The sequence below is a fragment of the Pseudomonas sp. NPDC007930 genome (genome assembly GCF_042958985.1).
Taxonomy (GTDB): Bacteria; Pseudomonadota; Gammaproteobacteria; order Pseudomonadales; family Pseudomonadaceae; genus Aquipseudomonas.
The window spans coordinates 1-55,919 of sequence record NZ_JBIBKC010000006.1 but is presented as its reverse complement, the minus strand read 5'-3'; the positions used below and the strand labels follow the sequence as shown (position 1 = coordinate 55,919).

53 protein-coding genes (1 of these 53 running past the window's edge) are annotated in these 55,919 nt (G+C 66.1%); 26 read left to right on the top strand and 27 right to left on the bottom strand.

From position 1 onward, the window contains the following. The 14 genes from ACFZCE_RS14520 to ACFZCE_RS14455 form a co-directional block, all read right to left on the bottom strand. Positions 1-342, bottom strand: partial view of a glycine betaine ABC transporter substrate-binding protein gene (locus tag ACFZCE_RS14520; protein WP_390940088.1) — the beginning only. It extends 510 nt beyond the left edge of the window; only the first 342 of its 852 coding nucleotides appear in the window; its start codon is at positions 340-342; its stop codon lies beyond the left edge, outside the window. Between the two features lie 65 nt (positions 343-407). After that, positions 408-1,748, bottom strand: coding sequence for an FAD-dependent oxidoreductase (locus ACFZCE_RS14515; protein WP_390940086.1), 1,341 nt, complete (start codon positions 1,746-1,748; stop codon positions 408-410). After that, a complete protein-coding gene (locus tag ACFZCE_RS14510; protein ID WP_390940084.1) occupies positions 1,745-3,262 on the bottom strand; it encodes an aldehyde dehydrogenase family protein in 1,518 nt (505 codons plus the stop codon). The genes ACFZCE_RS14515 and ACFZCE_RS14510 overlap by 4 nt, the downstream gene beginning before the upstream one ends. Continuing rightward, positions 3,255-4,166 carry a dihydrodipicolinate synthase family protein gene (locus ACFZCE_RS14505; protein ID WP_390940083.1) on the bottom strand — a complete coding sequence of 304 codons (912 nt, stop codon included), beginning with the start codon at positions 4,164-4,166 and terminating at the stop codon, positions 3,255-3,257. Before ACFZCE_RS14505 ends, ACFZCE_RS14510 begins: the two co-directional genes overlap by 8 nt. Positions 4,167-4,172: 6 nt before the next feature. Further along, complete coding sequence (locus ACFZCE_RS14500; RefSeq protein ID WP_390940081.1) at positions 4,173-4,877, bottom strand: FCD domain-containing protein; 705 nt, start codon at positions 4,875-4,877, stop codon at positions 4,173-4,175. A 712-nt stretch (positions 4,878-5,589) separates the two neighbouring features. Further along, a complete protein-coding gene (locus tag ACFZCE_RS14495) occupies positions 5,590-6,663 on the bottom strand; it encodes an extracellular solute-binding protein (protein ID WP_390940079.1) in 1,074 nt (357 codons plus the stop codon). A 41-nt stretch (positions 6,664-6,704) separates the two neighbouring features. Further along, on the bottom strand, positions 6,705-7,046 hold the full coding sequence (locus ACFZCE_RS14490; RefSeq protein ID WP_390940077.1) for a cupin domain-containing protein: 342 nt from the start codon (positions 7,044-7,046) through the stop codon (positions 6,705-6,707). Beyond that, positions 7,043-8,467, bottom strand: coding sequence for an FAD-dependent oxidoreductase (locus ACFZCE_RS14485; protein WP_390940076.1), 1,425 nt, complete (start codon positions 8,465-8,467; stop codon positions 7,043-7,045). The genes ACFZCE_RS14490 and ACFZCE_RS14485 overlap by 4 nt, the downstream gene beginning before the upstream one ends. Positions 8,468-8,524: 57 nt before the next feature. Then, entirely contained in the window at positions 8,525-9,325 is an 801-nt protein-coding gene (locus ACFZCE_RS14480; protein WP_390940074.1) for a helix-turn-helix domain-containing protein, read from the bottom strand. A gap of 31 nt (positions 9,326-9,356) precedes the next feature. Continuing rightward, positions 9,357-10,490 carry a mannitol dehydrogenase family protein gene (locus ACFZCE_RS14475; protein ID WP_390940072.1) on the bottom strand — a complete coding sequence of 378 codons (1,134 nt, stop codon included), beginning with the start codon at positions 10,488-10,490 and terminating at the stop codon, positions 9,357-9,359. Next, positions 10,484-11,494, bottom strand: coding sequence for an alcohol dehydrogenase catalytic domain-containing protein (locus tag ACFZCE_RS14470; RefSeq protein WP_390940070.1), 1,011 nt, complete (start codon positions 11,492-11,494; stop codon positions 10,484-10,486). Before ACFZCE_RS14470 ends, ACFZCE_RS14475 begins: the two co-directional genes overlap by 7 nt. A gap of 674 nt (positions 11,495-12,168) precedes the next feature. Next, positions 12,169-13,497 (bottom strand): MFS transporter, encoded by a 1,329-nt coding sequence (locus ACFZCE_RS14465; RefSeq protein ID WP_390940068.1) that lies wholly within the window; start codon positions 13,495-13,497, stop codon positions 12,169-12,171. A gap of 45 nt (positions 13,498-13,542) precedes the next feature. Beyond that, entirely contained in the window at positions 13,543-14,538 is a 996-nt protein-coding gene (gene araD1 / locus ACFZCE_RS14460; RefSeq protein WP_390940066.1) for an AraD1 family protein, read from the bottom strand. A 16-nt stretch (positions 14,539-14,554) separates the two neighbouring features. Beyond that, on the bottom strand, positions 14,555-15,868 hold the full coding sequence (locus ACFZCE_RS14455) for an MFS transporter (protein WP_390940064.1): 1,314 nt from the start codon (positions 15,866-15,868) through the stop codon (positions 14,555-14,557). 174 nt (positions 15,869-16,042) lie between these two features. Here ACFZCE_RS14455 and ACFZCE_RS14450 point away from each other — a divergent pair, with 174 nt between their 5' ends. From ACFZCE_RS14450 to ACFZCE_RS14440, 3 genes are all read left to right on the top strand, one after another. Then, positions 16,043-17,782 (top strand): dihydroxy-acid dehydratase, encoded by a 1,740-nt coding sequence (locus ACFZCE_RS14450; protein ID WP_390940062.1) that lies wholly within the window; start codon positions 16,043-16,045, stop codon positions 17,780-17,782. A gap of 89 nt (positions 17,783-17,871) precedes the next feature. Then, entirely contained in the window at positions 17,872-18,594 is a 723-nt protein-coding gene (locus ACFZCE_RS14445) for an FCD domain-containing protein (RefSeq protein WP_390940060.1), read from the top strand. 112 nt (positions 18,595-18,706) lie between these two features. Further along, positions 18,707-19,279 carry a hypothetical protein gene (locus ACFZCE_RS14440; RefSeq protein WP_390940058.1) on the top strand — a complete coding sequence of 191 codons (573 nt, stop codon included), beginning with the start codon at positions 18,707-18,709 and terminating at the stop codon, positions 19,277-19,279. A gap of 10 nt (positions 19,280-19,289) precedes the next feature. Here ACFZCE_RS14440 and ACFZCE_RS14435 read toward each other — a convergent pair whose 3' ends face one another. Then, entirely contained in the window at positions 19,290-19,646 is a 357-nt protein-coding gene (locus tag ACFZCE_RS14435; RefSeq protein WP_390940056.1) for a MerR family transcriptional regulator, read from the bottom strand. A gap of 71 nt (positions 19,647-19,717) precedes the next feature. Here ACFZCE_RS14435 and ACFZCE_RS14430 point away from each other — a divergent pair, with 71 nt between their 5' ends. After that, the gene (locus ACFZCE_RS14430; RefSeq protein WP_390940054.1) at positions 19,718-20,134 is read left to right on the top strand and encodes a hypothetical protein; all 417 of its coding nucleotides are present in this window, start codon (positions 19,718-19,720) and stop codon (positions 20,132-20,134) included. On the opposite strand, the gene ACFZCE_RS14425 is transcribed toward ACFZCE_RS14430, so the two are convergent. Next, positions 20,113-20,829, bottom strand: coding sequence for a tetratricopeptide repeat protein (locus ACFZCE_RS14425; protein WP_390940052.1), 717 nt, complete (start codon positions 20,827-20,829; stop codon positions 20,113-20,115). The genes ACFZCE_RS14430 and ACFZCE_RS14425 overlap by 22 nt on opposite strands. Continuing rightward, positions 20,829-23,087, bottom strand: coding sequence for a TonB-dependent siderophore receptor (locus tag ACFZCE_RS14420; protein WP_390940049.1), 2,259 nt, complete (start codon positions 23,085-23,087; stop codon positions 20,829-20,831). The genes ACFZCE_RS14425 and ACFZCE_RS14420 overlap by 1 nt, the downstream gene beginning before the upstream one ends. 135 nt (positions 23,088-23,222) lie before the next feature. On the opposite strand from ACFZCE_RS14420, the gene ACFZCE_RS14415 reads away from it, so the two are divergent. From ACFZCE_RS14415 to ACFZCE_RS14400, 4 genes are all read left to right on the top strand, one after another. Then, positions 23,223-23,897, top strand: coding sequence for a response regulator (locus tag ACFZCE_RS14415; protein ID WP_390940047.1), 675 nt, complete (start codon positions 23,223-23,225; stop codon positions 23,895-23,897). Further along, positions 23,890-25,158, top strand: coding sequence for an ATP-binding protein (locus ACFZCE_RS14410; RefSeq protein WP_390940046.1), 1,269 nt, complete (start codon positions 23,890-23,892; stop codon positions 25,156-25,158). Before ACFZCE_RS14415 ends, ACFZCE_RS14410 begins: the two co-directional genes overlap by 8 nt. An 88-nt stretch (positions 25,159-25,246) precedes the next feature. Beyond that, the gene (locus ACFZCE_RS14405) at positions 25,247-25,531 is read left to right on the top strand and encodes a DUF6516 family protein (protein WP_390940045.1); all 285 of its coding nucleotides are present in this window, start codon (positions 25,247-25,249) and stop codon (positions 25,529-25,531) included. Next, on the top strand, positions 25,528-25,872 hold the full coding sequence (locus tag ACFZCE_RS14400) for a hypothetical protein (RefSeq protein WP_390940043.1): 345 nt from the start codon (positions 25,528-25,530) through the stop codon (positions 25,870-25,872). Before ACFZCE_RS14405 ends, ACFZCE_RS14400 begins: the two co-directional genes overlap by 4 nt. Positions 25,873-25,879: 7 nt before the next feature. Here the strand turns inward: ACFZCE_RS14400 and ACFZCE_RS14395 are convergent, their stop codons facing one another. From ACFZCE_RS14395 to ACFZCE_RS14380, 4 genes are read right to left on the bottom strand one after another with little or no spacing between them, the layout of a single operon-like run. Beyond that, a complete protein-coding gene (locus tag ACFZCE_RS14395; RefSeq protein WP_390940042.1) occupies positions 25,880-26,308 on the bottom strand; it encodes a group 1 truncated hemoglobin in 429 nt (142 codons plus the stop codon). Between the two features lie 2 nt (positions 26,309-26,310). Continuing rightward, entirely contained in the window at positions 26,311-27,153 is an 843-nt protein-coding gene (locus ACFZCE_RS14390; protein ID WP_390940626.1) for a DUF3034 family protein, read from the bottom strand. Between the two features lie 20 nt (positions 27,154-27,173). Further along, a complete protein-coding gene (locus ACFZCE_RS14385; RefSeq protein WP_390940040.1) occupies positions 27,174-29,534 on the bottom strand; it encodes an EAL domain-containing protein in 2,361 nt (786 codons plus the stop codon). Further along, positions 29,518-30,198, bottom strand: a complete 681-nt coding sequence (locus ACFZCE_RS14380; RefSeq protein WP_390940039.1) for a methylamine utilization protein — start codon at positions 30,196-30,198, stop codon at positions 29,518-29,520. The genes ACFZCE_RS14385 and ACFZCE_RS14380 overlap by 17 nt, the downstream gene beginning before the upstream one ends. A 374-nt stretch (positions 30,199-30,572) precedes the next feature. On the opposite strand from ACFZCE_RS14380, the gene lon reads away from it, so the two are divergent. Beyond that, a complete protein-coding gene (gene lon, locus ACFZCE_RS14375) occupies positions 30,573-32,912 on the top strand; it encodes an endopeptidase La (RefSeq protein ID WP_390940624.1) in 2,340 nt (779 codons plus the stop codon). 38 nt (positions 32,913-32,950) lie between these two features. Further along, positions 32,951-33,355 (top strand): protease inhibitor I42 family protein, encoded by a 405-nt coding sequence (locus ACFZCE_RS14370; RefSeq protein ID WP_390940037.1) that lies wholly within the window; start codon positions 32,951-32,953, stop codon positions 33,353-33,355. 234 nt (positions 33,356-33,589) lie between these two features. On the opposite strand, the gene ACFZCE_RS14365 is transcribed toward ACFZCE_RS14370, so the two are convergent. From ACFZCE_RS14365 to ACFZCE_RS14355, 3 genes are all read right to left on the bottom strand, one after another. Next, positions 33,590-34,819: an AGE family epimerase/isomerase gene (locus ACFZCE_RS14365; protein WP_390940035.1), complete on the bottom strand. Its 1,230-nt coding sequence runs from the start codon at positions 34,817-34,819 to the stop codon at positions 33,590-33,592. A 69-nt stretch (positions 34,820-34,888) separates the two neighbouring features. Continuing rightward, positions 34,889-35,152, bottom strand: a complete 264-nt coding sequence (locus ACFZCE_RS14360) for a DUF6021 family protein (RefSeq protein WP_390940032.1) — start codon at positions 35,150-35,152, stop codon at positions 34,889-34,891. 79 nt (positions 35,153-35,231) lie between these two features. Further along, positions 35,232-35,543, bottom strand: a complete 312-nt coding sequence (locus tag ACFZCE_RS14355; protein ID WP_390940030.1) for a hypothetical protein — start codon at positions 35,541-35,543, stop codon at positions 35,232-35,234. 127 nt (positions 35,544-35,670) lie between these two features. On the opposite strand from ACFZCE_RS14355, the gene argC reads away from it, so the two are divergent. Beyond that, positions 35,671-36,612 carry an N-acetyl-gamma-glutamyl-phosphate reductase gene (argC, locus tag ACFZCE_RS14350; protein WP_390940028.1) on the top strand — a complete coding sequence of 314 codons (942 nt, stop codon included), beginning with the start codon at positions 35,671-35,673 and terminating at the stop codon, positions 36,610-36,612. A gap of 310 nt (positions 36,613-36,922) precedes the next feature. On the opposite strand, the gene ACFZCE_RS14345 is transcribed toward argC, so the two are convergent. After that, positions 36,923-38,809, bottom strand: coding sequence for a sigma 54-interacting transcriptional regulator (locus ACFZCE_RS14345; RefSeq protein WP_390940026.1), 1,887 nt, complete (start codon positions 38,807-38,809; stop codon positions 36,923-36,925). 221 nt (positions 38,810-39,030) lie between these two features. On the opposite strand from ACFZCE_RS14345, the gene ACFZCE_RS14340 reads away from it, so the two are divergent. From ACFZCE_RS14340 to ACFZCE_RS14300, 9 genes are all read left to right on the top strand, one after another. Continuing rightward, the gene (locus tag ACFZCE_RS14340; RefSeq protein WP_390940024.1) at positions 39,031-39,513 is read left to right on the top strand and encodes an MSMEG_0572/Sll0783 family nitrogen starvation response protein; all 483 of its coding nucleotides are present in this window, start codon (positions 39,031-39,033) and stop codon (positions 39,511-39,513) included. A 51-nt stretch (positions 39,514-39,564) separates the two neighbouring features. Further along, positions 39,565-40,518, top strand: coding sequence for a Nit6803 family nitrilase (locus ACFZCE_RS14335; protein WP_390940022.1), 954 nt, complete (start codon positions 39,565-39,567; stop codon positions 40,516-40,518). Beyond that, a complete protein-coding gene (locus ACFZCE_RS14330; protein WP_390940020.1) occupies positions 40,511-41,596 on the top strand; it encodes an MSMEG_0568 family radical SAM protein in 1,086 nt (361 codons plus the stop codon). Before ACFZCE_RS14335 ends, ACFZCE_RS14330 begins: the two co-directional genes overlap by 8 nt. Before the next feature lie 11 nt (positions 41,597-41,607). Next, complete coding sequence (locus tag ACFZCE_RS14325) at positions 41,608-42,168, top strand: MSMEG_0567/Sll0786 family nitrogen starvation N-acetyltransferase (RefSeq protein WP_390940018.1); 561 nt, start codon at positions 41,608-41,610, stop codon at positions 42,166-42,168. Continuing rightward, a complete protein-coding gene (locus ACFZCE_RS14320; RefSeq protein WP_390940016.1) occupies positions 42,161-43,147 on the top strand; it encodes a sll0787 family AIR synthase-like protein in 987 nt (328 codons plus the stop codon). The genes ACFZCE_RS14325 and ACFZCE_RS14320 overlap by 8 nt, the downstream gene beginning before the upstream one ends. Position 43,148: 1 nt before the next feature. Further along, positions 43,149-43,475, top strand: a complete 327-nt coding sequence (locus tag ACFZCE_RS14315; RefSeq protein ID WP_390940014.1) for an MSMEG_0570 family nitrogen starvation response protein — start codon at positions 43,149-43,151, stop codon at positions 43,473-43,475. Positions 43,476-43,488: 13 nt separating this feature from the next. After that, entirely contained in the window at positions 43,489-44,712 is a 1,224-nt protein-coding gene (locus ACFZCE_RS14310) for an MSMEG_0569 family flavin-dependent oxidoreductase (protein ID WP_390940012.1), read from the top strand. A gap of 314 nt (positions 44,713-45,026) precedes the next feature. Further along, on the top strand, positions 45,027-46,061 hold the full coding sequence (locus tag ACFZCE_RS14305) for a substrate-binding domain-containing protein (RefSeq protein WP_390940010.1): 1,035 nt from the start codon (positions 45,027-45,029) through the stop codon (positions 46,059-46,061). Positions 46,062-46,218: 157 nt separating this feature from the next. Beyond that, on the top strand, positions 46,219-47,580 hold the full coding sequence (locus ACFZCE_RS14300) for a D-galactonate transporter (RefSeq protein ID WP_390940008.1): 1,362 nt from the start codon (positions 46,219-46,221) through the stop codon (positions 47,578-47,580). 579 nt (positions 47,581-48,159) lie between these two features. Here ACFZCE_RS14300 and ACFZCE_RS14295 read toward each other — a convergent pair. Continuing rightward, positions 48,160-48,435, bottom strand: a complete 276-nt coding sequence (locus ACFZCE_RS14295) for a hypothetical protein (RefSeq protein ID WP_390940006.1) — start codon at positions 48,433-48,435, stop codon at positions 48,160-48,162. Positions 48,436-48,504: 69 nt separating this feature from the next. After that, positions 48,505-49,440: a lipid A biosynthesis lauroyl acyltransferase gene (locus tag ACFZCE_RS14290; protein ID WP_390940004.1), complete on the bottom strand. Its 936-nt coding sequence runs from the start codon at positions 49,438-49,440 to the stop codon at positions 48,505-48,507. 120 nt (positions 49,441-49,560) lie between these two features. Here ACFZCE_RS14290 and minC point away from each other — a divergent pair, with 120 nt between their 5' ends. The 6 genes from minC to ACFZCE_RS14260 all read left to right on the top strand — a co-directional run bounded on the left by minC (position 49,561) and on the right by ACFZCE_RS14260 (position 55,691). Next, complete coding sequence (minC, locus tag ACFZCE_RS14285) at positions 49,561-50,301, top strand: septum site-determining protein MinC (RefSeq protein ID WP_390940002.1); 741 nt, start codon at positions 49,561-49,563, stop codon at positions 50,299-50,301. Between the two features lie 118 nt (positions 50,302-50,419). Then, positions 50,420-51,235, top strand: coding sequence for a septum site-determining protein MinD (minD, locus tag ACFZCE_RS14280; protein WP_390940000.1), 816 nt, complete (start codon positions 50,420-50,422; stop codon positions 51,233-51,235). After that, a complete protein-coding gene (gene minE, locus ACFZCE_RS14275; protein ID WP_390939998.1) occupies positions 51,232-51,486 on the top strand; it encodes a cell division topological specificity factor MinE in 255 nt (84 codons plus the stop codon). The genes minD and minE overlap by 4 nt, the downstream gene beginning before the upstream one ends. Before the next feature lie 60 nt (positions 51,487-51,546). Continuing rightward, complete coding sequence (locus ACFZCE_RS14270) at positions 51,547-52,182, top strand: RluA family pseudouridine synthase (RefSeq protein WP_390939996.1); 636 nt, start codon at positions 51,547-51,549, stop codon at positions 52,180-52,182. A 68-nt stretch (positions 52,183-52,250) separates the two neighbouring features. Next, a complete protein-coding gene (locus ACFZCE_RS14265; RefSeq protein ID WP_390939994.1) occupies positions 52,251-53,540 on the top strand; it encodes a M18 family aminopeptidase in 1,290 nt (429 codons plus the stop codon). Continuing rightward, entirely contained in the window at positions 53,541-55,691 is a 2,151-nt protein-coding gene (locus ACFZCE_RS14260) for a mechanosensitive ion channel domain-containing protein (protein WP_390939992.1), read from the top strand. It abuts the gene before it with no gap. Positions 55,692-55,919 lie beyond the last annotated feature (228 nt).

Genomic DNA, 55,919 nt, shown 5'->3' with positions numbered 1-55,919 from the left:
CACGGCAATACCCTGGTACAGGCCATGGGACACCGGCGAGATTTTCTCGAGGCGGTTCTTGTTCTTGTTCCAGTAGTCCTGGGCGACGTAATCGATTTGCGAGGCAAGAATCTGAATATCACCTTTGCTCAACGCGGCGTAAGCAATGCCCCATTCAGAGAATTGGGTCACTTTTACCGTGTAGCCTTGGTCTTCCAATACTTTCTTGGTAATACCGGTGATGGGCGTCAAGTCTTCCCATGAGAGTGTACCCATGGTGATGGTTTTTTCTTCCGCGTGTACAGGCAAGATCGTCGCTGCGACCATTGCCAGGGCGCAGAATGCCTTCTTCAACAGCTTCATGTTGATTCCCCGTCGTGAAGTTTAATTGAACGCCTTCAGGCGTTTTTATTGCGCGAGTTGAAGTTTCAACCCTCTTTTCCTGCACGCAATTCTTGCCAGCGGATCACCGAGTTCACGCCCAACCAAGCCAGCGGGCCGGGCGGTAAACGGTTAGGCCCTGGGGTGTTCTGGTACTGGCGCAGGTGCTCCGACGCCTGGCCGGTGGCCAACTCCGCCACCATCATCCCGGCGAGCGTGCTTTTCACCGTGCCCAGGCCGTTTTCGCAACAGGCCGAATACAGCCCGGCGTCGAGTTCACCGAACGCCGGCGTGCTGTTGCGGCTCAGGCACAAGCGCCCGGCCCAGCTGAACTCGAACGGCACTTTTTTCAGCTCCGGGAAGCGCGCGTCGAACGAATGCCGTTGTTCCTCGGCGATCGCCGCCACCCGCCGCTGGCTGACCTGCACGCTGGGGTCGTAGGTAAAGCGCGTGCGGATCACGATCCGCGACAGCCCGGCCTCGGTGTACTTGCGCACCGTGGCGCCCATCGGGTCGGCGGGCAGCAGCGCCCACATCGGCCGCCCGGTGGTGGCGCGGTCGAACTGCGAGTGGGTGTAGGCCGCGGTCATCGAGGCGTAGGTGAAGATGTGCAGCAAGCGCCCGGCGAAGTGGCCGAAGTCTTCGATGTGGCCGTTGACCGCGAGGATCACCTTGTTCGCCCGCACCGTGCCGCGGTGGCTTTTGGCGTGCCATTGGCCGCCGGCCTTGTTCAGCTCGACCACCGGGCTGTGCTCGTACAACTCCACCTGCCCGCCAAGGCCGGCGGCCAGCGAGCGGATATAGTTGGCCGGTTGGATCAGCACCGCGCCGGGGGTGTACAGCCCGCCGCTGTAGTACTGGCTGCCGGTGATGTCGCGCATGCGCGCGGCATCGTACAGCTCGAAAGGCTCGCCCGCGGCCTGCAGCGAACGGGCGAAGTCCCGGTTCAGCCGGGCGCCGCGCTCGGAGGCCGCGGCGTTGATCTTGCCGCACGGGTTGAAGGTTTCCAGCGGCATGCCGTACTGCTCGGCAATGCCCTTGGCGTAGGCGATGGCCAGGCGGTTTTGCGCCATTTCCAGCGCCGTGGCCGCCGCGTTGCCGGAGGAATACTCCCCGGCGGCGAGGTTGTGCGGCACGTCGATCATGAAGCCCGAGTTGCGCCCGGCCGGGCCCTTGGCCACTTCACGGGCTTCCATCACCACGATGCGGCTGCCGGGGCACAGTTCGGCCAGGCGGTGGGCGGCGGTCAGCCCGGCAAAGCCGGCGCCGACCACCAGCCAATCGGCGTTCACATCCCCTTCCAGCGCCCGCATCGCAGCGCTGCGGCTGGAAATGGCCTCCCAACCGGAGGTTCCGGTGTCGACCGGAAGGCGCTTGATGTGGGTCATTTCACGCTCTCTTCCACGGCGCGGTCGGAGGTGTCGATCCACAGCGTTTTGATCTCGGTGTACTGGTCGTGGGCGAACACCGATTTGTCACGCCCGCCAAAGCCGGATTGCTTGAAGCCGCCGAACGGGGTGCTGGCATCGCCTTCGCCGAAGCAGTTCACGGTGACCACGCCGGCGCGGATTTCCCGGCCGAGCTTGAGCGCGGTGCGCAGGTTGCCGGTGTACACCGAAGCGGCCAGGCCGTACACGGTGTCGTTGGCCAGGGCGATCGCCTCTTGCAGCGTGGTGAAGGTGGTCACCGTCAGCACGGGGCCGAAGATCTCTTCCTGGAACAGGCTGCTGCCCGCGCCCACGCCATCGACCACGGTCGGCTGGACGAAAATACCGGCGTCGGTGTCGCCACCGAGGATCACCTGCAGGCCTTCTTCCTGGGCCTTGGCCAGGTACGAGCTGACCTTCTCGAAGTGCGCCGTGCTGACCATCGAACCCACGCGGTTCTGCGGGTCGAGCGGGTTGCCCATCCTCCATTCGCGCAGGTAGGCGCCGATGCGTTCGAGCAGTTCGGCCTTGACGTCTTCGTGCACAATCAACCGCGAGGTGGCCGAGCAGTTCTCACCCATGTTCCAGAACGCACCGTTGACCACCTGTTCGGCGACCAGGTCGAGGCTTTCAGCGTCGTTCATCACCACGGCGGGGTTCTTGCCGCCGCACTCGAGGACGATGCGCTTGAGGTTCGAATCGGCCGCGTAGTGCAGGAAGCGCCGGCCGGTGGCGGTGGAGCCGGTGAACGACACCATGTCGACATCCGCGTGCAGGCCGATCGGCTCGCCGACGTCTTTGCCGGTGCCGGTGACCACGCTGAACACCCCTGCCGGTACGCCGGCTTCCAGGGCCAGTTCGGCCACGCGCAGGGTGGTCAGCGAGGTTTGCTCGGCGGGCTTGACGATCACCGAGCAACCCGAGGCCAGCGCCGGGCCGATTTTCCAGGCCAGCATCAGCAGCGGGAAGTTCCACGGCAGCACGCAGCCGACCACGCCGATGGGCTCGCGCACCACCATCGCCAGGGCATTGCTGCCGACCGGGGCGGTGTTGTCGTAGAGCTTGTCGATCAGCTCGGCGTGCCAGCGCAGGGTATGAATGGTGTCGGGCACGTCGACCGTTTGGCATTCGCGGATCGGCTTGCCGCTGTCGAGGCTTTCGAGCACGGCCAGTTCATGGCGGTGCTGCTCCATCAGCTTGGCCAGCTTGAGCAGCACCTGCTTGCGCTCACCCGGGTGCTGCAAGCGCCAGCGGCCATCGTCGAAGGCCTCGCGGGCTTTGCGCACGGCGTAGTCCACATCCGCCTGGGCGCAGGCGGCCAGGGTGGTGAGGGTTTCACCGGTGGCCGGGTTGACGGTTTCCAGAGTGTTGCCGCTGGCTGCGGGGCGGAACGCGCCGTCGATGAATGCGCCGCTGGGGAATTGCAGGCTGTGGGCGATCGCCGCGTATTCGGCAGTGGTGAGCAGATCAGACATTTTTCGACTCCGCGACAATGTGGGCAACGGTACGTTTGGCGGTGTTAATCACAATTTGCAGGGCGCGTTTTTCATCGTCGTTGAGTTCGCCCAGCGGTGCCCGTACCGGGCCGGCCTTGATACCCAGCAGTTCAACACCGAACTTGATCGACTGGACGAACTTGCCCTGGTCGAGGAAGTTCATCAGCGGCATCATCGCCGCCATGATCTTGCGGCCCTTGTCGAAGTTCTTTTCCAGCACGCAGGCTTCATACAGTGCGATGTGCTCGCCCGGCAGGAAGTTGGAACCGGCGCACACCCAGCTTTGCGCGCCCCAGGCGAAGAACTCCAGGGCCTGGTCATCCCAGCCACAACTCAGGGCAATGTGCGGGTAGTCACGGGCCATCCAGTGCACGCGGCTCATGTCGCCGGAGCTTTCCTTGACCGCGACCACGTTTTTCGACTTGCCGACCCGCGCCAGGTACTCCTCGCCCATGCTCACGCACATGCGCCCGGGGTAGTTGTAGAGCATGATCGGCAGGTTGGCGGCGCGGTCGATGGTCAACGCGTGGATGGCGTTTTCCTTGTCGGTGGGCAGCGCGTAGGGCGGCGTGGTCACCAGGATCGCGTCGGCTTTGATATCTTTCGCGCCCTGGGCGTACATCACCGCGTCTTCGGTGCGGATCGCGCCGGTGCCGATGATCAGCGCGGTGCGCGTGCCGATCACGCTCTTGGCGTATTCGGCCAGCATCAGGCGTTCTTCGGCGGTGTGCGCGTAATACTCACCGGTGGAGCCGCCAATGATGATGCCGTGGACTTTCGCTTCGATCAGCGACTCCAGCACCTCGGCAAACGTGCGCTTGCAAATCTGGCCGTCGGCTGTGAGCGGTGTCACCGCGGGCGTGTAGATACCTTCGAATTTCAAGAGGGTTTACTCCATCGTTTTAGTAGCCGGGCCGTCGACCAAGGCGTCCGCTTTAAGCCCTTGCGGCGCGATGAACAATTCCATGTTCGCCCTGGACAGTTCCCAATGTTCAAAAACCAAGTCCACCACTTTGCTTTCATCGTGTTGCGCAATGCCTTCGATGAACTCGTCGTGGTGGTCTACCGATAAGTCCAGGCGTTGTTGCATGCCGCTGTCACGCGGGCGGAAGAACGTATTGCCGATGCGCGCGTGGTCGATCAGCAGGCGGCTCAGGCTCGGCTCCAGGTACGGGTTGCCGGCCATCTCGCCCATGATTTCGTGAAAGCGGTTGTTCTCGATCACCATGCCCAGGGCGTCGCCACTGCTGGCGGCCTTGCGAAACTTCGCCTGGGTGTTCTTCAGGTCTACCAACTGCTGGGGTTTGAAGTTCTGTACGGCCAGGCGGCCGATGGCGGCGTACACCATCGGCGCGACCAGGAAGAAGTTGCGCAGCGTCGAGTGGTTCATCGGGATCACCCGGGCCCCGCGGTTTTCGCGGATGTCGAGGTAGCCTTCACCGGCCAGCCGGCGGAAGGTTTCCCGCACCGGGGTACGCGACAGGCCATAGCGCTCGCTGAGGGTGACTTCGTCCAGTACTTGGTCCGGGTCCAGTTCCATGGTCAGGATCTGCCGTTTCAAGTCTTCGTAAAGGCCGTTTTTTCCGCTTTTCACCAGGCACCTCCGGTGCGCGTGTTGCCGCTGGGCAACGTGGATGAGTTGAGATTTGCATGCAGGCACGGCGGCGTCAATCCGTTGTATTCACGTTGTACACAACGTAAATACAACGAAAATTCAAAATGCACGCCACTTTATCGTTTTAAAACAATGGGTTGCCAAAAGCCCATGGCAGAAGCGAGCGGGTCGCTTCTGGGCATGAGCTTGTCGCCAAATGATATGCCCCTGAGGGCGGGGTTTCGAGGGATTGAGGCGGGGGAAACGTGAGGAGGCCGGGCACAGGGCTTGGCATTCGTGCCGGGCTAACTGGCCCTTCGCCCGGCATAGCTGTAATGCTGTTCACTTAAGCAATCAGAGCGCTAATTGAGGGTCAAAAGCCCAGTTTTTTCCAAGTGATTTTACCGAGCGCATGACCTGACTGGCCCATCGCCCGGCACAGCCGGCCTCCCACGGGTTCTGTGTTGCCACGTAAATCAAGTACTTACGCAAATCTGGTGGGAGGCCGGCTGTGCCGGGCGATGGGCCCTGAAGCTCATGCACGAAATCAGCAGGGCTCACAGATCGATCCCGTCCACGAAGCCCTGAAATGGCTTAAGTGAACAGCATTACGGCACAGCCGGAGTGCCGGACCACGGCCTCCCACGGGGTCTGTGTTGCCCAGTAAATCAAGTGCTTACACAAATCTGGTGGGAGGCGCGACGGCTAGCGATTACTCGCCGTTCTTGATCCGGCTCCAGATCCGCGTGCGCAGGCGGTCGGTTTGCAGCGGCATGGCCTGCAGCACGAACAGCTTCTGCATCACGCTTTCCGGCGGGTAGACCATCGGGTCGTTGTGGATGGCTGGCTCGACCAGGCTTTCGGCCGCGGCGTTGCCGTTGGCGTAGTGCACGTGGTTGCTGATGTCGGCCATCACCTTCGGCTCGAGCAGGTAGTTCATGAAGGCATAGCCGGCGGCTTCATCCGGGGCGTCGGCGGGCATGGCGACCATGTCGAACCACATCGGCGAGCCTTCCTTGGGGATCACATAGTCGATCTGCTGGCCGTTGCCGGCCTCCTTGGCGCGCGAGGCGGCCTGCATTACGTCGCCGGAGAAGCCCACCACCAGGCACACGTCGCCGTTGGCCAGGTCGCTGGTGTACTTCGAGCTGTGGAAGTAGCGCACGTACGGGCGCACCTTCAGCAGCAGCGCCTGGGCCTTGTCGTAGTCGGCTTTGTCCTGGCTGTGGTGCGGCAAGCCGAGGTAGTTAAGGGCGATCGGGAGGATTTCCGGGCCGTTGTCGAGCATCGCCACGCCGCACTGGGCGAGTTTTTTCATGTTCTCGGGCTTGAACACGATGTCCCATGAGTCGATCGGCACATCGCCCAGCACCGCCTTGACCTTGGCCACATTGTAGCCAATGCCGGTGCTGCCCCACAGGTACGGGAAGCCATGGCGGTTGCCCGGATCGTTGGCTTCCAGGGCCTTCATCAGCGTGGGGTTGAGGTTGTTCCAGTTCGGCAGCTTGCTGCGGTCGAGGTCTTTCAGGGCGCCTGCGGTGATCTGCCGGGCCATGAAGTGGTTGGAGGGGAACACCACGTCGTAGCCGGAGTGGCCGGCCATCAGCTTGGCGTCGAGCACCTCGTTGCTGTCGTAGAGGTCGTATTGGGTGGGGTGCCCGCTACGCTCGGTGAACACTTTCAACGTATCTGGGGCGATGTAGCTGCTCCAGTTGTAAATCCGCACGGTATCCGCCGCCTGGGCGGTGGATGCCAACAACAGCAACGGGGCGATCGACTTCAACATACAGACCTCAACCTTTGTTCTAGGCGTTATGGATGGGGCAGTCAGAAAATCAGTACATAGCTTTTGCGAACGGTTTCTTGTACGTCCCAGATGCCCGTTGTGTTCGCGGGGAACATCAACGCGTCGCCGGCCTGGATCTCGATGGGCTCGCCTTCGTCGGGGGTGAAGGTGCAGCGGCCCTGAATGAAGTGGCAAAACTCTTGTTGCACGATCTGCCGGCGCCAGCGCCCGGGGCTGCACTCCCACACCCCGGCCTCGACGCCATCGGCGCGTTCAACGCCCTGGGTGGCGACCTGCGCCACCGGCTCGCCGAGCGGCACGCCGACCGGGCCGGGTTGCCCCAGCGGCAGGTGGGCGGTGTCGCGGAAAATATCGATCTTCATGCAAAGGGCTCCTTGGACTGCATCAGGCTTTCCATGCGCCCGGCCAGGGCTTCGGCCATCGCCCGCCGCCAGCGCGGCGCATGGGGGTTGGCCAGCACCCGGTCCTCGAAAACGAAGCTCTGGATGATGGCGTTGTAACCCAGCCAGCGCAGCGGCTCGGGCTCCCAGCGCGGCAGCGAAGCCACAGGGCGGTCGCCCAGCACCCAGGGCTGGCGGGTCAGTTCGGTGTTCTGGCCGAGGATCAGGTCAGCCAGGGTGCGCCCGCCCAGGTTGCTCGCGCCCACCCCTTCGCCACCGTAGCCGCCGGCCAGCGCCACCTGCTGGCGGCGGTCGGCGAGCATGTGCGGGTGGAAGCGCCGGGCAACGCCGAGGTTGCCGCCCCAGGCGTGGGTCAGGCGCACGTTGCGCAGCATCGGGAACAGCTCGCTGAACAGCTGCTGGCGCAATTCACGCTCGGCCAGGCTGAGGTTGAAGTCACTGCGCAGGCGGCCGCCAAAGCGGTAGCCACCGCGGGCGCCGAACACCAGGCGGTCGTCACGGCTGCGCTGGCCGTAGGTGACTTGCCGGCTGCTTTCACTGAACGCCTGGCCGCGGGCCAGGCCGATCTGCGCCCATACATCGGCAGGCAGCGGCTCGGTGGCGACGATCAGGCTTTGCGCGGCCACATGATGTTTGTTCAGCGGCGGCAACAGGCTGGAATAGCCCTCTACCGCCGGCACCACCCAGGCGGCGCTGACGCGCCCATGGGCCGTGACCACTTCACCGGGCTGCCAGCGCAGCACCGGGGTTTGTTCGTACAGCGCCACCCCCATGCGCTCGACCACCTGGGCCAGCCCGCGCACCAGCTTGGCCGGTTGGATGGTCGCGCAATGGGGCGAGTAGATGCCGCCATAGGCCTGGGCCACGTTCAGCTGCTCGCGCAGGGCCTGGGGGCTGAGCCACTGGTAGTCTGCCTCGCCCAGGCCCTCTTCGCGGTAGCCGTCGAGCTGGGCGCGCAGGCGCCGTTCCTGCTCCGGGTAACGCGCCGCGCAATAGAGCACGCCGCCCTTGCGCAATTCGCAATCGATGCCCTCTGCCGCGCACACCCGCGCCACTTCGTCGGGGATGCCGTGCAGCAGTTCATAGCCGGCCTGGCGCTCGGCGGCCGGCAGCGGGCCGAGCAGGCGGTCTTCACCGAGCAGGTTGCCCATCAGCCAGCCGCCGTTGCGCCCAGACGCGCCGAAGCCGGCGACCTGCGCCTCGAGCACCACGATGTTCAGGTGCGGCGCCTTGCGCTTGAGGTAGTAGGCCGTCCACAGGCCGGTGTAGCCGGCGCCGATGATGGCTACGTCTGCCTGCAGGTTGCTGTGCAGGGCCGGGCGCGGCTCGATCGCCTCGCCGAGTTGGTCCATCCACAAGCTCACACCACGCCACCCACTCATCACACGCTCCACCGGTTGTTTGCCGGCAGAGGTTAAGCGCGGCGGCGGGCGCTTGTCTTATCTGCGGGCACGCGCGCAATGGGCCTGCAGCCAGGCCTTCGGGGTGCTGCCAGTGTGGGTGCGGAAGGCCTTGTAGAAGGCCGAGGTGGAGTTGAACCCGGCGCTGGCCGCCAACTCGTCAATGGCCGCACCCTCGCCCTGCTCGGCCAGGCGCGCCAGCAGGTAGGCGAGGCGCGCCTGGGTCACGTAGCGGTAGAAGCTTTGCCCCAGCACCTGGTTGAGCAGGTAGCTGAGCTGGTTGCGGCTGTAGCCGGTGGCGCCGGCCACCCGCGCGAGGTCCAGCTCCGGGTCGAGGAACGGCCGCTGGCGCTCGAAGTAATCGGCCAGGTCGCGGGCCATGAAGCCCAGTTGCCGGGCCGACAGGCCCAGCTTGCTGATCGCCGGCGCCTGGCGGCCGGTGGCCGGCTCGCCCTCGCGCACCAGCGAGGCGTACTCGTTGATGCGCAGGATCAACCCGCCACTCACGGTAATCGCCTCGCTGGAGCGGAACACCACCCGCTCACCACTGCCCTGCAGGGCGGTCTGGTACTGGATGAACGCCGTGCTGCCGTCTACGCGGATGCGGTCGTTGTGCTCGAGGTACTCATCGGGGTGGCGCGGCAAGGTGCCACTGACGTACGCGCGCAACTCGGCCAGGCCCATGCTGCGGTTCTGGAAAAAGTCGTTGTACTGCACCTCGGGGTGGTACAGCGCGAGGATCGCCTCGAGGTCACGGCGCTTCCACGCCAAGTGGTAGCGCATGACCACCTCGAGGGTCAGCGGGGTTTGCGCGGCGGTGTCCGGAGGGGGCGTGGGCATGGGGCGGCAACTGTGCGATGGCGCCTTGAGTCTACCCCCTGGCCAGCGCCGCGGCCAAGCGCGGTTGCGCCAGCCCCGGCAGTTGTGCGCCCATCCGCAGTACCGGGCCGAAGCGCCGTTGTTTCTTCACCCCATGGTGCTGGGCGATGTCGGCCAGGCGGTGCTCGAGAAACGGGTTGCCGAGGCGCTCGCGCAGGCTGGCGAGGTAATCCCGCGCCGCCGCCAGCTGGCCACGGGCGGCGAACACCGGCAGCACCTCCTCGGCCCAGAGGCTTTCCAGCGAGGCGTTGAGCGCTGCGTCCTGCAGCGCCTGGTACACGGTCTCAGTGGCGGGCCGGGCATCGCACAGCCAGCGCTCGGCCAGCCAGCTGTGGCCCAGGTTGAGCAGGAACAGCTTGAGGTGTTCGTAGTGCTCAAGGTTGTCGGTGAGCACCATCGCCGGGTGCTCGCAGGGCAGTTGCAGGCCGGGTTGGCGCTCGATCGCCCACAGCGCATACGGCTCGGCCACCGCGCCCACCGGCTGCAGCGGCGCGGAGACGATCCGGTCGACCAACGCGTTGGCCCAGCGGCAGGTGCTGTGCAGGTAATCGATAAACCCCGCGGGCAACTGCCAACTGAGCGCCAGTTCACTGACCAACCCGCGCAGCACCTCACCGTTGCGCACCACCAGCTCGCACGGGAACAACGACAGCGGCGCCTCGGGGTTGGCCTGCCAGCGCCCGTGCAGCAGCACCAGCAGCTTGGCCGGGAAACTCACCGGCGCCGCTGCCTGCGCGGCGAGGGCCTGGGGGCCGTCTTCGGCGGCCAGTTGGTAGCCGCTGTCGCCGGTGTTGCTCAGCACCACCTGCACCTGGTTGAACAGCGCCCGCAGCGCGGGCCAATCCTGGGCACTGCTGAGGGCCGCGGCGATGGCGTGGCACTGGCGGGTTTCGTCCACCACAACGCCGCCCTCCAGGCCCTGGATGCGCACCGGGTAGCCGCCGCCGCCGGCCAGTGCCGCGACCCGGCTGGCACTGGCCGGGTTGGCGGTGGTTTGCGCCACGGTCACCTGGCCCAGCGCCTTGCCTTGGGCCAGGGCTTCGGAGATGAACAGGTCGGCATGGGCCTGCAGAAAGCGGCTGGTGCCGAATTGAAGAATCGGGGTGCGCGGGCCGGCGTTCAGCATTCGACGATCGCCTTGATCACGCCTTGGGCCGGGTCGAGCAACTGGGCAAACTCGCCGGGCAGCCGCTGCAGCGCCAGCCGGTGGGTGTTCAACGCGGCATCGGGAATACGCCCTTCGCGCATGCAGCGGGCCACGTGTTCGAAGTCTTCGACGGTGGCGTTGCGGCTGCTCAGCAGGGTGGCCTCGCGCTTGTGGAATTCGGGGTCGGAGAAGCTGATCGCGCCCTGCACGATCGACACCAGCACATAGGTGCCACCATGGGCGATGAACTCGAACCCACGCTCCATCGCCTTGGGGTTGCCGGTGGCGTCGAACACCACGTCGAACCACTCGCCCTCGCTCAACGCCTCGAGCTGCGCCTTGTCACCCTCGCCCAAGGCGACGGTGGCATGCACCTTGAGCTGCTGCGCGCAAAACGCCAGGCGGTCGGCGCGGCCATCGACCACCGTGACCTGGGCACCGCGCAGCCCGGCGAAGATCGCCGCGGCCATGCCGATCGGCCCGGCGCCGACCACCAGCACCCGCTGCCCGGCGCGGGCCTGGGAGCGGCGCACGGCGTGGGCGCCGATGGCGAGGAATTCGATCATCGCCGCCTGGTCCAGGCTGATGCCCTCGGCCTTGTGCACAAAGCCATGGGGCACGCTGACGTACTCGGTCAGCGCGCCGTCGCTGTGCACCCCCAGCACCTGCAGGCGCACGCAGCAGTTGGTCTTGCCCTGGCGGCAGGCCACGCAGTGGCCACAGGAGAGGTACGGCATCACGTACACCACCTCGCCCTCGCTCAGGCCCGAGCCGGGCTCGCTGGCCTCGACCACGCCGGAAAACTCATGGCCCATCACCCGCGGGTATTCGAAGTACGGCTGGTTGCCGGCGAAGATGTGCAGGTCGGTGCCGCACACCCCCACGCGCTTGACCCGGATCAGCGTTTCGCCAGGCTGGCGGGTGGGCACCGGGCGGTCGAGCGGCACCAGGGTACCGGGCTGTTGGCAGAGTACGGTGAGCATGTTGTTGTTCTCCTGGCCCGGGGTGGGCGGTGGGAGAAACGCTAGTTGAGGGCGGCAGGATTGGCAAGACCAGTTTGGTATTGGCCTTACCAAATAATCAGCGGGCGTAAAAAAACCGCTGGGGGGAACCAGCGGTTTTTTTGGCTTCGGGTGGTAGGAACACCCAAAGGGAGGAGCTGTGCAGCGCCCACCAACGAGGGGAACGATACAAAAAAAAAACCTGTGGGGCAATGCCACGGTGGGCAGGCACGGGCAATAACTTCCTGCAACGATTGCAAGGTTTCACAGCGCTTCGCTTCCTCTTAACATTTGCCCGCTCAGCCGATTGGCGGCGCTGTGAGAAGGCTAGGTTTTCGCACGAATTCGGTCCTTCTGGCGCGAGGTGTAGGAACCTTGCATCGGGCTTGCGGGAGGTTCATCAACCTGGCCACCTCGCAGAGTCCACCAACACGGGCGCCAGGCACACTAGCCCCGATCAATGTGCCAGAGGCAGGTCGCAAAGGGCCTGATTCATGAAACAGCATCCTACGATGTTGCGGCGTGTACTGAGCGCCCTCGGGATCCTCTACAAGGCATTTCGCCTTTATGAGTTTCTGAGGGATCACTACGACAGCCACCGGTAATAGCGGCTGCCTAGGGAGCCCGCCTCGCGAGGGGCGGGTTTTAATCAAACTTCAACGCCGATAAAACCGCTTCGGCACCCCCCACACGATCAGCCCCACCGCCAGCACCGACACCCCGCACAGCAGGTACAGCGCTGGCGTGGTCACCCCGGTCAGGTCGCGCACGCGGCCGATCAGGTACGGGGCGATGATCCCGCCCAACTGCCCCACCGAGTTGATCAGCGCGATGCCGGCCGCCGCGGCCATGCCGCTGAGAAAGCGCGGCGGGATCGTCCAGAAAATCGGCATCCAGGCGATGATCCCGGCCATGATCAGGCTCATGCCGAGCATCAACGGCAGCAGTTGCCCCGGGGTGAGCGCGCACAACAGGTAGCCCGCGGCGGTGAGCGCCGCGCAGGCCGCCATGTGCCAGCGCCGCTCGCCACGGCGGTCGGAGCTTCTGCCCATGGCCAGGTTGAACAGCACCGCGACGATGTACGGCAGCATGCTCAGCAACCCGATGTTGAGCGGGCTGGCCACGCCGGCGCCCTTGATCAGTTGTGGCATCCAGAACAACAGCCCGGTCAGCGCCATCACCAGGAACATGTAGATCAGCGCCATCACCCAGGTCACCGGCTGGCGCAGTACCGCCTGCAGCCCCTCGCCCTGCGCCGCGGCAGGTTCCGCGGCGCGGTCTTCCTGCATGCGCTGGCGCATCAGGGCTTTTTCTTCATCATTGAGCCAGCGGGCATCCTCGATGCGGTCGGCGACCAGCCAGAACACCACCGCGCCCAGCGCGATCGACGGCAGCCCCTCGAGCAGGAACAACCACTGCCAGCCCTTCAGCCCGCTGACGCCGTCGAAGTGCCCGAGGATCAACCCGGCCAGCGGCCCACCGACGATGCCGCACAGGCAGATCGAGCTTTTGAAGTACGAGTTGATCCGCCCCCGGCGGTGGCTGGGGTACCACTGGGTAAAGAAGTACAGCGCCCCCGGCACAAAGCCGGCTTCCATCACCCCGATCAAAAAACGCAGCACGTAGAACCACGTCTCGTTGCTAACGAACATCATGCAGGCCGAGGTGATGCCCCAGCTGACCATGATCCGCGCGATCCACAGCCGCGCGCCAACCCGGTGCAGCAGCATGTTGCTCGGCACTTCAAACAGGAAGTAACCGACGAAGAACAAGCTGGCGCCCAGCCCGTAGATCGAGTCGCTGAAGCCCAGGTCGCTTTGCATCTCAAGCTTGGCGAAGCTGATGTTTACCCGGTCGAGATAGGCGAACAAAAAGCAGCAGATGAACAACGGCACGATGCGCCAGTTGACCTTGCGGTAGAGCTGCTCTTCGAGCAACGCGGCGCGGCTTGGGGCGGTGGCTAGGGTGGCGGCTGGGCTGGGCATGGGGTGGCGCCTCGTAGTCTTGTTGTTGTGATCGAAGGGCGGGGCCTAGAGCACCCCTACCCCGCCCATCTCGAACACCGCCTCGGCTGTGCCGAGGCTGTTCACCAGCGGCTCGCCGAACTCGGCCAGGCTGACCTCGAAGCGGTCCCCCGGCTGGGCGCTGATGCCGTCGGCGAACGACAGCGTGGCGGTGCCGAAAAAGTGCACGTGCACATCGCCCGGGCGCAGGAACTGCGCGTACTTAAAGTGGTGGTACTCCAGGTTGGCGAAGCTGTGGCACATGTTCGCCGCGCCGCTGAGGAAGGGTTTTTCCCAGATCACCTGGCCATCGCGGAGGATCCTGCTAGTGCCCTCGAGGTGCTCGGGCAAGGCGCCCACCCGCAGCTCCGGGCCATAGCTGCAGGCACGCAGCTTGGAATGGGCCAGGTAGAGGTAGTTGCGCCGCTCCATCACGTGGTCGGAGAACTCATTGCCCACCGCGTAGCCCACCCGGTACGGCCGGTGGTCCGGGCCGATCACGTAGAGGCCGGCCAGCTCAGGCTCCTCGCCGCCGTCTTCGGCGAACGGCGGCAGCGGCAAGGCGCCGCCGGGGCGTACGACGATGCCGCCGTCACCTTTGTAGAACCATTCCGGCTGCACACCTACCTGCCCCGCCGGCGGCTTGCCGCCCTCCACGCCCCACTTGAACACCTTCATGCTGTCGGTCAGCGCGCCTTCGTCGCTGGCCGCCTGCTGGTGCATCTTGTCGCGGGTGGCGGCGCTGCCCAGGTGGGTCAGGCCGGTGCCGGTGACCAGCACATGGGCGGTGTCCGGGTGGTCCAGCGGCGGCAGGATGCGCCCCTGGTCGAGCAACTGGCGGTAGTCGAACGCCGCGCCCAGGCCCAGCCGCGCGACCTGGGCGGCCAGGTCGGTGCCCTGCTCGATGGCCACCAGCGCCAGCTCGCGCACGCTGCCCACCCCGGCCACTTCACGCACCTGGAAGCCTTCGACGCAACCGACCCGGCGGTCGCCGTTATCCGTTTGAAACTGCACAATACGCATGGTTTAACCCCTGTGGTTAACGTGAACGGGCACTGGCGGCAAAGCCACTGGCCGGCAGCGCGTGGCGGCGCTCCAGCACCCGGTAGACCACCCCGGTGAGCACCAGCCCGAAGGCCATCACCCCGGCGAGAAAGTACAGCCCGCTGCTCAGTTGCCCGGTGTATTCCTTGAGTGCGCCGATCACGAACGGCCCGATGTAACCGCCGAGGTTGCCCACCGAGTTGATCAGCGCAATACCGGCGGCCGCGCTGGCCCCGGCAAAAAAGCGCCCGGGCAGCGTCCAGAACACCGCCGTACAGGAAAACAACGAGAACGCCACCGCGCACAACGCCGCCAGTTGCCACAGCGGCGCGGCAAACCAGGCCGCGCCGAACAGCCCCAGCGCGCCCAGCACGTAAAGCCCGGCCAGGTGCCCGTAGCGGTCGTTGAAGCGGTCCGAGCTGCGCGGCACGATCAACAAGCCAACGATGCCGAACACATAGGGCACCGCCGCGACAAACCCGGTGGTCAGGTCGCTGCCGCCAAACTGCTTGATCAGGGTTGGCAACCACAGGCCCAGGCCGTAGATGCTCAGCGTCACCGGCAAATAGAACAGCGCCAGCAACAGCACGCGGCGGTCTTTCAGTGCATGCAGCGGGTTGCCGTGGCGGGTTTGCCCATAGGTGTTGAGGTCGCGGGCAAGCTCGGCGCCCAGCCAGGTTTTTTCTTCGGGGCTGAGCCACTTCACCTGCTGCGGGCCGTCGGGCAGGTAACGCAGGGTGGGCCAGGCCAACAGCATGGCCGGCAGGCCGATGGTGATGAACAACCACTGCCAGCCATGCAGGCCGGCCGCGCCTTCAAGGCCGAGCAAGGCCCCGGACAACGGCCCGGTGATCATCATCGCGATGGGTTGGGAGAGGATGAACAACCCCATGATCTTGCCGCGGTGGCGCACCGGGTACCACTGGGTGATGTAGTACAGCACCCCCGGGAAGAACCCCGCCTCCGCCGCACCAAGCAAAAAGCGCAGCACGTAGAAGCTGGTAGGCCCCTGGATCAACGCCATGGCGCAGGTGATCGCGCCCCAGGTGATCAGGATGCGGGCGAACCAGCGCCGCGCGCCGAAGCGCTCCAGCCAGAGGTTGCTCGGCACCTCCAGCAAAAAATAACCGATGAAGAACAGCCCAGCGCCCATGCCGTAGGCGGCATCGCCCAGGCCGACGTCGGCGCTCATGTGCAGCTTGGCGAAGCCCACCGCCGAACGGTCGATGTAGGCCACCAGGTACAACAGCACGAGAAACGGTATGAGCTTGAAGGTGATGCGACGGATGAGCGCGAGTTCCTGGCTCATGGGGTGAGTCTCCGCGTTGTTGTTGTTATGGAAACGCCGGGCAGGCCTCTGCGGGCCGCCGTGGGAAAACAATAAAGTAATACTATTTAACCTGCAACCACTTCACAGGCGGGTTTTTTGCGCCTATCTTTTCCGGTACCGGTTCGATTAAGTCTTACAATAAGAGAGAAGCCCATGACTGATAAAAAACCCACCCTGCGGTCGGCCCAGTGGTTCGGCACCAACGACAAGAACGGCTTCATGTACCGCAGTTGGATGAAAAACCAAGGCATCGCCGACCATCAGTTCCATGGCAAACCGATCATCGGCATCTGCAACACCTGGTCAGAACTCACCCCCTGCAACGCCCACTTCCGGCAAATCGCCGAGCACGTGAAGCGCGGCGTGCTCGAAGCCGGCGGCTACCCGGTGGAGTTCCCGGTGTTCTCCAACGGCGAATCGAACCTGCGCCCCACCGCCATGCTCACCCGCAACCTGGCCAGCATGGACGTTGAGGAAGCCATCCGCGGCAACCCGGTCGATGGCGTGGTGCTGCTCACCGGCTGCGACAAAACCACCCCGGCGCTGCTGATGGGCGCGGCCAGTTGCGACGTACCGGCCATCGTCGTCACCGGTGGGCCGATGCTCAACGGCAAGCACCACGGCCGCGACATCGGCGCCGGCACCATCGTTTGGCAGATGCACGAAAGCTACAAGGCGGGGCAGATCAGCCTCGACGAATTCCTCTCCGCCGAGGCCGGCATGTCGCGCTCGGCCGGCACCTGCAACACCATGGGCACCGCCTCGACCATGGCCTGCATGGCCGAATCGCTGGGGGTGTCATTGCCGCACAACGCCGCCATCCCGGCGGTGGACTCGCGTCGCTATGTGCTGGCGCACATGTCGGGCATGCGCGCGGTGGAAATGGTCAAAGAAGACCTGCGCCTGTCCAAGGTGCTCACCCGCGAGGCCTTTGAAAACGCCATCCGGGTCAACGCGGCGATCGGCGGCTCGACCAACGCGGTGATCCACCTCAAGGCCATCGCCGGGCGCATCGGCGTGCCGCTGGAACTCGACGACTGGACCCGCATCGGCCGTGGCACCCCCACCCTGGTCGACCTGCAGCCCTCCGGGCGCTTTTTGATGGAAGAGTTCTACTATGCCGGCGGCCTGCCGGCGGTGCTGCGCCGGCTGGGCGAGAACAACCTGCTGCCGCACCCCGGCGCGCTCACCGTCAACGGCAAAAGCCTGTGGGACAACGTCAAGGCCTCGCCCATCTATGGCGACGACGAGGTGATCCGCGCCATCGGCAACCCGCTGGTGGCCGACGGCGGCATCTGCGTGCTGCGTGGCAACCTGGCCCCGCAAGGCGCGGTGCTCAAGCCGTCCGCCGCCACCCCGGCATTGATGAAACACCGTGGCCGCGCGGTGGTGTTCGAGCACTTCGAAGACTACAAGGCGCGCATCAACGACCCGGAACTGGAGGTGACCGCCGACTCGGTGCTGGTGATGAAAAACTGCGGGCCCAAGGGTTACCCGGGCATGGCCGAGGTGGGCAACATGGGCCTGCCGGCCAAGCTGCTGGCCCAGGGCGTGACCGACATGGTGCGTATCTCCGACGCGCGCATGAGCGGCACCGCCTACGGCACGGTGGTGCTGCACGTCGCCCCGGAAGCCGCCGCCGGTGGGCCGCTGGCGGCGGTGCGCGAGGGCGACTGGATCGAACTGGACTGCGCCAGCGGCCGCCTGCACCTGGACGTCAGCGCCGAGGAACTCGCCGCGCGCCTGGCCGACTGGCAGCCGCCGCAGAACAACTGGATCGCCGGCGGCTACCGGCAGTTGTACATCGAGCATGTGATGCAGGCGGACCAAGGCTGTGATTTTGACTTCCTGGTCGGCTGCCGAGGGGCGGAGGTGCCGCGGCATTCGCATTGAGCCGAGCGGCCGCGCGGTAAACGGGCTTGCCCTGGCAGCCGCGCAGCTTGTAGCTTTAGCGTCCTCCCCCGAACGAGCTGTTGCTGCCGATGGACTACCGCACCCCCTCCGACCGCAAGAGCATGCACTCGCGTATTGTCCAGGACATCGGCATGGGCATCGTCGCTGGCCAATGGCAGCCGGGTGACAAACTGCCGGCCGAAGCCGCGCTGTGCGAGGAGTACGCGGTCAGCCGCCCGGTGCTGCGCGAGGCGACTCGGGTGCTGGTGGCCAAGGGGCTGGTGTTCTCCAAGCCGCGCGTGGGCACGGTGGTCAAGCCGCGCGGCGAGTGGCACCTGCTGGACCCAGACGTGCTCCATTGGCTGATGCAAAGCACCCCGCAAAACGACTTTTTCGCCATGCTCACCAGCGTGCGCGCGGTGATCGAGCCGGCCGCCGCGGCGCTGGCGGCGCAACACGCCAGCGCCGCGGAGGTCGAGGCGATCGGCGAGGCCTATGCACGCATGGAAGCCTCGGGCTCGGCCGACAGCCTGCTGCAGCCTGACCTCGACTTTCACGAACGCATCGCCCAGGCCACCCACAACGACCTGCTCACTCACCTGTGCAACATGCTCTCCTCGGCCCTGCGCGAGGCGCTGCGCTATTCGAACCAGCGGCCCAACCTGCATGAGCTGGCGCTGCCGCGGCACAAGGCGATCCTCACCGCGATCCAGAACCGCGACGCCCTCGGCGCGCGCCAGGCGGCGCTGGTGCAACTGGACGATGCACGGGATGCCCTGGGGGTGGTGTTGGGGAAAAGCCTGGGGCTTTGAGGCAGGGTTCAGGGCCCCCAGTGGAAACCTTGCAGCCTTGGCCGTTCGCCCTGTCGCGCGCAGGCTCGGCGTGCCCCACAGTGGAGGCACACCCGAGGAACAGGAGGTTCCCATGCTCGAACAGGACTTCACCGCGGAAATCATCTGCACCACGCCTGAAATCGGCGGCAGCGTCGCGCTGAGCAACACCATCGGCATCGACCAGTTCTTGAACCCATTCAACACACTCCTTGAAGGTTGGGCGCACCTGACCACCACGTCTGCGCAGTCGTTTTCAGTGATCATGCGTTTTGCTTTCAAGTACCGCGAAAGCCAACCCGAACGGGTGCTCTATGCCATCAACGGCACCGGCGATGTGAACTTGTTCAGGTTCGGTTCGCTCGGCTACGGCAACGATGGCCAAGTCGCGCTCTACGATTTTTCAATCCTCAACGACGCGGTGAATTATTTTGTTCCACGCCCGTTGCAGCCCTCCACGGTGAGCGACTGGAAACTGCAGCCACTGGCTGAATGGGACGGTACGCCCGAAGGTGCCGAGCAGGTCGATTTCTACCTGCGCAACGATGCCGGAGAGCGCATCGGGCTGCAGCCGGTGATCCTGCCGGGCGGCCAGCGCATGCTCGGCTTGAATACCGCCGAAGGCGAGCCGCTGACCTTCAGGTTCAAGGGCATCCAGGCCGGTTGACAGCGCCGCGCTACCGCAGCCGCAACGGGCACACCTGCCGTGCCCGTTGCGCCAATGCCCCGCGCAACGCCTGCAACTGGGCAATGCGCTCATCCAGGGCGGCGATTTTCTCGTCGAACACCTGCGCCAGCCGCTCGCCGCTGGCCTCCCCGGCCTGCCACAGCAGCGGCAGGTTCTCGCCGATCTGCGCCAGGGTAAACCCCAACTGCTGGGCCATGCGGATGTACTGCACTAACTGCACGGTTTCCACCGGGTAGTCGCGGTAGCCGTTGGCACTGCGCTGGGCACGCAGCAGGCCGCGGCTTTCGTAGAAGCGCAGGGCGTCTGCGGTGACGCCGGTGGCCTTGGCGAGGGCGCCGATTTTCATGTGAATTCCTTATTGACCTTGGTCCTTGCTCCAGGCTTTAGCCTGCGCGGCCCACACAATGAGGAAAGCCCATGTTCAACGCAAGCCGCTACTTGACCCTGGTGCGCATCAGCGCCGTGTACGACCTGCTGGTCACCGCCCCGTTCATGACGCCGTGGTCCGCCGCGCTGTACCTGGGCAGCTTTGCCACGCTGTCCGAGGCCTTGGGCCTGGCCCGGCCGATCCCGGTGCTGGGGGCCGCGGAAATGCTCTTCGCCAACCTGCTCGGCAGCCTGGTGGCGGTGTGGGCGGTGTGGCGGCTGCGCCACACAAGCCTGGCGGCCGGGCGCTATGACGCCGCCGCGCGCGGCGTGTTTACCCTCTGGCAGTTGTACGCGGTAGGCGCCGGGGCCAGTGTGCTGCTGTTGGGCTTTACCTTGATGGAGGTGGCCTTCGGCGTGCTGCAAGCCTGGCCGGTGCGGGCCGCTCAGGGCGCCGCCAGGCGCTGATCGATGCGCGCCAGCACTGCCTCGAAGCCCGTGCCGGGGATGGCCTGCACCGCGTGGCGGATCTTCTGCAAAAACCCCGGGGTGGCCGTGTGCGTGGCGCGCAGCAACCACTGCGCCGCGGCCGCGCGGCGGCCCCGGCGGACCAGCATCGCCGCGTAGCTGCATTGGCCGCGGAAATCCCCGGCCAGCGCCGAGCGCTGGAACCACTCGAAGGCCAGGTCGAGGTTTTGCGCCACCACCCAGCCCTCTTCATAGAAGCGCCCGACCAGGTTCATCGCCTTGGCATGCCCGCAGTCGGCCGCGCGCTGGTACCAGGCCAGCGCCCGCGGCAAGTCGCGCGGCACGCCACGGCCCTGGCTGAGCAGGTTGCCGAGGTTGTACTGGCCCCAATCCAACCCGGCGTCGGCGGCGGCGCGGTAATGCCGGGCGGCTTCTGCCAGGTTCGGCGCCGTGCCCCAGCCCAGCTCCAGGCAGCGGCCAACCATGTTCAGCGCCATCGGGTGGCCGGCCTGGGCCGCCAGGCGGAACCAGCGCAGCGCCAGGGCTGGGTCTTGCTCGATGCCGTGGCCGTCGAGCAAGGCCTGGCCCAGCCGTGCCTGCGCCTCAGCGCTGCCGGCTCGGGCCTGGTCGAGCAGCAGCCGCACCACGTGCGCCGGGCCCTGCAGGCCCAGGCGCAACACCGGGTCGGCGAGCATCAGAAGCGGTACTCGGCGGTCATCGTGGCGCCGCGCCCTTCGCCCGGCAGGCCGTAGCCGCGGCCGTTGTACTCGGCGTAGTAACGCTTGTTGAACAGGTTGGTCACGTTCAGGCGTACGTCCAGTGCCTGGCTAAAGGCGTGGGTCAGGGCCAAGTCGTGCACCACGTAGTCCGGCACGGTGGTTTTACTGGCTGAGGTGGTCACCGAATCGGCGCCGTTGCCGGTGCCCTGGTAGATGTCTACGGTGTCGACATAGCGCACGCCGTAGCTCAGGCTGTTGTGCCCGGGCAGCTTGAAGGTGTTCCACAGGCTGAGGGTGTGCTTGGGCGTGTTGGCGATCGCGATGCCGCTCTCGGAGCCGTCGTTGGCGGCTTTGAGGGTTTTGCTGTTCTGGTAGGCGTAGCCGGCGTACACCGACCACCAGGCGTTCACATTACCCACCACGCCCAGCTCCAGGCCGCGCACGCGCTGCTCGCCGCCCACGCTGAGGATGGCGCCGCTGTCGTCGTCGGTGTAGGTCAGGCTGCGCTTGGTTTCATACAGCGCGGCGGTCAGGCTGAGGTTTTCGTTGAACAAATCCCACTTGGTGCCCAGCTCGTAGGTTTTACCGCGTTGGGTGCTGTCGCCGCTGTTCGAGCCGGTCTGGGCGATGGCGGTCAGGCTGTTGGGCTGGCGCGCGTTGGCGTAGCTCAGGTAGATACTGCCCGCCTCCACCGGCTTGTACACCAGCGCGGTATGAACGCTGGCGATGCGTTCAGCGCTGGAGGATGTACCGCCATCGACCCAGGCCGCGGTCGGGCTGCTGCGCGAGTCGTTGCGGGTGACCCGTGATTGGTACCAGTCTTCGCGGCCGGCCAGGTGCAGGGCCCAGTGCTCATCGAACTTGAGGGTGTCGAGGGCGTACACGGCTTTGTCGGTTTGCTCGGCGCTGATGCTCGAACTGGTGTACTGGTTGGCCGAGTAAGGGTACTTCGACCAGCCGTTGCTGTCGGTGCCCAGGTTGCTCATCTGCGTGGCGTCGGCGCTGACCAACTTGCCGATGTCCGACTGCAGCGTTTGCTGGCTGTACTCAACGCCGGTGACCAGGGTGTGGCCAATGCCGAGGGTGTTGAAGTTGAAGGTCAGGTTGCTCTGCTCGCTCCAGGTGGCGTTGGCCTGGTCCCGCGAGGGGGTGTTGATGGTGCGGCGGTACACCCCGCGGTCGGCATGCACGCCCGGCGCCGGGCTGTTGGCACCGTAGTAGGTGCCGCCAGGGGTGGTCACGAAGTAATCGTGGTCGAGGTGGAAGTAGCTCAGTTGGGTGTCGAAGCTCACCACGTCGTTGAAGTCGTGGGCGAACTTCAGGCTCAGGCGGTGCGACTCGTTGTTTTCCTTGTCGAGGTTGCGCCAGCCCCAGTAGCTGCTCCAACTGGCCAAGCGGTGCGGGCTGCTGCCGTTGCTGCCATCGACGGTGGGAATGCCGTAGTCGGTGTTGCCGTAGTCGTGCAGGTATTCATAGGCAACGCTAAAGCGGGTGTCGGTGCCCAGGCCGAACGCCAGCGACGGCGCGAAGCCGTTGCGCTCGCGCTCGATCCAGTCGCGGCCGTTCACCCCGCCCTTGTAGCCGACCACGTTCAAACGGAACGCCGCGCCCTGGCCGAGGCCGTCGAGGGTGTGGTTGATGTCGAGGGTCGAGCGCCGGTAGTTGGCGGTGCCCACGCCCAGGTCGAGGGTGTCGAAGTTTTTCAGCTCAGGGGTTTTGGTCACCAGGTTGACCGCCCCGCCGATGGCGCCCACGCCCCAGCCCGAGCTGCTCGATCCCTTCAGTACTTCGACCTGCTCGGTGTTGAACAGCTCGGAGTGGGTGTACTTGGCTGGGTCGCGCACGCCGTCGCGGTAGATGTTGCCGTCGGCGCTGAAGCCGCGGATGTTGATGCTATCGCCCACCCCGCCACCGCCTTCACCGGAGTTGAAGGTGATGCCCGGCACGTTGCGCAGTACGTCTTTGAGGTCCTGGGCGTTTTGTTCCTGCAGCACGCGCTTGGGCACCACGCTGATGCTCTGCGGGGTGTCCCGCAGGGCTTCGGTGAACTTGCTGCCGGAAAGCTTCTCGGTCTGGTAGGGCGAGGCGGTCTCGGCGCTGGCGTCGATGGTGGTCGGGGCCAGTTGCAGGGTGTCGGGCACTTCGTCGGCGGCGTAAGTGAAGCCACTGAGGGTGGCGACCGCCATGCCCAGCGAGGCGTCCAGGCGGGGTGTGCGGGAAGGGTAGCGGCTCATTGAGGTTCTCGCGCTTGGCATTCGAGCGGGTTAAAGTAAACAGCAACGATTTTCAGTCGCGAAGTCTGCCCCAGCGCTTCTCAAGTTCTCGTTAAGAAGTTTCAGCGCTGAAACACTCAAGGCCACCCCTCTACCATGCGTATCCTGATCATCGAGGATGACCTCGACATCCTCGCCAACATCACCCGCTACCTGAGCCGGCGCGGGTACATCGTCGACTGCGCGGAAAACGGCGCCCAGGGCCTGGAGATGGCCCGTGGCGGCGACTTCGAGCTGATCGTGCTCGACCTGATGCTGCCCCGGCTCGACGGCCTGGCACTGTGCCAACGCCTGCGCGAACAACCCGGGCCGCGCACCCCGGTGATCATGGTCACCGCCCGCGACGCCCTCGACGACCGCCTGGAGGGCTTCGAGGCCGGCGCCGACGATTACCTGGTCAAGCCCTTCGCGCTGGCCGAACTGGCGGCGCGGGTCAATGCCATCCTGCAGCGGGCCCAGGCACCGCGCGCGGCGGTGTTGACCGTTGGCGACCTGGCGCTGAACACCACCACCCTGGCCCTGAGCCGCGCCGGCCAGCCGCTGAAGCTGCCGCCGGCGCCGCTGCGCTTGCTCACCGCGCTGATGCAGGCCAGCCCGGCGGTGGTGCTGCGGCGCAAGCTCGAAGAGCTGCTGTGGAGTGATTCGCCACCCGACAGCGACAGCCTGCGCACGCACATCCACCAACTGCGCCAGGTGATCGACAAGCCCTACCCCCAGGCGCTGCTGCGCACCGTGCACGGCATCGGCTACCGGCTCAGCGCCGATGACTGAGCCGCGCCGCTACAGCCTGCGGCGCCGGCTGATCCTGCTCTATGTGCTGGTCAGCCTCGGCACCGGCGCGCTGGTGCTGGGGCTGTCGGTGTGGAGCCTGAACCGCCGCGAGGTCAAGCTGCAAGACATCGACATGGGCATTGCCATCGCGCGCATCCGCGAGGAAGTCGCCCACGGTGGCGCTGGCCGGCCGGGGCGCTATTTCGTCGGCGCGCCGGGGGCGGCGGCGTTTCCCGAAGCCTTGCGCCCTCTGGGGCCAGGTTTTTACAAGCTGATGCGCGGCGGGCGCCTGTGGCACGTGCGGGTGCTCGACGATGGCCCACAGCGCTTCGTGCTGATGCGCGACTACACCGACTACGAGCACGGCCAGGCCACCGCGGTGATGGTCGGGGTGATCAGCCTGGGCGGCATCGTGCTGCTGGCCTCGTTGCTGGGGCTGATCACCACCCGCCGGCTGGTGCGGCCGATCGAACAACTGGCCGCCGGGATGACCCAGCGCGCCGCCCTGGCGCCAGGCTCGCGGCTGCAGCCAGGCTTTGCCCGCAACGAGATCGGCACCGCCGCCGGCGCCTTCGACGACACCTACAACCACCTCGAACAAGCCCTGCAGCGCGAGCGCCTGTTCACCGCCGACGTGGGCCACGAACTGCGCACGCCGCTGATGGCCGCGCTCAGCGCCTGCGAAGTGCTGCGCGACGAACAAGCGCTCACCCAAGAGGCCGCCGCACAACTGGCCCGCGCCGAAGCGGCGATGCACGACATGCGCCAGCGCCTCGACACCTACCTGATGCTCGCCCGCGGCGATGGCGACTGCCTGGGCTTCCCCCACGGCAGCGTGCAGGCGGTGGCCGAGGAGCAGTGGCAGCAATGGCAGGCCCAGGCCACCCGGCTGCAGGTGCGGCTCAACCTGGAGCTCGCCGGCCCCGCCGAAGCCGGCCCGCTGTACCCACTGCCGCTGCTGCGCACGGTGCTCGGCAACCTGCTGCGCAACGCCCTGCAATACGCTGGCGCCGGCAGCGTGGTGCGCCTGCGCGCCGGCCGTGGCTGGCTGGAGGTCGAAGACAACGGCCCCGGCCTGGCCGCCGGCCAACAGGAAACCCTGTTCCTGCCCTTTACCCGCGGCGAGCAGCCAGGGGCGGAGAACCTCGGTTTGGGCCTGTCACTGGTCAAGCGCATCTGCCAGCACCAGGGTTGGGCGATTCACGTGCATTCGGATGTGGGCGGGCCGACGTGTTTTCGCCTGGAGTGCGGGCCTGGGTGAGGCAACCGGCCCTTCCTGAGTGGATGACTTATTTACCAAATGTTGGTAAGTTCACCATCAGCGTTTGAGTGTTGGTAACATCGCCAACATGAAAGCCCAATTATTGATGAAGCAACGGCTCGTCCTCTCAAGCACCCTGTTTGCCGAGGTCGTCATCTGGAAAGTACCCAGTGCTGTCCGGGGAAGCCTTCACCCCTACAAATACCGGTTGGCGCTGGTCGACAATGGCACCTGCGTAGTGCGCTACGACAACGAAGCTGGCAAGGGCAACCACAAGCATGTCGGCGATGAAGAAGTCCCCTACCGCTTTCGCGGCGTTGAAACGCTGCTGGCGGACTTTTCACACGACATCAACACCTGGAGGCAACCATGAAAACCGTCACCCTGGGCGTAGGCAGCCTTGCCGACACCCTGGCCGCCGCCAGCGCTGCCTTTCAGGGCGAAGCTCAAGGCCAGGCCATCCTGTTCGAAACCCCTGAACTGTTGTTCAGCACCCTGACCCCCAACCGCTGGGCGCTCTTGCGGGCGATGGCCGGCCAGGGCGGCATGGCCATCCGCGCGGCCGCGCGGCTGGTCGGCAAAGACGTCAAAAACGTTCACGCCGACGTGCAGGCATTGATCAGCGCCGGCATCCTGCGCCGCACCGGGCATCAGATCGAGTTTCCGTTCGATGCCATCCACGTAGAGTTCACCCTGTGCAGGGCGGCGGCGTAGCCCCACCTTACTTGTGCAACACCTCACCCCGCATCGGCGCCAGCCGGGCGATCAGGCGGTTTTGCGCGGTGACTGGCACGCCGACGCTGTTCATCGCGTTGTAGAGGTTTTCCACCAGCGCGTTGAACTCGCCCTTGTCGATGTTCTGGCCCTTGTGCGCCTCGGCCATGCTGTCGCCGCTGTAGGTGCAAGGGCCGCCGCTTTCGACGCAGAACTGCTCGACCAGCTTGTCGCGCAGGCGGATCGGGTCGACGTTCTTGAAGTGGTTGCCGATGCGCGGGTCTTGCACCGCGTTGAGCAGCATCGCCTCGACGATGCGGGTGATCCCGGGCTTCTCGCCGAGGTCGTGGTAAAGGCTGTCGTCCTTGGCCACGCCCTTGGATTGGGCGCAGGCGGCCAGGCACAGGCTGGCGAGCAGAATCAGGAAGGCGCGCATGCTCAGAAGCTCCCGGTCACAGACAAGTACGTGCCGTTCTGGTTGTCCAGGGTGGCGATTTCGCCCAGGCGGGCGTAGGCCAGCACCACCGAGACGTGCTTGGTCGGGAACCAGCCGATGAACACGTCGGCCCAGTCGCTTTCGCCGGCGAACGAGAGGTTGTCGGGCTTCTCTTTGTATTCCACCCCCACCGCCCAGCGCGGGTTGAGCAACACCGCGGCAGAGCCTTCCTTGAGCCAACTGCGGCTGTCACGGCGGTCGCCGCCAAAGCCGAGCAGGCCCATTTCGTTGGCGCGGCTGTAGCGCAGGTCGCCGTTGAGCAGCAGGTTGTAGCCAAAGAAGCCGCCGAGGATCACCCGGCTGGCGGCGATGTAGCCTTCGACGTCGTGGTCACGCTGGGCGCCGACCAGGCTGGGGATGAGAAAATCGCGCTGGTGCTTGTATTCCAGGCCCAACGACACCTGCGGGATGTCGCCGTAGATCAGGTCGCCGAACAGCTTCACCTTGGCGCCGAGCACGTCTTGGCTGAGGCTGTCTTCGGGCAGCCCGAGCTTGTGCACCAGGGTGCCGAGGTCGAAGCGCTGGCGGGCGTAGGAGAACTCCACCTGGTTGCCATAGGCCACCGACACCCCGGCCACGTCGAGCCGGTAGTCAGGCAGCCAGACCCGCGTGGCGAAGGCGTTGGCGCCCCATTGGCCCTCTTCTTCATAACCGCCGATCACCGCCCAGGGGGTGATGCCACCGCCGGCGGCGCCCTCCACGCTGGTGGCGCCACCGGTGGCCCAGAGGCGACCGTCAGCGGCCAGGGTTGCATCGGCATAGCCTACGGCCAGGGTGCATAACAACGAAGCTACGGCGCGTTTTTTCACGATACGGGTACCATCGGTGATGGAAAGTACAAGGATTCCCGCAGCCAGGTTTCAAAGGCCGCAGCCGGCAACGGCCGGCTGATCAGGTAGCCCTGGGCGGTGTCGCAGTGCCAACGCTCGAGCAAGCGCAGGCTGTGTTCATACTCCACGCCCTCGGCGACCACTTTCAGGCCGAGGTTGTGGCTCATTTCAATGGTCGAGCGCACGATCACCGCGTCTTCGCTGGTTTCATCGAGGTTGCGCACGAACGATTGGTCGATCTTCAGCTCTTGCACCGGCATGCGCTTGAGGTGCGCCAGTGACGAATAGCCCGTGCCGAAGTCATCCACCGACAAACTCACGCCCACCTCGCGCAGGCGCTCGAGCACCTTCAATGCCGCTTCCGGCTCGCGCATCACGGCGCTTTCGGTGATCTCGAAAATCAACTGGTTGGCGCTCACATCGTGCTGTTCGAGCAGCGGCGGCACGCGCCGGGCCAGGGCGTCGTCGCCCAGGTCGTCGGCGGAGATATTCAACGACAGCTGCACGAACAGCCCGCGGCCGTTCCACTCGCCCAACTGGCGAACGCCTTCGTCGACCACCCAGCGGGTCAATGATTGGATACTGCCGGTGCGCTCAGCGAGCGGGATGAATTCCCCCGGCGAGACCATGCCGAACTGCGGGTGCTGCCAGCGCAGCAAAGCCTCGGCCTGGCGCACCTGGCCTTTGCGGATGTCGAGCTTGGGCTGGTAGGTAAGGAACAATTCTTCGTTGTCGGCGGCGCGGCGCAGGTCGCGGATCAGCCGGATCTGCCGCTGGTGGGCGATGTCACGGCCCTGCTGGTACACCTGCAGGCGGCCGGGCAGGCTTTGCGCGTCTTGCATGGCGATCGCCGCGCGGGCGAGCAAGGCTTCCGGGTCATCGCCGTCGGCCGGGTAGGCGGCGATGCCCACCTGGCAGTCGTAGTTCACGTCGTGCTGGCCCACCCGGCGCGGCTTGATCATCAACTGCAGCACCTGGTCGGCGACCGCCACGGCGTGGTCGCTGTCGAACTGGTCGAGCAGTAGCAGGAATTCCCCGCCCACCAACGAGGCCAGGGTATCGACCGGGCGCAGCAGGGCTTGCAGGGTTTGCCCAACGTCGAGCAGCAGTTGCTCGGCGAGCATCGGCCCACCGCTCTCGCCCAGGCTGCGCAGGTTGGCCACACCCACGAACAACAACGCCATCGGCCGCTCGGCGGCGATCGCGGTGCCCAGGCGCTCGGTGGCCAGGGCGCGGTTGGGCAAGCCGGTGTGGTGGTCGTGCAGGGCGTTGTGGGCCAGGCGCTGTTCACGCTCGGCGATGCCGTCCTGCATCAGGTTGATCGCCCCGGCGAGGGCGCCGAGTTCGTCGCGCTGCAGCAACCGCACCGGCGTTTGGTAATCGCCCTGGCCAATGCGCTCGGCGGCCTGGGCCAGGGTGCGGATCGGCCGGGTGAGGCTGCGCGCCACCAGCAACGACACCACCAGCGACAGCGCCAGGGCGGCGGCGCCGATCAGCAGGATATTGTTGTCGAGCGGGGCGAAGGCGTGCAGGGCTTCGTCCAGCGGGCTTTGCAGCAAGGCCACCACCTTGGCATGGGTGGCCGGGTCTTCGGCAAGGGTCAGGCTTTCGTTGAGGTAGCGCCGGCCCTGCTGGTCGCTCAGCACCACCCGGCGGCCAGCGTTATGGCTGGCCAGCCATTGGCCAATGCCTTCGCGCAGCTCTACCGGCTGGGTGCTCACCAGCGCCCCCGGGGTGCCGGCCTCGATGGCCAGGAACGACACCTCCAGGTTACTCAGGGCGTGCAGTTCACGGGCGAAGTCGGCGTCCATCACAAAGCCCATCACCACCCGGGCAATCGGCAGCGGCGCCATCACCTGGGCTTCGACCAGCACGTGGGGCTGGCCGTTGATCGGCACGATCAGCATCGATTGGCTGCGGCTACGGGCCTCGCGCAGCGCCTGGCTGTAGCGAAACGGCGCGCCGTCGGCGACGCTGTCGACGGTACTGGCCAGCACCGTGCCGTCCATGCCAAGGAGGAACACGTCGTTGGCGCCGATACGGTTGCCGTGGTTGAGCAACGCCGAGCGGATGGTCGCCGAATCGCCACTGGCCACCGCGTCGCGAAAGCCAAAGTCGGCCGCCAGCAGTTGCACCGCGTCGCGCAGGCGGCGGCCGTTGAAGTCGAGCAGGCGTTCGAACACCCGCGTACCCACCTCCAGCTGTTCGCTGGCCTGGCCACGCACGGCTTCGCCGGTGGCCATTTTCACGGCCAGCGTCACCGCCGCGATCACCACCAGCAACAGGGTGATCAGCAGGCCGGTGATACGCGCCTGGAAGCTATTTCGAAGTTTCACGGGCAGCCTTGCCGAATGCATCGCCGAAGGCGCTCGGGGCGGGCGCTTGCGGCGTGTCGGCCGGCAGCGGCTCGACCGCCAGGGCGTAATCGTGCGAAAGGCCTTTGTCGTCCACCTGGATCTCTCCCTGAGGCTGCGGTTGCATGTCTGCGCTTTGCGGGTGCCACAGGGTTACCCGGTACTTGCCAGCGGGCAGGTCGGCGAAACGCGCGTTGCCCTGGGCGTCGGTGGCGGTGAACCACGGGTCGTCGGTGACATAAATGTAGCCCATCATCCAGTCATGGATGTTGCAGCCCAGCACCACCACACCCGGCTTGTCGAACACCACCGGCGCGGCCGGGGTGCCCTCGTACAGCTTCAGCTCGAAGCGTTTGGCCGGCGAAAACGAATACACCTGGTGGCGGATGTTGTCGTTGTTCGGGAAGGCCACCGCGGTGCTGGTGTGTACCGGCAGTACCCGCGGCACGTATTGCTTGTCGCGCTGGTCCATGACCGCGCTGGCTTGCGCCGAGCCCTTGCCCGGCCCTTGCAGGGTCAGCACCGCGCCAGGCACCGGCTGGCCTTGCTTGTCGACAACGTGCGCCTGAAAAGTGGCCGCGTGGGCACCCAGGCTGAGCAACAGGGCCCCGGCGGCGCAGGCCAGGTGGCGTGGGAACAGTGGCATAGCGAGGGCACCTTGCCGAAGAGGGTTGAAATAAAATGAACGCCGGCCTTGGCGAGAGGTCTCGCCGCTGAGCTTACCCAGCGGCGGCCGCAAACACATCCAGTAATAAAAGCTTTTTGCCACTACCACTGGCCGCGCCCCGGCCCCGGCCCGCGGGCAGCCCGCGGCGCACAGGTTCTGCCTTGGCGAAAAGGCTATCGGCACAGCATGGCAAAGCTGGAGCGCAGCCCATTGAAACCCGCCGAGCGGCGCCCCATCTAAGGCTGCATACTCAATTGCGCAGGTGCCCCATGAGCGACCAGCAAAAGCCTTCGGCCCAACTCGACGGGCATGACGCCGAGCAGGATCACATCGAACACTCGTCCACTTCGAGCATGGAGCTGGCGCTGCCGGGCCAGAGCCTGCCCGACAAGGTCTACGTGATCCCGATCCACAACCGGCCGTTTTTCCCCGCCCAGGTGCTGCCGGTGATCGTCAACGAAGAGCCTTGGGCCGAAACCCTCGACCTGGTCGCGAAAACCCCGCACCACAGCCTGGCGCTGTTCTTCATGGAAACCCCGCCCGAAGACCACCGCCACTTCGACACCTCGCGCCTGCCGCTGTACGGCACCCTGGTCAAGGTGCACCACGCCAGCCGCGAAGACGGCAAGCTGCAGTTCGTCGCCCAGGGCCTGAGCCGGGTGCGCATCCGCACCTGGCTCAAGCACCACCGCCCGCCGTACCTGGTCGAGGTGGAATACCCGCAGCAACCCGCCGAGCCCACCGACGAGGTCAAGGCCTACGGCATGGCGCTGATCAACGCGATCAAAGAGCTGCTGCCGCTCAACCCGCTGTACAGCGAAGAGCTGAAAAACTACCTCAACCGCTTCAGCCCCAACGACCCCTCGCCACTGACCGACTTCGCCGCTGCCCTCACCTCGGCCACCGGCCCTGAGCTGCAGCAAGTGCTCGACTGCGTGCCGATGCTGCGGCGCATGGAGCGGGTGCTGCCAATGTTGCGCAAGGAAGTGGAAGTGGCGCGGTTGCAGAAAGAAATCTCCGCCGAGGTGAACCGCCAGATCGGCGAGCACCAACGCGAATTCTTCCTCAAGGAGCAGTTGAAGGTGATCCAGCAGGAGCTGGGCCTGACCAAAGACGACCGCAGCGCCGACGTTGAGCAGTTCCAGCAGCGCCTGGAGCATAAAACCCTGCCAGCCGCGGCAAAAAAACGCATAGACGAGGAAATGAGCAAGCTCGGCATCCTCGAAACCGGCTCGCCGGAATACGCCGTGACCCGCAACTACCTCGACTGGGCCACCGCCCTGCCCTGGGGCCTGTACGGCAAAGACAAGCTCGACCTCGGCCACGCGCGCAAGGTGCTCGACCAGCACCACGCCGGCCTGGACGACATCAAGCAGCGCATCGTCGAGTTTCTCGCCGTGGGCGCCTACAAAGGCGAGATCAGCGGCTCGATCGTGCTGCTGGTGGGCCCGCCGGGGGTGGGTAAAACCAGCATCGGCAAGTCGATCGCCGAATCCCTCGGCCGGCCGTTCTATCGGTTCAGCGTCGGCGGTATGCGCGATGAGGCCGAGATCAAGGGCCACCGCCGCACCTACATCGGCGCCCAGCCCGGCAAGCTGGTGCAGGCGCTGAAGGATGTAGAAGTGATGAACCCGGTGATCATGCTCGATGAAATCGACAAGATGGGCCAGAGCTACCAGGGCGACCCGGCCTCGGCCTTGCTCGAAACCCTCGACCCCGAGCAGAACGTCGACTTTCTCGACCACTACCTCGACCTGCGCCTGGACCTCTCCAAGGTGCTGTTCGTGTGCACCGCCAACACCCTGGACTCGATCCCCGGGCCGTTGCTCGACCGCATGGAAGTGATCCGCCTGTCGGGTTACATCACCGAAGAGAAGCTGGCCATCGCCAAGCGCCACCTGTGGCCGAAGCAGTTGGAAAAAGCCGGCGTGCCCAAGGCCAAGCTGAGCATCAGCGACGCCGCCCTGCGCGGGGTGATCGACGGCTACGCCCGCGAAGCCGGGGTGCGCCAACTTGAAAAGCTGCTCGGCAAGCTGGTGCGCAAGGCCGTGGTGCGGCTGCTGGCAGAGCCAGAGGCGGTGATCAAGCTGGGCCCGAAAGACCTCGAAGCCTCCCTCGGCATGCCGGTGTTTCGCAGCGAGCAGGTGCTCAGCGGCAAGGGCGTGATCACCGGCCTGGCCTGGACCAGCATGGGCGGCGCCACCTTGCCGATCGAAGCCACCCACATCCACAGCTTGAACCGCGGCTTCAAGCTGACCGGGCAACTGGGTGAGGTGATGAAGGAGTCGGCGGAAATCGCCTACAGCTACGTGACCTCGCACCTCAAGCAATACGGCGCGGACGCGAAGTTCTTCGACGAAGCCTTTGTGCACCTGCACGTGCCGGAGGGCGCCACGCCGAAAGACGGCCCCAGCGCCGGGGTGACCATGGCCAGCGCGCTGCTGTCACTGGCGCGCAACCAGGCGCCGAAGAAAAACATCGCCATGACTGGCGAGCTGACTCTCACCGGCCATGTGCTGCCGATTGGCGGGGTGCGCGAGAAGGTGATCGCGGCGCGCCGGCAGAAGATTTTCGAGCTGATCCTCCCGGAGGCCAACCGTGGCCACTTCGAGGAACTGCCCGATTACCTCAAGGCCGGCCTGACCGTGCACTTCGCTAAGCGCTACAGCGATGTGGCGAAGGTGCTGTTCTGACCCTATGCTGGGGGCGACCTTGAACCTTGGAAGCCCCCATGCCCAACCTGTTCCGCCTGCTCGTACCCGCCGGCCTCGCGCTGCTCGCGGCGTGCTCGGCCAAAGGCCCGAACCCCGCCGAAACCTTCACCCTGGCCAAGCAAAGCCAATGCCCCGTGCACCTCGCGGTGGGCCAGCACCTGAACCTTACCCTGCCCAGCCTGCCCACCACCGGCTACCGCTGGCAGGTGCTCAGCGCCGCCCCCGGGGTGCTGCGCGCGCTGGGCCCGGAGGTGTACAGCAACCCCGAAGACGCCGGGCTGGTGGGCGGTAACGGGCAATCGCTGTGGCGCTTCCAGGTAAGCGGTGCCGGCACTGGGCAATTGAAGCTCGTGTCGCAGCAGCCGTGGGCGCCGGAGGTGAAGCCGGTGGACAGTTTTGAGTGTGAAATAAACAGCCTTTGATGGCCCATCGCCCGGCTGTGCCTTAATGCTGTGCACTTAAGCCATTTCCGGGCGTCATGGAGGGGGTCAATCTGTGAGCTCTGCGGATTTTGTGCATGAGCTTCAGGGCCTATCGCCCGGCACAGCCGGCCTCCCACGGGGTCTGTGTTACTCCCAAAATCAATGGCTTACACAAAACTGGTGGGAGGCCGTGGTCCGGCACTCCGGCTGTGCCGGGCGATGGGCCAGACCTGCCTACCCCTCCCCCCACCGCGCCAAGGTCATCCCCAATGGCACACGCGGGATCAACGTGGCCTGGTAGGCATGGTAAAGGTCGGCCTTGCCCGGCCACAGCCGCCCGGCCGGTTGCAGGTGAGGGTCCAGCTCGTGGTGCCAACTGCCGTGCACGCGGTCGATCAGGTGCTGGTCGATAAACCCCCAGAAGGTTCGGTACCACTGCTCATACTGCGGCTCGGCGGTACGCTGCAGCAGGGTGGCGGCGGCGGCGCAGGCTTCGGCCATGGGCCAGTGCAGGCGCTCACGTACTACCGGGGTGCCGGCTTCGTCCACCGTGTACAGCACCCCCGGCAGGCCGTCGGCGGCCCAGCCGCGGCGTACCGCGTGGGTGAACAGCGCCTGGGCGTCGCTGAGCAGCCAACTGGGGGCGCTGAGGCCGGCCGCGCGGCGGGCGGCTTCCAGTTCCAGCAGCAGGCGCGCCCACTCGAAGGCGTGGCCGGGGGTCAGCCCGTAGGGGCGGAACGGGTGTTCAGGGGCGTCGCGGTTGTAGTCGGGCAACGGCTGCCAGGCGAGGTCGAAGTGCTCGTTCACCCCTTCGCCGGGCCGCTGGCGCACCAGGCGCTGGGCGGCGACCAGGGCGCGGTCGAGCCACAGCGGCTGGCGCAAGGCCGCGGCCAAGGCCAGGCAGGCCTCCACGCCATGCATGTTGCTGTTGGCGCCGCGGTAGGCTTCTTCGTGTTGCCAATCGGCGGAAAACCCCTCGCGAAACGCCCCCTCTTCATCGCTCCAAAAGTGCCCTTCGAACACCCGCGCGGCCTCTGCCAGCAACGCCTCGGCGCCGGGCCGCGCGGCCACGGCCAGGGAACTGGCGGCCAGACACACAAAAGCATGCACGTAACAGGCTTTGTCGCCCTCGGCCGCGGCGCTGGCGAACCAGCCGCCGTGGCGGGCGTCTTTCAACGGGCCTTCGAGGGCCTGCAGGCCATGGTCGGCCAGCTCGCCGTAACCGGGCAGGCCGCGCAAGTGAGCGATGGCGAAACAGTGGGCCATGCGCGCGGTGAAGGTGGTGTCGGCGATAGGCTCGGCCGGTAACCGGCCGAAGCCGTCGAGGTTGCCAAAGCCGCCGGGGGTGCGCGCGGCGCGGGCGAAGCCGAGCAAGCGGGTAGCCTCTTGCTCGAGCCAATCATGGTGGGCAGGCTTGTGCAGCCAACTGCTGGAGGGCAAGTGGGCGAGGTGGGCCAGTGGCATCGTCGGGTAGTCCTTGTTCTTATGGGGCTAGCCCCCACGATAGCACTGGCTGATGCGATACAGCAGGGCTCACGGCTTGCTGTAGGGCGGGTATTGCTTGCCGGGCGCGCGGCGCTCGGTAGTCACGTCACTGCCAGGGCCGCCAGGGATCTGCGGCGGGTGCGGCGGGTCGATCTGCGGGTCGGTGAGGTTCGGCGAGTCTGGGTCAAAGCCCTGTTCGCCGCGCCCGCCCTGGCGGCCGCGCTCTTCGGTGCCTTTGGGGTAGCCGGGCAGGCCACGTGCGTCGCCGCGGCCATCGCGGGTGGGCCATTTGTCGTGGGTGGGGTTCTTCATCTGCGCGTCTCCGGGTTGCCGGGTGGTACAGGTTGGGAACCGCCCTGGCGCTGAGCGTTCAGCCGGTGCGATGGCCGGTTCAGCGCTCACTGGGGTAGAACTCGCCCTCCAGCCCCTGGGCGAGCACCCGCTGGCGCACCTGGGCTTCGGCCCAGGCCACGCGCTGCGCGCGCTCGGGCTCGGCCAGCCGCACCCACAGGCGGCGCAGGTTCTGCTCGTGGGTGCCCTCGCTGAGCATGTCGTGGCTGACCACCGGGCGGCCGCGCCAGAGGCAGAATTGCCCCGCCTCGGTGAGTGGCTGGCGCGGGCCTTCAGGGCCGGTCACCCATAATTCCAGGGTGCCGCGCAGGTCGGCGCTGGGCAGTTCGTGTTCGTTGAGCAGGATGTCCATGGTAGCGGTACTCGGTCATGCATCTGTCACTTTGACCGCGGCCACCACGGCAGGTTTTCAGGGCTTCGGCACACAGGTTAAACTCTCGGCTTTCCGTGCACGCCCACAACCCCGCAGAGGCTCCCAGATGACTCACAAGATCTACGTCGACGGCCAGGAAGGCACCACCGGCCTGCGCTTGCTCGATTACCTCGGCAAGCGTGACGACATCGAACTGCTGCGCATCGACGAAGCCAAACGCAAAGACCCGATCGAGCGCGGCCGCCTGCTCAACGCCGCCGACCTGGCCTTCCTCTGCCTGCCCGACGCCGCCTCGCGCGAAGCGGTCAGCCTGCTGGAAAACCCCGACACCTGCGTGATCGACGCCAGCACCGCGTTCCGCACCGACCCGGCCTGGGTCTACGGCCTGCCGGAACTGGCCGCCGGCCAGCGGGAAAAACTGCGCGCCAGCAAGCGCATCGCCAACCCCGGTTGCCACGCCACCGCGTTCATCCTGCTGGTGCGCCCGCTGGTCGACGCCGGCCTGCTGCCGGCCAGCACGCTGCTCAGCGCCACCTCGATCACCGGCTACAGCGGTGGCGGCAAGCAGATGATCGCCGACTACCAGGCCGGCGGCCCGGCCCTGCACAGCCCGCGCCCCTACGCGCTGGGCCAGCAGCACAAGCACCTGCCGGAAATGCGCGTGCAAACCGGCCTGAACGAAGTGCCCGTGTTCAACCCGATCGTCGGTAACTTCCTCAAGGGCCTGGCGGTGACGATCCCGCTGCACCGTGCCCAGCTGGCCGCGGGCGCCACCCCGCAAGCCCTGCAGGCGGCGTTGGCCAAGCACTACGCCGGCGAGCAGTTCATCCGCGTGCTGCCGTACGGCGACGACGCCAGCAACCTCGATGGCGGCTTCTTCGACGTGCAGGGCTGCAACGATACCAACCGCGCCGACCTGTTCGTGTTCGGCAATGACGAGCGCATCAACCTGGTGTGCCGCCTCGACAACCTCGGCAAAGGCGCCGCCGGGGCCGCGGTGCAGTGCATGAACGTGCACCTGGGGGCGGATGAGGCCACTGGGCTTTAACTGCTTTTGGGGCCCTCTTGAACGAGGGTGAAAAGCCTTGAATTCTTCAGGTGGTTTTATAGGGCGTATGGGCTGCCTGGCCTCTCGCCCGGCACAGCCGGAGTGCTGTTCACTTAAGCAACTTCACGGCTTTAAGGAAGGGATGAATCTGTGAGCTCTGCTGATTTTGTGCATGAGCTTCAGGGCCCCTCGCCCGGCACAGCCGGCCTCCCACCAGATTTGTGTAAGTATTTGTTTTACGAGGCAACACAGAATCCGTGGGAGGCCGTGGTCCGGCACTCCGGCTGTGCCGGGCGAAGGGCCCTGGGCTTCACATCGGCCCCTGCAGTTTCTTCAACCGCGACGCCAGCGTGGTCGGCTTGATCCCCAACAGCTGCGCGGCCCCATCCGGCCCGAACAGCTTGCCTTGGCAAGCCTTGAGCGCGGCCTGGGTGTTGTCCAGTTCCAACTGGCGCAACTCGGCGTCGGTCAATACCCGGGCCGGCAGCGCCGCCGGCGTGGGCGCCGGGTCGCTGGGCAGCACGATGTCCAGCTCGGCCCCGCGCGAGGTGATCAGCGCCCGTTCGATCACGTTCTGCAACTCGCGGATGTTCCCCGGCCAGCTATAGCGCTGCAACTGCTCTACATCGCCGCGGCGCAGGTGGCGGCCGGGCAGGTTGAGGCGCTGGCCGATCTGCGCCACGAAGTGCGCGGCCAGCGGCGCGACGTCTTCGGGGCGCTCGCGCAGCGCCGGTGACGTGAGCGGAAACACGTTCAGGCGAAAGTACAGGTCTTCGCGAAAATGCTTGGCCGCCACCTCCGCGCGCAGGTCGCGGTTGGTCGCCGCGACGATGCGCACATCGACCTTGCGCGTGCGCTCCTCGCCGACCCGCTCGAACTGCCCCTCCTGCAACACCCGCAGCAGCTTGCTTTGCAAGTCCAGGGGGATTTCGCCGATCTCGTCGAGAAACAACGTGCCGCCATCGGCCAGCTCGAAGCGCCCGGTGCGGTCACGCAGGGCCCCGGTGAAGGCGCCGCGCACATGGCCAAAGAACTCGCTCTCGAACAAGTCCGCCGGGATCGCCGCGCAATTGACCCGGATCAACGGCTGGCCGGCGCGCTTGCTGGCCTGGTGGATGGCGCGGGCGATCAGCTCTTTGCCAGTGCCAGATTCACCGTGGATCAACACGCTGGCATCGGTGGGCGCGACCACGTCGATCTGCCGCACGATCTTCAGGATCGCCTCGCTCTGCCCGACGATTTCGCGGTAGCTGTGCTCGATGCGGATTTCTTCCTGCAGGTAGGCGTTTTGCGCCTCGAGGCGCTGCTTGAGCTGCTGCAGTTCGCTCAGCGCCTGTTGCAGTTGCAACTCGGTGCTGCGCCGCTCGGTGATGTCACGGAACACCACCACCGCGCCGACGATACGGCTGTCGGCGATCACCGGGGTGCTGGTGAATTCCACCGGGAAACAACTGCCGTCGCGGCGCCAGAACACCTCCTGGCGGCCTTCGTGGACGACGCCGTCGTGCACCGCGCGGTAGATCGGGCAGTGTTCGACCGGGTAGTGGCTGCCGTCGGCGTGGCTGTGGTGGTGAATGCGGTGGATGTTCTTGCCGATCATGTCGGCCGGCTCCCAGCCAAGCATGCGTGCCCCCGCCGGGTTGACGAAGGTGGCCAGGCCCTGGCTGTCGATGCTGTAGATGCCGTCGCCCACCGCGCCGAGCAGCAGATGGTTGTCGCGTTCGGTTTCCTGGAACAGGTTGAGGATGTTGCGCCACTCCAGCAGCCCGCCGCGCATGGTCCGCTCGGTGCTGGCCTGGTCGCGCTGGTAACGCTGTGCGCTCTGTTCGCGCAGCACCAGCACCAGCCGCGGGCGGCCGTGGCCGGCCAGGGTAGTGGCGGACACCTCCAGTTGCAGGCGCTCGCCACTTTTGCACTGGCAACTGAGGCCATCGCTCCAGCCGCGGCCCTTGTCCATCACCGCCTGGGTGAACACGATCAAATCCGCCAGTTGGTGGCCGAACAGCCGGCTGACTGCACGCTCTAGCAGTTGCTCGCGGGGGTAGCCAAACAGCGCGCAGGCGGCGATGTTGAGGTCAACGAAGCGGTCGGCCCAGGGGTCGAGCACGGCAATGGCTTCGGCGCAGTGCTCGAAGGCCATGTGCCGGGAGGCATAGGCGAGGTCTGCCCAGGCTTCACTGTAATCGGTCTCGCTCATGGCACGAACTCTCGTACTGGCGGCTACGAAAGATCGTATTAGTACAGTTTTCCGTAGCGCGCAAACAGCGGCAGTTGGTGGCTAAAAAACCGTATCAGATGGGTTATTGCCGGTAAAACAACGGGTTGAACAACCTCTTCGAAAGTTGGCACGGCCCTCGCTCTATTCGGTTGACGCCTCGCCAGCCAGGCGCGGCGCTTCAAGCCCACGGAGACGAAGCGATGCCCAGCGTGAACATCGAGCACTACAAAGACGGCGACTTCCTGGTCAACTACGAAGAAAAGGTTTTCGAGGACGTAAAAGCCGAGCCCGGCGAAAAGGCCCTGCTGACCTTCCACACCATTGCCTTCGAAGGCTCGATCGGCCTGGTCAACATGCTCCAGGCCAAGCGCCTGCTGCGCAAGGGCTTCGAGACCAAAGTGCTGCTGTACGGCCCGGGCGTGCAACTGGGCGTGCAACGCGGCTTCCCGACCCTCGGCGCCGAGGCCTTCCCCGGGCACCTGGCGGTGAACAACCAGATCAAAGCGTTCATCGCCGAGGGCGGTGAGGTGTACGCCTGCCGCTTCGCCCTGCAGGCGCTGTACGGCCAGACCGAAAAAGCCCTGATCGAAGGCATCCGCGCGATCAACCCGCTGGATGTGATGGACCTGCGCCTGCTGATGCGCCGCGAAGGCGCGATGATCATCGACACCTGGACCGCCTGAACCCCGCCCGCCTCCGCCGCGGCCGGCGGGGGCCTTGCTAGGAGCCTTGCGATGACCTTACTGCGCGCTGCCGCGGTGCAGTTCAGCCCGGTGCTGTACTCCCGCGACGCCACCGTGGCCAAGCTGTGCCAAACCCTGCTAGACCTAGGCCGCGAAGGCGTGCGCCTGGCGGTGTTCCCGGAAACCGTGGTGCCCTACTACCCGTACTTCTCGTTCGTGCAGGCGCCGGTGGCCATGGGCCGTGAGCACCTGAAACTGATGGAACAATCAGTGGCGGTGCCCTCCAGCGTGACCGAGCAGATCGGCGAGGCCTGCCGCGAGGCCGGCATCGTGGCCTGCATCGGGGTGAACGAGCGCGATGGCGGCACCCTCTACAACGCCCAGTTGTTGTTCGACGCCGACGGCCGCCTGGCCCAACACCGGCGCAAGATCACCCCCACCTACCACGAGCGGATGGTCTGGGGCCAAGGCGACGGCAGTGGCCTGCGCGCCACCGACACTGCCGTCGGGCGCATCGGCGCGCTGGCCTGCTGGGAGCATTACAACCCGCTGGCGCGTTACGCGTTGATGGCCGACGGCGAGCACATCCACTGCGCGATGTTCCCCGGCAGCCTGGTCGGCCAGGTGTTCGCCGAGCAGATCGAAGTGACCATCCGCCACCACGCCCTGGAAGCCGGCTGCTTTGTGGTCAACGCCACCGCCTGGCTCAGCGCCGAGCAGCAAGCCCAGGTGATGGCCGACACCGGCTGCGCGCGCGAGCCGATCTCCGGCGGCTGCTTTACCGCGATCGTCTCCCCGGAAGGCAAGCTGCTCGGCCAGCTCAGCGAAGGCGAAGGGGTGGTGGTGGCCGACCTCGACCTGAACCTGATCGCCAAGCGCAAACGGATGATGGACTCGGTCGGCCACTACAGCCGCCCAGAACTGCTCAGCCTGTTGATAGACCGCCGCCCGGCGCGCCACCTGCACGAACGCCAGCCCGGCTTCGAGGCGGTGCGGCATGGCTGACCTCGCGCTTGGCCTGCTCAGCGAACTGCAATGCCACGGCGTGCGCTGGCAAGGCGACGGCGGCCTGGCGCGCAAGGGCGGCGCCGGCCCCTCGGACCACAAGGCCCTGAGCCTGGGCGAGCACACCGCCATGGTGCCGATGCTCAACCTCGCCTCCCAGGCCTCGCCCTACAGCGCGGTGCCGGATGCCCGCGGCGAGCAGGCGGTGATCTTCCGCGACGGCCAGGCCCTGGGCCAGGTGCGCCTGCCGGGGGTGCCGAGCTTCTATGGGCTGAGCACCGCCGACGGCACCCCATACTGGAAAATCGCCACCCTGCACAGCCGTGACGTGCTCGCCACCACCGTGCTGCAACACTGCATCCGCATGAACGACGCCAGCAGCGCCTGCCAGTTCTGCGCCATCGGGCAATCGCTGGAGGCCGGCAAGACCATCGCCCGCAAGCGCCCGGCGCAACTGGCCGAAGTCGCCGAAGCGGCGGTGCGCCTGGATGGCGTGAAGCACATGGTGATGACCACCGGCACGCCGAACACCCCGGACCGCGGCGCGGCGATCTTGTGTGAATCGGCCGCGGCGGTGACCGCGCGGGTGGCGCTGCCGATCCAGGCACAGTGCGAGCCGCCCGACAGCGACGCCTGGTTCGGCCGGCTGAAGGCGGCCGGGGTGGTCTCGCTCGGCATGCATTTGGAGGCGGTCAGCGAGGCGGTGCGCGCGCGGATCATGCCGGGCAAGGCGCAGGTGCCGCTGGCGCGTTACTTCAGCGCCTTCGAGGCGGCGGTGAAGGTGTTCGGCCACGGCCAGGTGAGCACCTACATCCTCGCCGGGCTGGGCGACAGCGGCGACGCCATCGCGCAGATGAGCGAGCGCCTGGCGGCGATGGGCGTGTACCCCTTCGTGGTGCCCTTCGTGCCGATCGACGGCACGCCCCTGGCCAGCCACCCGAAACCGTCGAGCGCGTTCATGCAGGCGCTGTACCCGCGCATCGGCCAGAGCCTGCGCCGCCACGGCCTGCGCGCCGCAGACGTTCATGCCGGCTGCGCCAAGTGCGGCGCCTGCTCGGCCCTGCGCCAACACGAATGAGGAGCGCCGCCATGGCCGAACATGCCTTTGCCCTGATCGATTCGACGTTTGCCGAGTTTCGCGCCGGCGAGGTGGTGGTCAAGCCCGCCGAGCACGAGTGGGAGCGCCACGGTTACTACCGCTTGCGGCGGGCGGTGTTCACCGCCGAGCAAGGCCTGCTGGCCCAGGACCGCGACGCCCATGACTTCGCCGCCGTGGCCATCGTCGCGGTCGCCGGCCACTGCGGCATGCCCGACGAAGTGGTCGGCGCGGTGCGCATCTACTCACCCGAACCGGGCCTGTGGTACGGCGGCCGCCTGTGCGTGGCGGCGGCCTACCGGCGCCACGCGCTGATCGGCAGCGCGCTGGTCAACGAGGCCGTAACGCGGGCCCAGGAGCTGGGCTGCGAACGCTTTTTGGCCACCGTGCAGCAGGCCAACGAGGGTTACTTCCACAGCCTGCACTGGCACACCCTGCAGGCCCTGGAGCTGCACGGCCAAGCCCACTGCCTGATGCAGGCGCAGCTCGAGCGCTACCCGTTCATGCCGCGCCAACTGCCGCTGGTGGCCTGCCAGGGGCGCCGCCATGGCTGAACTCGCCGCCTTGCTCGCGCCCTTGCGCAACAGCCCGGCGCTGCTCGCCAAGCAGCGCATCGCCCACAGCGCCCGCGCCCTGGCGGCCCAGGCGCACAGCCTGGAACAGGCCTACGCCCTGCCCGGCGATGATTGCGCGGCGCTGAAAACCGCCCACGGCTACCAGTTGCTGGCCATCGAAGGCATGTTGCCGGCGTTTGTCGAAGCCGCGCCGTGGTTCGCCGGGTGGTCGGCGGTGATGGCCAACGTCAGCGACATCACCGCCATGGGCGGGCGCGCCACGGCCGTGGTCAACGCCTTCTGGCACCACGATGGCGCCGCCGCCGGCGAGCTGCTGCAAGGCATGCAGGCGGCCTGCGCGGCCTACGCGGTGCCGATGGTCGGCGGCCACACCAGCCTGGCTGCGGGCACCCCGGGCAACCTCGCGGTGGCGATCAGTGGCCACGCCCAGCGGCTGCTCTCCAGCCTGCACGCGCGGCCCGGCCAGGTGTTGGCGATGGCCGCCAGCCTGGACGGCCAGTGGCACGGCGCAGCGCCCTACTTCAAGGCCTTCGAAGGGGTGCCGGGGGCGCGCCTGCGCGACCAGCTCGAGGTGCTGCCCCGGCTGGCCGAGGCCGGCTGGGTGTGCGCCGCCAAGGACGTCTCGAACGCCGGCATTCTCGGCACCCTGTTGATGCTGCTCGAAGCCCGCGGCCTTGGCGCGCGGGTGCACCTCGAGGCGCTGCCACGCCCGCCCGGGGCGCCACTGGGGCGCTGGCTGCAGGCGTTTCCCAGCTACGGCTTCTTACTGGCGCTGGACGCCCGCCACCTGCCGGCGGTGCGTGATGCCTTCGCCTTCGAAGGCCTGAGCTGCGAGGCCTTTGGCGAACTCGACGGCAGCGGCCAGTTGCACGCCCACCTGGGCCCGGAGCAGGCGCTGTTCTGGGACCTGAACCACACGCCACTGACCGGCTACCACTACCCGCACCTGGAGGCCTGAAATGCCCGCCGTGAACATCCGCCTGCGCTGGCCTGATGGCCAGGAAAGCACCAGCTACAGCCCCTCGACCTCGATTTACGAGTACCTCGAGGCCGGCCACAGCTACCCGCTCGATGAATTCCTCAGCCGAGCCGAACAGGGCCTGAACGCCGCCAGCGAGCGGGTGAAACAGGTCAAGGGCTTCTATTGCAGCTCGGCGATGGACAGCCTCGCCGGGCTACGCCTGCACGCCCGCCGCTTCCAGGGCCAGGCTGCCCAGGTACAGGTGCTGGCCCTGCAGCAGCAGGGCGCCGGCCAGGTGAACTACCGCCAGTTCGGCGACCTTTGAAGGAGCACACCCCATGACCCACTACAGCGCCATCGTGATCGGCGGCGGCCAGGCCGGGATCGCCGCCAGCCACTACCTGCAACAGCACGACATCGACCACCTGGTGCTGGAAAAGCACCGCCTCACCCACACCTGGCGCGAGCAACGCTGGGACACCTTCTGCCTGGTCACGCCGAACTGGCAATGCGCCTTGCCCGGCTACCCGTACACAGGCCAAGACCCCCACGGCTTCATGAAAAAAGACGAGATCATCGCCTACCTTGATGGCTACATCGCCGCGGTCAAGCCGCCGGCCCGCGAAGGGGTGACCGTGCAGCGCCTGGCGCGCCGCGCCGAGGGTGGCTTTGCCCTGCACACCAGCGCTGGGGCGTTCAGCGCCGACCAGGTGATCGTCGCCAGCGGCGGTTACCACACACCGATCATCCCGCGCCTGGCCGAGCGCCTGCCGGCGGGGATCACTCAGTTGCATTCCGAGCAATACCGCAACCCCGCCGCGCTGCCCGCCGGCGCGGTGCTGGTGGTGGGCTCGGGGCAGTCGGGCGCGCAGATCGCCGAAGACCTGCACCTGGCCGGGCGCCAGGTGCACTTGGCCGTCGGCGACGCGCCGCGCTGCGCGCGCTTCTACCGCGGCAAGGATGTGGTCGACTGGCTGGCCGAGATGGGCTACTACGACATCGGCGTTGACACCCACCCACTGCGCGAAGGCGTGCGCGACAACACCAACCACTACGTCACCGGCCGCGACGGCGGCCGCGACATCGACCTGCGCCGCTTCGCCGCCGAAGGCATGCGCCTGCACGGCCGGCTGGAAGCCTTCGAGGGGAATGCGCTGCGCTTCGCCGGCAACCTCGGCGCCAGCCTGGACGCCGCCGACGCGGTTTACAACCGGATCAACGCCAGCATCGACCAGTACATCAGCGCACACGGCATCGAGGCCCCGCCCGGCGGCGCCTACCAGCCAGGCTGGCAGCCCGCGGCCGGCGCCAGCGCACTGAACCTGGCCGCCGAAGGCATCAGCACGGTGATCTGGTGCATCGGCTTTACCCCGGATTTCTCCTGGGTAGAGCTGCCGGTGTTCAACGGCAAGGGCTACCCCGGGCATGTGCGCGGGGTCAGCGCCGAGCCGGGGCTGTATTTTCTCGGGTTGCCGTGGCTGTACACCTGGGGGTCGGGGCGCTTCAGCGGGGTGGCGCGGGATGCCGAGTACGTGGTGGAGCATCTGGCAGGGAGGGTTTGAGGGCCCATCGCCCGGCACAGCCGGAGTGCCGGACCACGGCCTCCCACCAGATTTGTGTTAGTGCTTGATTTACAAGGTAACACAGAGCCCGTGGGAGGCCGGCTGTGCCGGGCGAAGGGCCAGTCAGGTCATGCGCTCAGTAAAACCATTTGAAGAAATCAGGGCTTTTTTAAACCCGATTTAGCGCTCTGATTGCTTAAGTGAACAGCATTACGGCACAGCCGGGCGAAGGGCCCTACAGCCAAGCCCAATAGGCAACCCCGCCCGCAAAGCGCTAAGATGCCCGCCCGCTTCTGCTCGCCCCAAGGACGCCCGTGGCCCGCAAATCCCGACGAGACACTCCCCAGCCCGGGGCCGCCCCGCTGCCGGTGACCGTGACCGACGTGGCCCAGCGCGCCGGGGTGTCGCCGATCACCGTGTCGCGGGCGATCCACCGCCCGGAGCGGGTCAACCAGGCCACCCGCGTGCGGGTGCTGGAGGTGGTGCGGGAGATGGGCTACGTGCCCAACCTGCTGGCCGGCAGCCTGGCCAGCAGCCGCAGCCGGCTGGTGGCGATCCTGCTGCCGACGCTGACCAACTCCCCCTACAGCGCGGTGATCCAGGCCGCCACCGACCGCCTCACCGAAGCCGGTTACCAGGCCTTGCTCGGCCCCACCAGCTACAGCGCAGAAAAAGAAGGCGCGCTGCTCGAGGCCATCCTTGGCCGCCGCCCCGACGCACTGGTGATCACCGGCCGCCTGCACAACCCCGCCAGCCGCCAGCGCCTGCTGGGCGCCGGGGTCCCGGTGGTAGAAGCCTGGGACCTTTCCGCGCAACCACTGGACATCCAGGTGGGGTTTTCCCACGAAGCCGCCGGCCGGCACATCGCCGACCACTTTTTTGCCAAGGGGGTGCGCCGCGTCGCCGCGGTGTCGGTGATCGACGCCCGCGCCGCGCGGCGCCACGGCAGCATGGCGGCGCGCCTGGGTGAACTGGGCGCGCCGCCGGTACCGGTAGAAGTACGACCACTGCCGGCTAGTTGGGAAGTGGGCCGCGCGGGCCTGGCGGCGTTGCTGGCGCGCGATCCGCAGCCGCCGGAACTGGTGATGTGCAGCTCTGACACCGTGGCCCTCGGGGTCATCGCCGAAGCCGCCAGCCGCGGCCTGCGGGTGCCCCAAGACCTCCGCGTGCTGGGTTTCGGCGACAGCGTCAATGGCCGTTTCGCCTGGCCGGCGCTGTCAACGGTGAGCATTCACGCCAGCGCCATGGGCATCGAAGTGGCCGAGGCGCTGCTGCGGCGCTTCCACGGCCAGCCCACGGAAACCCACGTCGATACCGGTTTCACGCTGATCGAACGGGCCAGCACTTAGTCCGCCACGCGGCACCGTTTGTAAGAAAATTTGTATCTGCCTCTTGAATGATAACGTTATCTGAATATGATGATCACGTTATCCGTTGTACGACGACTAACAACTAAGCTGCCGATCCGCCCCGCACACAAAAACAAACCCGTGGGAGCTTCACGCCATGCAAGAAACCAAGCAGACCCGCGTCCGCTATCTGATCCTGTTCATGCTGTTCCTGGTGACGACGATCAACTACGCTGACCGCGCGACCATTTCCATCGCCGGCTCCAGCCTGCAAAAAGACCTCGGCATCGACGCCATTTCCCTGGGTTACATCTTCTCCGCCTTCGGCTGGGCCTACGTCATCGGGCAGATCCCGGGCGGCTGGCTGCTCGACCGCTTCGGCTCGAAAAAAGTCTACGCCGCGGGGATCTTCCTCTGGTCGGTGTTCACCATGATGCAAGGCTGGGTCGGTGAGTTCGGCACCGGCACCATCGTGCTCGCGCTGTTCGCCCTGCGCATGCTGGTCGGCCTGGCCGAAGCGCCGTCGTTCCCGGGCAACGCGCGGATCGTCGCCGCCTGGTTCCCCACCAAGGAACGCGGCACCGCCTCGGCGGTGTTCAACTCGGCGCAGTACTTCGCCACCGTGCTGTTCGCGCCGATGATGGGCGCCATCGTTTACCACCTGGGCTGGCAGCATGTGTTCGTGGTGATGGGCGGCCTGGGCATCGTGATTTCCGGCATCTGGTGGGTGACCATCTACGGCCCGAAAGAACACCCCCGCGCCAACGCCGCCGAGGTGCAGTACATCGCCGAGGGCGGTGGCCTGGTCGACCTCGACCGCCCCAACGAGAAAAAAGACACCGGCCCGAAATGGAGCTACATCGGCCAGTTGCTGAGCAACCGCATGATGGCCGGCATCTACCTGGGCCAGTTCTGCATCAACGCGCTGACGTACTTCTTCCTGACCTGGTTCCCGGTCTACCTGGTGCAGGAACGTGGCATGACCATCCTCAAGGCGGGCTTCGTCGCCTCGCTGCCGGCGGTGTGCGGCTTTATCGGTGGCGTGCTCGGCGGGGTGATCTCCGACTGGCTGCTGCGCCGGGGCAAATCCCTGAGCGTGGCGCGCAAGGTGCCGATCGTCGGTGGCATGCTGCTGTCGATGAGCATGATGCTGTGCAACTACGTGGACGCCGACTGGATGGTCGTGGGCTTCATGGCCCTGGCGTTCTTCGGCAAGGGCATCGGCGCCCTGGGCTGGGCGGTCATGGCCGACACCGCGCCCAAGCAGATCGCCGGGCTCTCGGGCGGGCTGTTCAACATGATTGGCAACATCAGCTCGATCACCACCCCGATCATCATCGGCTACATCATCGCCACCACGGGCTCGTTCAAGATGGCGCTGGTGTTCGTGGGCGTGAATGCCTTCGTGGCGGCGTTCAGCTACCTGTTCATCGTGGGCGACATCAAACGGATCACCCTCAAGGGTGTGAAGGACGACGAAGCGGCCGATGGCGGCAATGTGGAGGCGGCGGCGCGGTAGGGCCAACCCTGCCAGCCACACCTGGGGCCGCGCTCACGCCTGGCCCTGGTATTACTTCGCTCAAGCAGGAACAAGCCCTTCACGGCTTCATGGAGCGGATCAATCTGTGAGCTCTGCTGATTCCGTGCATGAGCTTCAGGGCCTATCGCCCGGCACAGCCGGCCTCCCACGGGTTCTTTGTTGCCCCTTAAATCAAGTACTTACACAAATCTGGTGGGAGGCCGGCTGTGCCGGGCGATGGGCCAGTCAGGCCATGCGCTAAGTACAACCATTTGAAGAAATCAGGGCCTTACACCCTCAATTTAGCGCTGTGATTGCTTAAGTGAACAGCATTACGGCACAGCCGGCCTCCCACGGGTTCGGTGCTGTCTCGTAAATCAATGGCTTACACAAATCTGGTGGGAGACCGTGGTCCGGCACTCCGGCTGTGCCGGGCGAGGGGCTCTGAAGGTCAAGCGCTCAGTCAAGTCATGTGAAGAAATCAGGGCTCTTCACCTTCAATTTGGCGCTTTGATTAGTTAAGTGAACAGCATTACCTTGATAGTGCTCTTGCCCGAGCCATTCGGGCCCGCGAACACCCTAAGCCTGGGGACTGGCATCGTCGCCCGCGCGCCGCATGGTGATCGTTTTACCTTTCGCGACCTTGCGCCGAGGCGCCGCCTGGCGGATAACCGTGCGGCTTCCGTCAGGGTGCGCCTCGACGAGGTTCGAGCCTTCGACTATCAGCACGCTGCGGCCAGCGGAGAGGGCGCGAAAATGCGCGGCCTGGGTGGCCACCGCGGCGATGCCCGGGATGCCTCGCTCCAGGTTGAGCGTTTCTTCTTCAGATAGGGGGTGGCCTGCTTGTGCTGCCATAGGTTGCTCCAGAAGCCATCTAGCTGTTTGAGGGTACGAGGACAAGAGGCCTCTGGACAAGAGGCAGCATCATTTACACCGCTTCGGATACAACCGCGGCGCCCCCTCCGGCCGTGACTTGAAGCGCCGGTGCGCCCACAGGTACTGCTCCGGGCATTCCCGGATCGCCCCTTCTACCCATTGATTGATGCGCAGGCAGTCGGCCTCCTCGGTGTCGCCCGGGAAGCCTTCGAGCGGTGGGTGCACCACCAGCTTGTAGCCCTGCGCGCCCGGCAGCCGTTGCTGGGTGAACGGCACCACGCGGGCCTTGCCCAGCTTGGCGAACTTGCTGGTGGCGGTCACCGTGGCGGCCTCGATGCCGAACAGCGGCACGAACACGCTCTGCTTGGCGCCGTAGTCCTGGTCCGGGGCGTACCAGATCGCCCGGCCCTTGCGCAGCAGCTTGAGCATGCCGCGCACGTCTTCGCGTTCCACCGCCAGAGAGTCGAGGTTGTGCCGCTCGCGGCCGCGGCGCTGAACGAAGTCGAACACCGGGTTTTTATGCTCGCGGTACATGCCGTCGATGGTGTGCAACTGCCCGAGCAAGGCGGCGCCCACTTCAAGGGTGGTGAAGTGCGCGGCCATCAAAATGGCACCCTCGCCCGCCGCCTGCGCCGCCTGCAAATGCTCCAGCCCTTCGACGTGTGCCAGGCGCGCCAGGCGGGCCTTTGGCCACCACCAACTCATGGCCATTTCGAAGAAGGCGATGCCGGTGGAGGCGAAGTTTTCGCGCATTAAACGCTGCCTTTCGACGAACGGTAATGCCGGGAAGCACAGCTCCAGGTTTCGCGCCACGATTGCGCGCCGTTCCTGGGCAAACACCTGCATCAACCGGCCAACACCGGCGCCCAGGCGCAACAGCACGCCGTAGGGGAGCTGGACCACCAGCCAGAGCAACCCCAGCCCCAGCCACAGCGGCCAGTGGCGGGGGTGCAGGTAGGCGCGGTTGAAATGCGTGCGGGCCATGGATGATCCTGGGTCATAAACAAAGCCGGGCATTCTACATGGGTTCCATGCAGCTTGCGGCTGCGGGGCGTAATCGTTATAAGTCTCGGCACTTTTTACGAAAAAGCGCTATTTGCCGACATGAGCCAAACCGAAGCATTCGATCAGGAACCGGTGTTCCAACTTAAAGGCAGCATGCTCGCCATTACCGTACTGGAACTGGCGCGCAATAGCCTTGAAGCGCTGGACCGGCAATTGGCCGCCAAGGTGGCGCAGGCGCCGAACTTTTTCAGTAATACACCGCTGGTGCTGGCGCTGGATAAACTTCCGGCCGGCGAAGGCACCCTCGATTTGCCCGGGCTGATGCGCGTGTGCCGCCACCATGGCCTGCGCACCCTGGCGATCCGCGCCAGCCGCATCGAAGACATCGCCGCGGCGATCGCCATCGACCTGCCGGTACTGCCGCCGTCCAACGCCCGCGAGCGCCCGGTAGAGCTGCCGGCTGAGAAAAAACCCGAGGCCGCCCCGGCCGAGCCCGCGGCGCCGCTGGTGCAACCCACGCGGATCATCACCCAGCCGGTACGCGGCGGGCAGCAAATCTATGCCCAGGGCGGTGACCTGGTGGTGGTCAGTTCAGTGAGCAGCGGCGCGGAACTTCTCGCCGATGGCAACATCCATGTCTACGGCCCCATGCGCGGCCGCGCCCTGGCTGGCATCAAGGGCGATACCAAGGCACGGATTTTCTGCCAGGTGCTGGGGGCGGAACTCGTTTCGATCGCCGGGCAGTACAAGGTCAGCGAAGACCTGCGCCGCGACCCGCTCTGGGGGGCCGGCGTACAGATCAGTTTGAGTCAGGATGTGTTGAACATCACCCGCCTTTAACGGATACTGCCGCCATTTTATGTGCAACTTCAAAGAGCGGCAGCCATCGCCGCCAGAAGTTTTTAAAGTCATGTTTCAGGGGCATCGGCCTCTGTTTTCCTGTTAGGGGTGAAACACCTTGGCCAAGATTATCGTGGTTACTTCCGGCAAGGGTGGTGTAGGCAAGACCACCACCAGCGCCGCCATTGGCACCGGGCTCGCCTTGCGCGGCCACAAGACCGTTATCGTCGACTTCGACGTCGGCCTGCGTAACCTCGATCTGATCATGGGCTGCGAACGCCGCGTGGTGTACGACTTCGTCAACGTGGTCAACAAAGAAGCCACGCTGACCCAGGCGCTGATCAAAGACAAGCGCCTCGAAAACCTCTACGTGCTGGCCGCCAGCCAGACCCGCGACAAAGACGCGCTGACCCAGGAAGGCGTGGGCGAGGTGATCGAAGAACTGTCGAAAACCTTCGAATTCGTGATCTGCGACTCCCCGGCCGGTATCGAAAAAGGCGCAAGCCTGGCGATGTACTTCGCCGACGAGGCGATCGTGGTGACCAACCCGGAAGTGTCGTCGGTACGCGACTCCGACCGCATGCTCGGCCTGCTGTCGAGCAAGTCCAAGCGCGCCAGCGAAGGCCTCGACCCGATCAAGGAACACCTGCTGCTGACCCGCTACAACCCCGAGCGCGTGAGCAAGGGCGAAATGCTCGGCGTCGAAGACGTCGAGGAAATCCTCGCCATTCGCCTGCTGGGCGTGATCCCGGAATCGCAAGCAGTGCTCAAGGCGTCGAACTCCGGCGTGCCGGTGATCCTCGATGACCAGAGCGACGCCGGCCAGGCCTACAGCGACGCCGTAGACCGCCTGCTGGGCAAGGAAATGCCGCATCGCTTCCTCGATGTGCAGAAAAAGAGCTGGATCGCCCGCTTGTTTGGAGGTCGTGAATGAATATTTTCGACTTCTTTCGTGACCGCAAAAAAGGCAGCAGTGCCTCGGTCGCGAAAGAGCGTCTGCAAATCATCGTGGCACACGAACGTGGCCAGCGGACCACGCCGGATTACCTGCCTGCCCTGCAAAAGGAGCTGGTCGAGGTGATCCGCAAGTATGTGTCCATCGACAACGACGACGTGCACGTGGCCCTGGAGAACCAAGGCAGCTGCTCGATCCTGGAGTTGAACATCACCCTGCCGGATCGCTGATCCGGCCGCACCGCGCTGCCCGGGCCCGCCCCGGGCACAGTGCGTTCGAAGAGACTGGCAATGCCGCTGTCCAACATCCGCATCCTCCACGAGGATGCCGCGTTCCTAGTGGTCGACAAGCCGACCCTGCTGCTGTCGGTGCCTGGCCGGGCCGACGACAACAAAGACTGCCTGATCACCCGCCTGCAGGAAAACGGCTACCGCGAAGCGCTGATCGTCCATCGCCTGGACTGGGAAACCAGCGGGATCATCCTGCTGGCGCGCAACCCCGACGCCCACCGCGAGCTGTCGCGGCAGTTCCACGACCGCGAAACCGAAAAAGCCTACATCGCGCTGTGCTGGGGCAACCCCGCGCAGAACAGCGGCAGCATCGACCTGCCGCTGCGCTACGACCCGCCGACCAAACCGCGCCACGTGGTCTGCCATGAGCACGGCAAGCACGCGCTGACCTACTGGCGAGTGCTCGAGCGCTTCGCCGAGCATTGCCGGGTCGAGCTCACGCCCATCACCGGCCGTTCGCACCAGTTGCGCGTGCACATGCTCAGCCTCGGCCACCCGCTGCTGGGCGACCGCCTGTACGCCGAAGGGCCGGCGCTGGCGGCCCAGCCGCGGCTGTGCCTGCACGCCGCGATGCTCGGTTTCAGCCACCCGGTGACCGGCGAGCGTTTACGTTTCGAGTGCCCGGCGCCGTTCTGAGGGCGGCGGGCCCTGCCTCAATCATGGCGATAGGCTAGAATCGGCCCATCGCAGCCTGGAGTACACCCATGCGTGACACGCTCAACCAGGGCCTGATCGACTTCCTCAAGGCCTCCCCCACGCCCTTCCACGCCACCGCCAGCCTGGCCAAGCGCCTGCAGGCCGCCGGCTACCAACGCCTGAACGAACGCGACGCCTGGGCCATCCAGCCCGGCGGGCGCTATTACCTGACCCGCAACGACTCCTCGATCATCGCCTTCCGGATGGGCCGGCAATCCCCCGTGGCCCACGGCATCCGCCTGGTCGGCGCGCACACCGACAGCCCGTGCCTGAAGGTCAAGCCGCAGCCCGAGCTGCAGCGCCAGGGCTTTTTGCAACTGGGCGTGGAAGTGTACGGCGGCGCCCTGCTGGCGCCGTGGTTCGACCGCGACCTGTCGCTGGCCGGGCGGGTCACCTTCCGCGTGGGCGGGCAGGTCGAGAGCCAGCTGATCGACTTCAAGGCACCGATCGCGATCATTCCCAACCTGGCCATCCACCTCAACCGCGGGGCCAACGAGGGCTGGGCGATCAACGCGCAGAACGAACTGCCGCCGATCCTGGCCCAAGTGCCCGGCGCCGAGCGCTTTGACTTCCGCGCGCTGCTGGCCGAGCAACTGAACCGCGAGCACGGCCTGAACGCCGACGTGGTGCTCGACTACGAGCTGGCCTTCTACGACACCCAGGGCGCCGCGGTGGTGGGGCTGAACGAAGATTTCATCGCCGGCGCGCGGCTCGACAACCTGCTGTCTTGCTACGCCGGCCTGCAGGCCCTGCTCAATGCCGAAGGCGAGGAAACCTGCCTGCTGGTGTGCACCGACCACGAAGAAATCGGCTCAAGCTCGGCTTGTGGCGCCGACGGCCCGATGCTCGAACACACCCTGCAGCGGCTACTCCCGGACCACGCCGACTACGTGCGCACCGTGCAGCGCTCGCTGTTGATCTCCGCCGACAACGCCCACGGCGTGCACCCCAACTACGCCGACAAGCACGACGGCAACCACGGGCCCAAGCTCAACGCCGGGCCGGTGATCAAGGTCAACAGCAACCAGCGCTACGCCACCAACAGCGAAACCGCCGGGTTCTTCCGCCACCTGTGCATGGCCGAGGAAGTGCCCGTGCAAAGCTTCGTGGTGCGCAGCGACATGGGCTGTGGCTCGACCATCGGCCCGATCACCGCCAGCCACCTGGGCGTGCGCACTGTCGACATCGGCTTACCCACCTTCGCCATGCACTCGATCCGCGAACTCGCCGGCAGCCACGACCTGGCCCACCTGGTGAAGGTGCTCGGCGCCTTCTACGCCAGCCAGGAACTGCCCTGAATGCGCGCCCTGGCGCGCTGGGCGCTGTGGCTGTGCCTGGCGCTGGGGCTGGGCACTAACGCCTTCGGCGCCGGCCTGCCGAGCCTGCTCAGCGGCAGCAAGGCCCAGCCGGAAGCCACCGAGCCCTTGGGCCCGTCACTAGACCAGGTGATCAAAACCCTCGAAAACGACCAGCAGCGCACTCAGTTGCTGGCCGACCTGAAGAAGCTCCGCGACGCCACCGCCAAGGCCCAGGCCCAGCAGGAACAGGGCGTGCTCGGGCTGATCGGCGGCAGCCTGCGTGAGCTGGAGGCGCAGTTCAGCGGCGACGCCAGCCCGTTCGCGCGCTGGGCCGATGAGCTGAGCCTGGCCCGCGATGAGCTGGCCGAACGCTCGCTGACCCCGGCCGAATGGGTGCCGGTGATCGGCGTGTTCGCCCTGGTGCTGCTGGCCTGGAGCCTGCTCGCCTATGGGTTGATCTGGCTGGGGCAGAAGGTGCGCGAGCGCTTCGGCCTGCCCGAAGAACTGCCGCAACACCCGCGTACCTGGGACCTGCTGCGCTTTGCCCTGCGCAAACTCGGCCCTTGGTTGGTGGCGCTGGTCATCACCCTGTTCATCGGCTACTTCGCGCCCTCCTCGCTTGGCAAGGACCTGGCCATGGTGCTGGCCTACGCGCTGGTGGTGGGCACCTGCTTCTCGGCCATCTGCGTGATCGCCTTTTCCCTGCTCGACGGCCCGCACCGCCACCGCGCGCTGTTCATCCTGCGCCGGCGGGCTTTCCGCCTGCTGTGGCTGGTGGGCAGTTTCGCCGCCTTCGGCGAGGCCCTCAGCGACCCACGGCTGGTGGCCGCCCTTGGCGTGCACCTGGCGCAAAGCGCGGCAACCCTGGCCAACGTGCTGGCGGCGCTGTGCAGCGGCTGGTTCATCCTGCGCTTCCGCCGGCCGGTGGCGCATTTGATCTGCAACCAGCCGCTGCAACGGCGCCTGCAGCGCCGGGCCTTTACCGACACCCTCGAGGTGCTCGGCACCTTCTGGTACATCCCGGCGGTGGTGTTGGTGGCGGTGTCGCTGCTGTCTACGTTCGTCTCGGCCGGCGACACCAGCACCGCGCTGCGCCAGGCGCTGATCTGCACGGTGCTGTTGATTCTCTGCATGGTGCTCAACGGCCTGGTGCGCCGCCACGCCACCCGCCCGGCCAAGCACCCACGGCGCCATGCGCTGTACTCCGAGCGGCTGAAAAACTTCGGCTACACCCTGGTGCACCTGGCGGTGTGGGCGCTGTTCATCGAGCTGGGCTTGCGCGTGTGGGGCTTGTCGTTCCTGCGCTTCACCGAGGGCGATGGCCACGACATCAGCGTGCGCCTGCTCAGCCTGGGCGGCACGCTGTTGCTGGCCTGGCTGGTGTGGATCCTCGCCGACACCGGCATCCACCATGCCCTGAGCCGCTCCCGCAAGGGCATGGCCAACGCCCGCGCGCAAACCATGATGCCGTTGATCCGCAACGTGCTGTTCGTGGCGATCTTCGTGATCGCCGCGATCGTCGCCCTGGCCAACATGGGCGTGAACGTCACCCCGCTGCTGGCCGGCTTTGGCGTGATCGGCCTGGCCATCGGCTTTGGCGCGCAGTCACTGGTGGCGGATTTGATCACCGGGCTGTTCATCATCGTCGAAGACTCCCTGGCGATCGACGACTACGTTGATGTGGGCGGCCACCTGGGCACGGTCGAAGGGCTGACCATTCGCACGGTGCGCCTGCGCGACATCGACGGCATCGTGCACACCATCCCGTTCAGCGAAATCAAGAGCATCAAGAACTACTCGCGGGAGTTCGGCTACGCCATCTTCCGCGTGGCCATCCCCCACAGCCTGGGCATCGACGCGGCGATGAAACTGATCCGCGAAGTGGGCCAGAAGATGCGCCAAGACCCGCTGCTGCGCCGGGAAATCTGGTCGCCGCTGGAGTTCCAGGGGGTGGAGAGCTTCGAATCCGGCACGGCGATCCTGCGCGCCCGCTTCAAGACCGCGCCGATCAAGCAATGGGAAGTGTCGCGGGCATTCAACCTGCTGCTCAAGCGCACCCTCGACGAAGCCGGCATGGACCTGGCCACCCCACGTTTGAGCGTGCAGGTGGTCACGGCGGGGGCGCCCGTTACCAAGCCGGTGGTGGAGTGAAGGGCCCTTCGCCCGGCACAGCCGGAGTGCCGGACCACGCCCTCCCACCAATTTTTTTGTAAGCACCTGATTTACAAGGCAACACAAAACCCGTGGGAGGCCGTGGTCCGGCACTCCGGCTGTGCCGGGCGAGGGGCCCTGAAGCTCAGGCACGGAACCCGCAGAGCTCACAGATTGATCCCTTCCATAAAGCCGTGACAGCGCTTAAGTGAACAGAGCGCTTAATTG

Bases quoted from the DNA above. Each gene is read 5' to 3' on its own strand.
- ACFZCE_RS14480 (WP_390940074.1), bottom strand. From the start codon at position 9,325: ATGCCCACGCCCCCTCCGGACACCGCCGCGCAAACCCCGCTGACCCTC.
- ACFZCE_RS14370 (WP_390940037.1), top strand. From the start codon at position 32,951: ATGCCCAACCTGTTCCGCCTGCTCGTACCCGCCGGCCTCGCGCTGCTC.
- ACFZCE_RS14410 (WP_390940046.1), top strand. From the start codon at position 23,890: ATGACTGAGCCGCGCCGCTACAGCCTGCGGCGCCGGCTGATCCTGCTC.
- ACFZCE_RS14420 (WP_390940049.1), bottom strand. From the start codon at position 23,087: ATGAGCCGCTACCCTTCCCGCACACCCCGCCTGGACGCCTCGCTGGGC.
- ACFZCE_RS14320 (WP_390940016.1), top strand. From the start codon at position 42,161: ATGGCTGAACTCGCCGCCTTGCTCGCGCCCTTGCGCAACAGCCCGGCG.
- ACFZCE_RS14490 (WP_390940077.1), bottom strand. From the start codon at position 7,046: ATGAAGATCGATATTTTCCGCGACACCGCCCACCTGCCGCTGGGGCAA.
- minC (WP_390940002.1), top strand. From the start codon at position 49,561: ATGAGCCAAACCGAAGCATTCGATCAGGAACCGGTGTTCCAACTTAAA.
- ACFZCE_RS14465 (WP_390940068.1), bottom strand. From the start codon at position 13,497: ATGCCCAGCCCAGCCGCCACCCTAGCCACCGCCCCAAGCCGCGCCGCG.
- ACFZCE_RS14470 (WP_390940070.1), bottom strand. From the start codon at position 11,494: ATGCTCACCGTACTCTGCCAACAGCCCGGTACCCTGGTGCCGCTCGAC.
- ACFZCE_RS14515 (WP_390940086.1), bottom strand. From the start codon at position 1,748: ATGACCCACATCAAGCGCCTTCCGGTCGACACCGGAACCTCCGGTTGG.
- ACFZCE_RS14325 (WP_390940018.1), top strand. From the start codon at position 41,608: ATGGCCGAACATGCCTTTGCCCTGATCGATTCGACGTTTGCCGAGTTT.
- ACFZCE_RS14300 (WP_390940008.1), top strand. From the start codon at position 46,219: ATGCAAGAAACCAAGCAGACCCGCGTCCGCTATCTGATCCTGTTCATG.
- argC (WP_390940028.1), top strand. From the start codon at position 35,671: ATGACTCACAAGATCTACGTCGACGGCCAGGAAGGCACCACCGGCCTG.
- ACFZCE_RS14265 (WP_390939994.1), top strand. From the start codon at position 52,251: ATGCGTGACACGCTCAACCAGGGCCTGATCGACTTCCTCAAGGCCTCC.
- ACFZCE_RS14395 (WP_390940042.1), bottom strand. From the start codon at position 26,308: ATGCGCGCCTTCCTGATTCTGCTCGCCAGCCTGTGCCTGGCCGCCTGC.
- ACFZCE_RS14415 (WP_390940047.1), top strand. From the start codon at position 23,223: ATGCGTATCCTGATCATCGAGGATGACCTCGACATCCTCGCCAACATC.
- ACFZCE_RS14340 (WP_390940024.1), top strand. From the start codon at position 39,031: ATGCCCAGCGTGAACATCGAGCACTACAAAGACGGCGACTTCCTGGTC.
- ACFZCE_RS14430 (WP_390940054.1), top strand. From the start codon at position 19,718: ATGTTCAACGCAAGCCGCTACTTGACCCTGGTGCGCATCAGCGCCGTG.
- ACFZCE_RS14345 (WP_390940026.1), bottom strand. From the start codon at position 38,809: ATGAGCGAGACCGATTACAGTGAAGCCTGGGCAGACCTCGCCTATGCC.
- ACFZCE_RS14405 (WP_390940045.1), top strand. From the start codon at position 25,247: ATGAAAGCCCAATTATTGATGAAGCAACGGCTCGTCCTCTCAAGCACC.
- ACFZCE_RS14315 (WP_390940014.1), top strand. From the start codon at position 43,149: ATGCCCGCCGTGAACATCCGCCTGCGCTGGCCTGATGGCCAGGAAAGC.
- ACFZCE_RS14310 (WP_390940012.1), top strand. From the start codon at position 43,489: ATGACCCACTACAGCGCCATCGTGATCGGCGGCGGCCAGGCCGGGATC.
- ACFZCE_RS14360 (WP_390940032.1), bottom strand. From the start codon at position 35,152: ATGAAGAACCCCACCCACGACAAATGGCCCACCCGCGATGGCCGCGGC.
- ACFZCE_RS14290 (WP_390940004.1), bottom strand. From the start codon at position 49,440: ATGGCCCGCACGCATTTCAACCGCGCCTACCTGCACCCCCGCCACTGG.
- araD1 (WP_390940066.1), bottom strand. From the start codon at position 14,538: ATGCGTATTGTGCAGTTTCAAACGGATAACGGCGACCGCCGGGTCGGT.
- ACFZCE_RS14295 (WP_390940006.1), bottom strand. From the start codon at position 48,435: ATGGCAGCACAAGCAGGCCACCCCCTATCTGAAGAAGAAACGCTCAAC.
- ACFZCE_RS14455 (WP_390940064.1), bottom strand. From the start codon at position 15,868: ATGAGCCAGGAACTCGCGCTCATCCGTCGCATCACCTTCAAGCTCATA.
- ACFZCE_RS14260 (WP_390939992.1), top strand. From the start codon at position 53,541: ATGCGCGCCCTGGCGCGCTGGGCGCTGTGGCTGTGCCTGGCGCTGGGG.
- ACFZCE_RS14435 (WP_390940056.1), bottom strand. From the start codon at position 19,646: ATGAAAATCGGCGCCCTCGCCAAGGCCACCGGCGTCACCGCAGACGCC.
- ACFZCE_RS14365 (WP_390940035.1), bottom strand. From the start codon at position 34,819: ATGCCACTGGCCCACCTCGCCCACTTGCCCTCCAGCAGTTGGCTGCAC.
- minE (WP_390939998.1), top strand. From the start codon at position 51,232: ATGAATATTTTCGACTTCTTTCGTGACCGCAAAAAAGGCAGCAGTGCC.
- ACFZCE_RS14425 (WP_390940052.1), bottom strand. From the start codon at position 20,829: ATGCTCGCCGACCCGGTGTTGCGCCTGGGCCTGCAGGGCCCGGCGCAC.
- ACFZCE_RS14450 (WP_390940062.1), top strand. From the start codon at position 16,043: ATGACTGATAAAAAACCCACCCTGCGGTCGGCCCAGTGGTTCGGCACC.
- ACFZCE_RS14475 (WP_390940072.1), bottom strand. From the start codon at position 10,490: ATGCTGAACGCCGGCCCGCGCACCCCGATTCTTCAATTCGGCACCAGC.
- ACFZCE_RS14270 (WP_390939996.1), top strand. From the start codon at position 51,547: ATGCCGCTGTCCAACATCCGCATCCTCCACGAGGATGCCGCGTTCCTA.
- ACFZCE_RS14440 (WP_390940058.1), top strand. From the start codon at position 18,707: ATGCTCGAACAGGACTTCACCGCGGAAATCATCTGCACCACGCCTGAA.
- ACFZCE_RS14330 (WP_390940020.1), top strand. From the start codon at position 40,511: ATGGCTGACCTCGCGCTTGGCCTGCTCAGCGAACTGCAATGCCACGGC.
- ACFZCE_RS14355 (WP_390940030.1), bottom strand. From the start codon at position 35,543: ATGGACATCCTGCTCAACGAACACGAACTGCCCAGCGCCGACCTGCGC.
- ACFZCE_RS14380 (WP_390940039.1), bottom strand. From the start codon at position 30,198: ATGCCACTGTTCCCACGCCACCTGGCCTGCGCCGCCGGGGCCCTGTTG.
- ACFZCE_RS14510 (WP_390940084.1), bottom strand. From the start codon at position 3,262: ATGTCTGATCTGCTCACCACTGCCGAATACGCGGCGATCGCCCACAGC.
- ACFZCE_RS14495 (WP_390940079.1), bottom strand. From the start codon at position 6,663: ATGTTGAAGTCGATCGCCCCGTTGCTGTTGTTGGCATCCACCGCCCAG.
- ACFZCE_RS14400 (WP_390940043.1), top strand. From the start codon at position 25,528: ATGAAAACCGTCACCCTGGGCGTAGGCAGCCTTGCCGACACCCTGGCC.
- ACFZCE_RS14335 (WP_390940022.1), top strand. From the start codon at position 39,565: ATGACCTTACTGCGCGCTGCCGCGGTGCAGTTCAGCCCGGTGCTGTAC.
- ACFZCE_RS14445 (WP_390940060.1), top strand. From the start codon at position 17,872: ATGGACTACCGCACCCCCTCCGACCGCAAGAGCATGCACTCGCGTATT.
- ACFZCE_RS14485 (WP_390940076.1), bottom strand. From the start codon at position 8,467: ATGAGTGGGTGGCGTGGTGTGAGCTTGTGGATGGACCAACTCGGCGAG.
- lon (WP_390940624.1), top strand. From the start codon at position 30,573: ATGGAGCTGGCGCTGCCGGGCCAGAGCCTGCCCGACAAGGTCTACGTG.